46 protein-coding genes (2 of these 46 running past the window's edge) are annotated in these 57,671 nt (G+C 62.3%); 21 read left to right on the top strand and 25 right to left on the bottom strand.

Annotation, left to right across the window (positions count from 1 at the left end; genetic code table 11):
• The 5 genes from LNV07_RS06075 to LNV07_RS06055 form a co-directional block, all read left to right on the top strand.
• Window positions 1-937: the 3' portion of an MBL fold metallo-hydrolase gene (locus tag LNV07_RS06075; RefSeq protein WP_263570271.1), read on the top strand. 38 nt of this gene lie to the left of the window's left edge; the window shows 937 of its 975 coding nt (coding positions 39-975); the start codon falls outside the window, past its left edge; the stop codon is at window positions 935-937.
• 58 nt (window positions 938-995) lie between these two features.
• Window positions 996-2,282 (top strand): homogentisate 1,2-dioxygenase, encoded by a 1,287-nt coding sequence (hmgA, locus tag LNV07_RS06070; protein WP_263570270.1) that lies wholly within the window; start codon window positions 996-998, stop codon window positions 2,280-2,282.
• 17 nt (window positions 2,283-2,299) lie between these two features.
• On the top strand, window positions 2,300-3,628 hold the full coding sequence (fahA, locus tag LNV07_RS06065; RefSeq protein ID WP_263570269.1) for a fumarylacetoacetase: 1,329 nt from the start codon (window positions 2,300-2,302) through the stop codon (window positions 3,626-3,628).
• 218 nt (window positions 3,629-3,846) lie between these two features.
• Window positions 3,847-6,510, top strand: coding sequence for a TonB-dependent receptor (locus LNV07_RS06060; protein ID WP_263570268.1), 2,664 nt, complete (start codon window positions 3,847-3,849; stop codon window positions 6,508-6,510).
• 138 nt (window positions 6,511-6,648) lie between these two features.
• Window positions 6,649-7,974, top strand: a complete 1,326-nt coding sequence (locus LNV07_RS06055; protein ID WP_263570267.1) for a sugar MFS transporter — start codon at window positions 6,649-6,651, stop codon at window positions 7,972-7,974.
• Between the two features lie 34 nt (window positions 7,975-8,008).
• Here LNV07_RS06055 and LNV07_RS06050 read toward each other — a convergent pair whose 3' ends face one another.
• Genes LNV07_RS06050 through LNV07_RS06035 form a run of 4 tightly spaced genes read right to left on the bottom strand, consistent with a single transcriptional unit; the run spans window position 8,009 to window position 13,102 of the window.
• Window positions 8,009-9,526: a tryptophan halogenase family protein gene (locus LNV07_RS06050; RefSeq protein ID WP_263570266.1), complete on the bottom strand. Its 1,518-nt coding sequence runs from the start codon at window positions 9,524-9,526 to the stop codon at window positions 8,009-8,011.
• Entirely contained in the window at window positions 9,526-11,088 is a 1,563-nt protein-coding gene (locus LNV07_RS06045; protein WP_263570265.1) for an ATP-binding protein, read from the bottom strand. Before LNV07_RS06045 ends, LNV07_RS06050 begins: the two co-directional genes overlap by 1 nt.
• Complete coding sequence (locus LNV07_RS06040; protein WP_263570264.1) at window positions 11,085-11,801, bottom strand: response regulator; 717 nt, start codon at window positions 11,799-11,801, stop codon at window positions 11,085-11,087. The genes LNV07_RS06045 and LNV07_RS06040 overlap by 4 nt, the downstream gene beginning before the upstream one ends.
• Complete coding sequence (locus tag LNV07_RS06035; RefSeq protein WP_263570263.1) at window positions 11,798-13,102, bottom strand: ABC transporter substrate-binding protein; 1,305 nt, start codon at window positions 13,100-13,102, stop codon at window positions 11,798-11,800. The genes LNV07_RS06040 and LNV07_RS06035 overlap by 4 nt, the downstream gene beginning before the upstream one ends.
• A gap of 469 nt (window positions 13,103-13,571) precedes the next feature.
• Between LNV07_RS06035 and LNV07_RS06030 the strand changes: the two genes are divergently transcribed.
• Window positions 13,572-14,822, top strand: coding sequence for an ABC transporter substrate-binding protein (locus tag LNV07_RS06030; RefSeq protein WP_263570262.1), 1,251 nt, complete (start codon window positions 13,572-13,574; stop codon window positions 14,820-14,822).
• A gap of 160 nt (window positions 14,823-14,982) precedes the next feature.
• Here the strand turns inward: LNV07_RS06030 and LNV07_RS06025 are convergent, their stop codons facing one another.
• The gene (locus LNV07_RS06025; protein WP_263570261.1) at window positions 14,983-15,273 is read right to left on the bottom strand and encodes a hypothetical protein; all 291 of its coding nucleotides are present in this window, start codon (window positions 15,271-15,273) and stop codon (window positions 14,983-14,985) included.
• Window positions 15,274-15,575: 302 nt separating this feature from the next.
• On the opposite strand from LNV07_RS06025, the gene LNV07_RS06020 reads away from it, so the two are divergent.
• Window positions 15,576-15,992, top strand: coding sequence for an RNA-binding protein (locus tag LNV07_RS06020; protein WP_263570260.1), 417 nt, complete (start codon window positions 15,576-15,578; stop codon window positions 15,990-15,992).
• 89 nt (window positions 15,993-16,081) lie between these two features.
• Here LNV07_RS06020 and egtD read toward each other — a convergent pair whose 3' ends face one another.
• The 4 genes from egtD to LNV07_RS06000 all read right to left on the bottom strand — a co-directional run bounded on the left by egtD (window position 16,082) and on the right by LNV07_RS06000 (window position 19,337).
• Complete coding sequence (gene egtD, locus LNV07_RS06015; protein WP_263570259.1) at window positions 16,082-17,026, bottom strand: L-histidine N(alpha)-methyltransferase; 945 nt, start codon at window positions 17,024-17,026, stop codon at window positions 16,082-16,084.
• Between the two features lie 14 nt (window positions 17,027-17,040).
• Window positions 17,041-17,169 (bottom strand): hypothetical protein, encoded by a 129-nt coding sequence (locus tag LNV07_RS06010; protein WP_263570258.1) that lies wholly within the window; start codon window positions 17,167-17,169, stop codon window positions 17,041-17,043.
• A gap of 72 nt (window positions 17,170-17,241) precedes the next feature.
• Complete coding sequence (locus LNV07_RS06005) at window positions 17,242-17,628, bottom strand: VanZ family protein (RefSeq protein WP_263570257.1); 387 nt, start codon at window positions 17,626-17,628, stop codon at window positions 17,242-17,244.
• 23 nt (window positions 17,629-17,651) lie between these two features.
• Window positions 17,652-19,337, bottom strand: coding sequence for an electron transfer flavoprotein-ubiquinone oxidoreductase (locus LNV07_RS06000; RefSeq protein WP_263570256.1), 1,686 nt, complete (start codon window positions 19,335-19,337; stop codon window positions 17,652-17,654).
• A 206-nt stretch (window positions 19,338-19,543) separates the two neighbouring features.
• Here LNV07_RS06000 and LNV07_RS05995 point away from each other — a divergent pair, with 206 nt between their 5' ends.
• The 3 genes from LNV07_RS05995 to LNV07_RS05985 all read left to right on the top strand — a co-directional run bounded on the left by LNV07_RS05995 (window position 19,544) and on the right by LNV07_RS05985 (window position 21,402).
• A complete protein-coding gene (locus LNV07_RS05995; RefSeq protein ID WP_263570255.1) occupies window positions 19,544-20,326 on the top strand; it encodes an SDR family oxidoreductase in 783 nt (260 codons plus the stop codon).
• Window positions 20,327-20,332: 6 nt separating this feature from the next.
• Window positions 20,333-20,986, top strand: coding sequence for a YceH family protein (locus LNV07_RS05990; RefSeq protein WP_263570254.1), 654 nt, complete (start codon window positions 20,333-20,335; stop codon window positions 20,984-20,986).
• Between the two features lie 197 nt (window positions 20,987-21,183).
• The gene (locus tag LNV07_RS05985) at window positions 21,184-21,402 is read left to right on the top strand and encodes a hypothetical protein (RefSeq protein WP_263570253.1); all 219 of its coding nucleotides are present in this window, start codon (window positions 21,184-21,186) and stop codon (window positions 21,400-21,402) included.
• 1 nt (window position 21,403) lies between these two features.
• Here the strand turns inward: LNV07_RS05985 and LNV07_RS05980 are convergent, their stop codons facing one another.
• Window positions 21,404-22,552 carry a serine hydrolase domain-containing protein gene (locus tag LNV07_RS05980; protein ID WP_263570252.1) on the bottom strand — a complete coding sequence of 383 codons (1,149 nt, stop codon included), beginning with the start codon at window positions 22,550-22,552 and terminating at the stop codon, window positions 21,404-21,406.
• Entirely contained in the window at window positions 22,530-25,283 is a 2,754-nt protein-coding gene (locus LNV07_RS05975; RefSeq protein WP_263570251.1) for a TonB-dependent receptor, read from the bottom strand. The genes LNV07_RS05980 and LNV07_RS05975 overlap by 23 nt, the downstream gene beginning before the upstream one ends.
• Window positions 25,284-25,531: 248 nt before the next feature.
• On the opposite strand from LNV07_RS05975, the gene LNV07_RS05970 reads away from it, so the two are divergent.
• Window positions 25,532-26,974, top strand: coding sequence for a cyanophycinase (locus tag LNV07_RS05970; protein WP_263570250.1), 1,443 nt, complete (start codon window positions 25,532-25,534; stop codon window positions 26,972-26,974).
• Here the strand turns inward: LNV07_RS05970 and LNV07_RS05965 are convergent.
• From LNV07_RS05965 to LNV07_RS05950, 4 genes are read right to left on the bottom strand one after another with little or no spacing between them, the layout of a single operon-like run.
• Window positions 26,966-27,514 carry an NADPH-dependent FMN reductase gene (locus LNV07_RS05965; RefSeq protein WP_263570249.1) on the bottom strand — a complete coding sequence of 183 codons (549 nt, stop codon included), beginning with the start codon at window positions 27,512-27,514 and terminating at the stop codon, window positions 26,966-26,968. The genes LNV07_RS05970 and LNV07_RS05965 overlap by 9 nt on opposite strands.
• Window positions 27,511-29,769: a xanthine dehydrogenase family protein molybdopterin-binding subunit gene (locus LNV07_RS05960; protein ID WP_263570248.1), complete on the bottom strand. Its 2,259-nt coding sequence runs from the start codon at window positions 29,767-29,769 to the stop codon at window positions 27,511-27,513. Before LNV07_RS05960 ends, LNV07_RS05965 begins: the two co-directional genes overlap by 4 nt.
• Entirely contained in the window at window positions 29,766-30,224 is a 459-nt protein-coding gene (locus LNV07_RS05955) for a (2Fe-2S)-binding protein (protein WP_318013687.1), read from the bottom strand. The genes LNV07_RS05960 and LNV07_RS05955 overlap by 4 nt, the downstream gene beginning before the upstream one ends.
• Before the next feature lie 31 nt (window positions 30,225-30,255).
• Window positions 30,256-31,242, bottom strand: coding sequence for an MBL fold metallo-hydrolase (locus tag LNV07_RS05950; RefSeq protein ID WP_263570246.1), 987 nt, complete (start codon window positions 31,240-31,242; stop codon window positions 30,256-30,258).
• 243 nt (window positions 31,243-31,485) lie between these two features.
• Between LNV07_RS05950 and LNV07_RS05945 the strand changes: the two genes are divergently transcribed.
• Together LNV07_RS05945 and pbpC are read left to right on the top strand one after the other, a co-directional pair.
• A complete protein-coding gene (locus tag LNV07_RS05945) occupies window positions 31,486-37,383 on the top strand; it encodes an alpha-2-macroglobulin family protein (protein WP_263570245.1) in 5,898 nt (1,965 codons plus the stop codon).
• Window positions 37,380-39,515: a penicillin-binding protein 1C gene (pbpC, locus tag LNV07_RS05940; protein ID WP_263570244.1), complete on the top strand. Its 2,136-nt coding sequence runs from the start codon at window positions 37,380-37,382 to the stop codon at window positions 39,513-39,515. Before LNV07_RS05945 ends, pbpC begins: the two co-directional genes overlap by 4 nt.
• Here pbpC and ydiK read toward each other — a convergent pair.
• Both ydiK and LNV07_RS05930 read right to left on the bottom strand, forming a co-directional pair.
• Entirely contained in the window at window positions 39,496-40,575 is a 1,080-nt protein-coding gene (gene ydiK / locus LNV07_RS05935; RefSeq protein ID WP_263570243.1) for an AI-2E family transporter YdiK, read from the bottom strand. The genes pbpC and ydiK overlap by 20 nt on opposite strands.
• A 60-nt stretch (window positions 40,576-40,635) precedes the next feature.
• Window positions 40,636-41,373, bottom strand: a complete 738-nt coding sequence (locus LNV07_RS05930) for a substrate-binding periplasmic protein (RefSeq protein ID WP_263570242.1) — start codon at window positions 41,371-41,373, stop codon at window positions 40,636-40,638.
• Between the two features lie 98 nt (window positions 41,374-41,471).
• Between LNV07_RS05930 and LNV07_RS05925 the strand changes: the two genes are divergently transcribed.
• From LNV07_RS05925 to LNV07_RS05910, 4 genes are all read left to right on the top strand, one after another.
• Window positions 41,472-41,966, top strand: a complete 495-nt coding sequence (locus LNV07_RS05925) for an aminoacyl-tRNA deacylase (protein WP_263570241.1) — start codon at window positions 41,472-41,474, stop codon at window positions 41,964-41,966.
• A gap of 75 nt (window positions 41,967-42,041) precedes the next feature.
• Window positions 42,042-42,758, top strand: coding sequence for a glycerol-3-phosphate 1-O-acyltransferase PlsY (gene plsY, locus LNV07_RS05920; protein WP_263570240.1), 717 nt, complete (start codon window positions 42,042-42,044; stop codon window positions 42,756-42,758).
• A gap of 1 nt (window position 42,759) precedes the next feature.
• Window positions 42,760-43,107, top strand: coding sequence for a RidA family protein (locus LNV07_RS05915; RefSeq protein ID WP_263570239.1), 348 nt, complete (start codon window positions 42,760-42,762; stop codon window positions 43,105-43,107).
• Window positions 43,108-43,139: 32 nt separating this feature from the next.
• On the top strand, window positions 43,140-43,556 hold the full coding sequence (locus LNV07_RS05910; RefSeq protein ID WP_263570238.1) for a glutaredoxin family protein: 417 nt from the start codon (window positions 43,140-43,142) through the stop codon (window positions 43,554-43,556).
• A gap of 129 nt (window positions 43,557-43,685) precedes the next feature.
• On the opposite strand, the gene LNV07_RS05905 is transcribed toward LNV07_RS05910, so the two are convergent.
• From LNV07_RS05905 to LNV07_RS05875, 7 genes are all read right to left on the bottom strand, one after another.
• On the bottom strand, window positions 43,686-43,967 hold the full coding sequence (locus tag LNV07_RS05905) for an energy transducer TonB (RefSeq protein WP_263570237.1): 282 nt from the start codon (window positions 43,965-43,967) through the stop codon (window positions 43,686-43,688).
• 106 nt (window positions 43,968-44,073) lie between these two features.
• On the bottom strand, window positions 44,074-45,621 hold the full coding sequence (locus LNV07_RS05900; RefSeq protein ID WP_263570236.1) for a methyl-accepting chemotaxis protein: 1,548 nt from the start codon (window positions 45,619-45,621) through the stop codon (window positions 44,074-44,076).
• A gap of 115 nt (window positions 45,622-45,736) precedes the next feature.
• Complete coding sequence (locus tag LNV07_RS05895; RefSeq protein WP_263570235.1) at window positions 45,737-46,369, bottom strand: L-threonylcarbamoyladenylate synthase; 633 nt, start codon at window positions 46,367-46,369, stop codon at window positions 45,737-45,739.
• A gap of 36 nt (window positions 46,370-46,405) precedes the next feature.
• On the bottom strand, window positions 46,406-47,296 hold the full coding sequence (locus LNV07_RS05890; protein ID WP_263570234.1) for a 3',5'-nucleoside bisphosphate phosphatase: 891 nt from the start codon (window positions 47,294-47,296) through the stop codon (window positions 46,406-46,408).
• 107 nt (window positions 47,297-47,403) lie between these two features.
• Complete coding sequence (locus LNV07_RS05885) at window positions 47,404-49,305, bottom strand: methyl-accepting chemotaxis protein (protein WP_263570233.1); 1,902 nt, start codon at window positions 49,303-49,305, stop codon at window positions 47,404-47,406.
• 243 nt (window positions 49,306-49,548) lie between these two features.
• Window positions 49,549-51,291: a single-stranded-DNA-specific exonuclease RecJ gene (recJ, locus tag LNV07_RS05880; protein ID WP_263570232.1), complete on the bottom strand. Its 1,743-nt coding sequence runs from the start codon at window positions 51,289-51,291 to the stop codon at window positions 49,549-49,551.
• Window positions 51,288-52,223: a hypothetical protein gene (locus LNV07_RS05875; RefSeq protein ID WP_263570231.1), complete on the bottom strand. Its 936-nt coding sequence runs from the start codon at window positions 52,221-52,223 to the stop codon at window positions 51,288-51,290. The genes recJ and LNV07_RS05875 overlap by 4 nt, the downstream gene beginning before the upstream one ends.
• Window positions 52,224-52,303: 80 nt before the next feature.
• Between LNV07_RS05875 and LNV07_RS05870 the strand changes: the two genes are divergently transcribed.
• The 3 genes from LNV07_RS05870 to LNV07_RS05860 are packed head-to-tail and all read left to right on the top strand — an operon-like array spanning window position 52,304 to window position 55,733.
• Window positions 52,304-53,170 carry a UDP-2,3-diacylglucosamine diphosphatase gene (locus LNV07_RS05870; RefSeq protein WP_263570294.1) on the top strand — a complete coding sequence of 289 codons (867 nt, stop codon included), beginning with the start codon at window positions 52,304-52,306 and terminating at the stop codon, window positions 53,168-53,170.
• A gap of 36 nt (window positions 53,171-53,206) precedes the next feature.
• Window positions 53,207-55,258 carry a polyphosphate kinase 1 gene (gene ppk1 / locus LNV07_RS05865; protein WP_263570230.1) on the top strand — a complete coding sequence of 684 codons (2,052 nt, stop codon included), beginning with the start codon at window positions 53,207-53,209 and terminating at the stop codon, window positions 55,256-55,258.
• 13 nt (window positions 55,259-55,271) lie between these two features.
• Complete coding sequence (locus LNV07_RS05860; RefSeq protein ID WP_263570229.1) at window positions 55,272-55,733, top strand: SixA phosphatase family protein; 462 nt, start codon at window positions 55,272-55,274, stop codon at window positions 55,731-55,733.
• A 16-nt stretch (window positions 55,734-55,749) separates the two neighbouring features.
• Here the strand turns inward: LNV07_RS05860 and ppx are convergent, their stop codons facing one another.
• Complete coding sequence (gene ppx / locus LNV07_RS05855; protein ID WP_263570228.1) at window positions 55,750-57,276, bottom strand: exopolyphosphatase; 1,527 nt, start codon at window positions 57,274-57,276, stop codon at window positions 55,750-55,752.
• A 235-nt stretch (window positions 57,277-57,511) separates the two neighbouring features.
• Between ppx and LNV07_RS05850 the strand changes: the two genes are divergently transcribed.
• Window positions 57,512-57,671: the 5' portion of a ZIP family metal transporter gene (locus LNV07_RS05850; protein ID WP_263570227.1), read on the top strand. It continues 620 nt past the right edge of the window; 160 of the gene's 780 nt are visible here — the first part of the coding sequence; the start codon lies at window positions 57,512-57,514; the stop codon falls past the right edge of the window.

The following is a 57,671-nucleotide window of genomic DNA, read 5'->3' as shown; positions in this document are numbered from 1 at the left end:
CTTGGAGGTCAAGCGAGTGAGCTTCGACAAGCTGTCCGAGCACGCCTATGCCTACACGGCCGAGGGTGATCCCAACACCGGCATCGTGATTGGCGACGATGCGGTGATGGTGATCGACACGCAGGCCACGCCGGTGATGGCGGCCGACGTGATCCGGCAGATTCGCGAAGTCAGCGACAAGCCGATCAAATATGTGCTCTTGAGCCACTATCACGCGGTGCGTGTGTTGGGGGCTTCGGCCTATATGGCCGAGGGCTGCGAGCAAATCATTGCCAGTCAAGACACCTATGACCTGATCGTCGAGCGGGGCGAGCAGGACAAGGCGAGCGAGATCGGCCGCTTCCCGCGCCTGTTCAGCAATGTGGAGTCGGTGCCGCCGGGTTTGACTTGGCCGACCCTGACCTTCAGCGGCAAGATGACGCTGTGGCTGGGTAAGTTGGAAGTGCAGATCTTGCAACTCGGACGAGGCCACACCAAGGGCGACACGGTGGTCTGGTTGCCACAAGACCGGGTTTTGTTCTCCGGCGACTTGGTCGAATTTGACGCCACCCCTTATGCCGGTGATGCCTATTTTCAAGACTGGCCGGCCACCTTGGACCGGCTGGCGGCGTTGAATCCCGCCAAGCTGGTGCCCGGCCGAGGCGCCGCCTTGCAAACGGCCGAACAAGTGGCGGCCGGCCTGCAAGGCACGCGGGCCTTTGTCAGCGAGTTGTACGCGAGCGTCAAGGCCGGTGCCGAGGCGGGCCAAGATTTGAATGCGGTCTACCGCGCCACCTATGCGCGCTTGGCTGAAAGCTATGGCCATTGGGTTATCTTTGCCCATTGCATGCCCTTTGATGTGACACGTGCTTTTGACGAGGCCAGCGGTCACGCCGATCCGAGCATCTGGACGGCCGAGCGTGATGTGGCCATGTGGAAGGCGCTGGAAGGCGTGTGAGTCACCGCCCGGTCGACTCGGACCTTGTCCACTTCGAATATTCCAACTTGAGTGTCTTATGACTGACTTGAACTACCTGGCCGGTTTCGGCAATCAACACCAGAGCGAGGCCGTCGCAGGCAGCCTGCCGATCGGACGCAACAGCCCGCAGAAAGTGACGCATGGCCTTTACGCCGAACTGCTGTCCGGCAGCGCCTTCACCGCGCCGCGCAATGAGAATCTGCGCAGCTGGCTGTATCGCCGCCAGCCCTCGGTGGTGGTCGGAGGTTTCCAGCCGCTGGCCCATGCCTTTTTGCGCAGCGGCGCGCGTGAGGGTCAGGTCTCGCCACCCGACCCCTTGCGCTGGGCCCCGATCGCCATGCCGGCCGAGCCTACCGACTTCATCGACGGCCTGCGCACGATGGCCGTCAACGGCGATCCGGATGCGCAGATGGGCATCGCCACGCATTTGTATGTGGCCAACCAGAGCATGGAGCGCCGCGCTTTTATCAATGCCGACGGCGAGATGCTGATCGTGCCGCAGCAAGGTGTGCTGACCATCACGACCGAGTTGGGTCTGCTGGAAGTGGCGCCCGGCGAGATCGCCTTGCTGCCGCGTGGCATGGCCTTCAAGATTGGCGTGGACGGCCCGGCGCGCGGCTATATCTGCGAGAACTACGGTGCCGCTTTCCGCCTGCCCGAGTTGGGCCCGATCGGCTCCAACGGCTTGGCCAATGCGCGGGATTTCTTGGCCCCGGTGGCCGCCTTCGAGGCCGCGCCGGGTGCTTACGAGATCGTCAAGAAGTACGGCGGCAGCCTGTGGCGCGCGCAGCAGCAGCACAGCCCCTTCAATGTGGTTGCCTGGCATGGCAACCTGACGCCGTACAAGTACGACACCAAGCACTTCATGACAATCGGTTCGATCTCCTTTGATCACCCCGATCCGAGCATCTTCACCGTCTTGACCTCGCCGTCGGACACCGCCGGCTGGGCCAATTGCGACTTCGTGATCTTCCCGCCGCGCTGGATGGTGGCCGAGGACAGCTTCCGTCCGCCCTGGTATCACCGCAATGTGATGAGCGAATACATGGGCCTGGTGCTGGGCCAGTACGACGCCAAGCCCGAGGGCTTCAAGCCCGGCGGCTCCAGCCTGCACAATGCCTATGTGCCGCATGGCCCCGACACCGAGGCCTTCAGCAAGGCCTCCAATGTTGAGTTGGCGCCGCACAAGCTCGACAACACCTTGGCCTTTATGTTCGAAACCCGCTGGCGCTTGTTGCCGACCGAATTCGCGCTGCAGGGCGGCGCACTTGAAGCCAATTACGCCGCCTGTTGGGACGGTTTGACTGACAACTTTGACCGATAACTTCCAGGAATAAATCCATGAGCCTGCTTGACCATACCCACAACCCGGACGCGCAGAGCTGGGTCGCCAGCGCCAATGCGCCCATCGCTCCGGATTGCGACTTCCCCTTGCAGAACCTGCCCTATGGCCTGTTCCGCCGCGCAGGCTCGAACGAGAACGCCCGCGTCGGCATCGCCATCGGCGACCAGATCCTTGACCTGCGCCTAGCCGCAGCGGCAGGGCGCTGGAGCTCGGCCGTGCAGGTCTTGTTGCAACCCTTGGCCGACGGCGATCTGAACAGCTTCATGGCCCAATCCGCCGCCAAACGCCGGCAATTGCGCCATGCCTTGTTCGATGCGCTGCTGGAAGGCTCCAAGCAGCAGGCCGCACTGACCGCCTGCCTGCTGCCGCAAGCCCAGGCGCAGATGGCCGTGCCCTGCCGCATCGGCGATTACACCGACTTCTACACCGGCATTCACCATGCCACCACGGTCGGCAAGTTGTTCCGTCCGGATAACCCATTACTGCCCAACTACAAATGGGTGCCGATTGGCTATCACGGCCGCAGCAGCTCGATTGGGGTCAGTGGCAGCACGGTGCGCCGCCCCTTGGGTCAGCTGATGCCGCCGGGCGCCGAAGCGCCGGTGCGCGCGGCCTGCAAGCGGCTCGACCATGAGTTGGAGCTGGGCCTGTTTGTGGCCGGCGGCAATGAACTCGGTGAGCCCATCCCTATGGCTGAGGCGGACGAGCATATGTTCGGCGTCACGCTGCTGAACGACTGGTCGGCGCGCGATATGCAGGGTTGGGAATACCAGCCGCTGGGCCCCTTCCTGGCCAAGAACTTCGCCACCACGATCTCGCCCTGGATCGTCTCGATGGACGCGCTGGAGCCGTTCCGGATTGCCTTTGCGCATCCGGCCAGCGACCCGCAGCCGCTGCCTTATCTCGATTCGGACAAAAACCGCAGCGAGGGCGGCTACGAGATCGAGCTGGAGGTCTGGCTGCAGACCGAGGCGATGCGCACCGCCGGCGAGCCCGCCACGCGCCTGATGCGCAGCAACTTCAAGCATGCGTATTGGACCCTGGCGCAGATGCTGACCCATCACGCCAGCAATGGTTGCAATCTGCAGCCGGGTGATTTGTTGGGCACCGGCACCCAGTCCGGCCCCGAAGCCAGCGAGGGCGGGTCGATGTTGGAGCTGTCAAACGGCGGCAAGCAAAGCCTCACTTTGCCTAACGGCGAGACGCGTGCATTCTTGGCCGACGGCGACTGCGTCAGCCTGCGCGCCTTTGCAGTTAGGGAAGGCGCACGCCGGATCGGTTTTGGCGAATGTTCGGCCACCGTGGTGCCCGCGCCGTCGCTCTGATCGGCGTCTGAAAACGGGTGGATTCTGATCGGGAGATCAGGGTCTACCCGAGCTGGCGGCGGCCCCAATCTTGCGTGGCCGGCTTGCTTTGTAACTTGCGTGCAATGAAGTCCAACAAAACGCAACGGCGCGCTCCAAAGCCCGCTTGAGCCGCTAAATTGCGGCCTCGAACAGATTTATCCAAATCCCTTCGTCTACAAATTCAAACGGAGTCAAACATGTCCCAGCCAGTTTTCAAGCAGAAACTTCTGCCCAGCCTTATCAGCCTGATGTTGGGCGCTACGGCGTTCCACAACGCCAGCGCCGCCGATGAAGCCCCTCAGGCGGCAGCCGCGTCGACGGCCGCCGCCAGCAAGAATGCCGAGCTGGAAACGGTTGAGATTCGCGGGATTCGCGCGACGCTGAACAAGAACATCGTGGAAAAGCGGGAGTCCTCCGCCATCATCGATTCGATCTCGGCCGAAGATGTGGGTAAGTTCCCGGACAAGAACGTTGCAGACTCGCTGCAGCGAGTGCCTGGCATTTCGGTGGATAGAACTTGGGGTGAGGGTCGCGATATTTTTGTACGCGGCACCGACAAGAACCTGAACATGACCCAGTTGAATGGTCAGTCTGTCTCTTCGGCTTACTGGTGGAAGAATGACAAGCAAAGCCGTGGCTTCAACTACGACGTCCTGCCGTCGGAAGTGATCGGTAGCCTGGATGTCTACAAGAGCCCGATGGCCGACCTCGATGAAGGCAGCATCGGCGGCTTGGTGAACGTCAAAACCCGCAAGCCCTTGAGCTTCAAGGATCAGTTCACTGCGCAAGGTTCCGTTGAGGCAACCTATAGCAAGCTGCCCGGTAAGACCGATCCGCAATTTGCCGGTTTGTTGAACTGGAAGAATGAAGGCAAAACCTTCGGCGTTCTGTTGGCGCTGAGCGAGCAAAAGCGCACCTTGCGCCGCGACGGCTTGGAGAATTTCCTGTGCAGCTGCAGCTATGTTGACGTCGTGGACCAAAAGGGTGCGGTCACCAAGGCGCCTTACGCGCCTTGGGGTGGCGGGTCTGCGATCTTCCGCCAAGATCGTGAGCGCACGACCGCTACTGCGACCTTGGAATTCAAGCCGGTCCGCGAGGCCGACATTGTTCTGAATTATCTGAATTCAGACATGAAGATGAATAACAGCAACCAGAACTATCTGTTCCTGGGGACAGGCGCCGATGACTTGGCCGGCACAGGAAAAATCAACGTGACCGACCCCAAGTTCATTTCGACTTCGGACGGTAAGCAGTCTTTGGTGGGCGGCACCCTTCAAAATGGAACTGCGGCCTTTGAGCCCATCTATCGCGAGTCCTTTATTCGCTCTAGCGTGTTGGATCTAGATGGTACTTATTCTGGCAATGGCTGGCAGCTTCATGGCCAAGTTGGCAGCACCAAGGCAGAGGGCGGCAGCGACCACGACCGCAACCTGCCTTTCCTCAATGCCGCCGGGCAGGGTCAGGCCGTCCTCAGTCTCGCTAAAGACCAATTTGAGTGGAAGTACCTCGGTTTGAATCCACTTGATCCAAAGGCGATGACGCTGGCTTTGGCAAGCCCAATGAGCGGCTCTTCGCCGCGTGACTGGGTTCGCAAAATGGAGAGCAAGGAGAACTATGCTCAGGCCGATTTGACCTATGACCTGAATGGCTCTTTCATCAACGACATCAAGGTCGGCATCAAGTTCCGTGATGCGGAAGTGAAAAACAATCGCACCATCGGGACTTTCGATACGACCAAGGCCACTTGGGTGCCGATCAGCTTGGCCGACATTTCTTCTGGCCCGTCGCCCATGTTGAGTCAGGCTGCGGCGACGGCTGGCTCTTTGACCCAATACGCTTGGGTTGATGACAGCAAGGTACAAAAAGTCTTTGATATGTATGCCAAGGGCTTTGTCTATAAACAATACACACCGGAGTACTACAAAATCTCCGAAAAGATCACGGCCGCCTATGCCAAAGCCGACTATGTGATCGACAAGTTTCGCGGTGATTTTGGTGTTCGCTTTGTCCGTACACAACAAACCTCGGAAGCCTATCAAGGCGTGGCGGGTACGCCCGGCTATGCAATTGGCAGCGTCGCTCACAACTACAACAATGTGCTGCCCAATTTCAACGGTGTCTATCAGCTGCGCAAGGATCTTTATTTGCGCGGTGCCGTCTCGCGTGCAATGGCGCGCCAAAACTACAGCGATTTGAGCGCCACCACCGAAATCAACGGAACCGGCAATGGCGCGACGGCAGGCAATCCATTGTTGAAACCGATCTTGGCAAATCAGGCTGAGTTTGGCGCTGAATGGTATTTCGCAGATGCTTCGCTGTTGTCGGCGACGGTGTTCACCAAGCAACTGGATACCTTTGTCTACACCACGACGAAGCAGGAGGGCAATCTGCAAGTCAAACGTCCGCATAACGCGGATAACGGCGCGAAGATCAATGGCCTTGAACTGCAATGGCAACAGCCTTTTGGTCGCACGGGCTTCGGTTCGGTGGTCAATTACACCTACACCGATGCCACAGCCGGTTCGGTGGATGGCAAGCCGGCTCTGAAGGTTTCAGGCAACTCCAAGAATCAGTTGAATGCCAGCGCCTTCTATGAGCAAAACGGCATCAGCTTGCGTATCTCCTACAACTACCGTGACAAGTCCTACGGCGAACTGACGGATGGCGGCCAGGCAGTGACGAGCGCCTATGGTCAGTGGGATGCCTCAGCCGGTTGGGATATCACACCGAAGATCAGCCTGTACGCGTCGGCTGTGAATCTGACCAATGAGGTGGTCAAACGCAATACGACCGATGGTTTGCCATTGGATATTTATGAGAACGGCTCGCGCTATACGGTCGGCCTGCGTGCCAAGTTCTAAGCGGTGTCGATTCAATAGGACCTGAGGTTCTTCAGGTCTTTTGATGAAAGAGAAAAGCCTCCCCCCGGAGGCTTTTTTGACACCGGCTTATGCCTAATTTTCAAGTATCGATGAAGGCAAAGTAAATTGGACTCCGTCATGAATCAAAAAAATCAAACGGCGGGGCCATCGACATCCAAGGATGTGGTGGTCGCCATGCTGTTCATCAGCCTCTTGTTCTTTATCCTGGGTTTCGCCACTTGGTTGAATGGCTCGCTGATCCCGTTCCTGAAGATCGTTTGCGATCTGAATAATTTCCAGGCGCTCTGGGTCACCTTCGCTTTCTACATCGCCTACACGGTGATGGCCCTGCCTTCGGCCGCGGTCTTGAGCCGGATCGGCTACAAGAATGGCATGACGGCGGGCTTGGGCGTTATGGCCGTCGGTGCGCTGCTGTTTATTCCGGCCGCCAGGTCGAGCTATTACGGTTTGTTCTTGCTGGCGCTGTTTACCTTGGCGACCGGCATGACCTTGATGCAGACCGCCATCAATCCCTATATTGTTTGCATCGGTTCGCGTGAGAGTGCGGCCATGCGCATCAGCATCATGGGTTTGTTCAACAAGGGTGCCGGCATCATCGTGCCGCTGGTGTTTTCGGCGGTGATTCTGTCCGGCATGGACAAGTATTCCGACGCGGCTCTCGCTGCATTGGATCAGGCCGGCAGGACCGCGCTGCGCGGTGAGTTGTCGGAGCGTTTGGTCTTCCCTTATGCCGTGATGGCGGCCGGTTTGCTGATCTTCATGGTCATCATCCATTTCTCCTCCTTGCCGGAATTGAAGGTGGAAAAAGAAGATCAGAGCCAAGCGGTCACCAAATACGGCGTGTTGCAGTTTCCTCAACTGGTGTTGGGCGCCTTGGCTTTATTCGCCTATGTCGGCGTTGAGGTGATTGCCGGCGACACGATTGGTCTGTATGGCCATCAGTTGGGCGTGCAGAACTTTGCGGTCCTAACCTCCTACACGATGGGATTCATGGTGCTGGGCTATTTGCTGGGCGTGGTGGCCATCCCGAAGCTCATGTCGCAAATGGCGGCTCTGCTCTTGTCGGCCGTTAGCGGGATTGCTTTCACCGTCGGCGTGGCGCTGAGTTCGGCGACCGATACCGGTCTTGCGCAAGCCTTGGTGGGTTGGGCCGGTGTGCCTGTGGTGCCGAATACCGTGATGTTCCTGGCCTTGCTGGGCTTTGCCAATGCGCTGGTCTGGCCGTCGATTTGGCCGCTGGCGCTGGAAGGTTTGGGCAAGTACACGGCCAGCGGCTCGGCGATTCTCATCATGGGCATTGCCGGCGGCGCCTTGCTGCCCATGCTGTATGGCCGCTTTGCCGACGCGGGCAGCTCCCAAGCCGCCTATTGGATGATGCTGCCTTGTTATGGGTTGATTCTGTTTTATGCCTTGTACGGGCACAAGATGCGCAGTTGGAAGTAAGTGTTGAAAAAGGCGGCTCCGGCCGCCTTTTTCTTTACTTCATGGACCGCAAATAGTCGCGGTGGCCGAAAAACCGCTTGGCGGTGCTTTCAAGCTTGCTGCGAGCCTGCGCGCCGGTCAGTATTTCTTGCTGTTGCTTGAACGCTTGCAAGTTCGCCGGGAAGCGTCCCATGCCGGCCAATAGGCAGTACCAGGACGGCCGGATATACATCAGCGCATCGCCATGGCTCGTCAGCTCGGCCTCGAAGTCACCGCCCTGATCCCAAACCTCAAGAATGCTGGCCAGCCGGTCCGAGATCTGCTGATTTTCGCGGTTAGCTCGCCAGTAATCGCTGTCGCTGCGGGTGTTGAGCCGGTAGTGAGCCGCCACGTAATCGAGCACCCCCTCGAACATCTTGTTGATGTGCCGATTGAACTGCGCTTGATGGCGGCGGCTGAATTCGCCCTGTTCCATCAAGTCGATGAAGACCTCCACCGAGAATTGAATCAGCATCAGGGCGGTGGCTTCCAGCGGCTCGATGAAGCCCTGCGACAAGCCAACGCCCAAGCAGTTATTGCGCCAATGCTGCTCAACCCGGCCGACCCGCATCTTCAAATGGCGTGCTTCGCTATTGGCGACGGCCGCGCCCAAATGCTGCCGCAGTTCGATCTCGGCCTGCTCGGGGCTGACGAAGTCTGAAGCATAGACATAGCCATTGCCATAGCGACTGCTGAGCGGGATTTGCCAAACCCAACCATGGCGCAGCGCGGTGGACGTGGTCTCGGACGGGATGTCCTGCGACTCATCCAGGGCGCTTGGAATCGCGATCGCACGGTCGTTGAAGAGCTTGTCCTTGTAGGAGATAAAGGGCTCTCCCAAGGCTTCGTTGATCAACAGTCCCCTGAAGCCGCTGCAATCGATGAACAGGTCGCCGCCGACGAGCGCGCCGCTGTCCATCTGCAATTGGGCAATGTCGCCGTTTTCGCACAAGTCGACGCGCGCCACCGTATCGATCTGGTGTCTAACACCGAGTTTGAATGCATGCTGTTTCAGGAAAGCGCCGAGCAAACCGGAGTCAAAGTGATAGGCGTAGTCGGTCTGCGGGCTTGGGCTGCCGTCTTCACGAGGCAGATAGAAAGGCGCTTTGCGTTGACGCGCCAACTCGGCCGCAATAAAGAAATCCTGCGGATTGGCATCCGCCGCGCTGCCGCGCCTGCGCAGGCAGGCATTGGTGAAAAACTCGCCCCCCACCGGCAAGTCTTCCTGGTTGAAGAAGGGGTGCACATATTGCTCGTAGCCAGGCTGTGTGGACCAGTCCGGGAAGCGGATGCCGCATTTGAAGGTGGCGTTGCAGGCCGGCATCCATTCGCGCTCCTCGATGCCGAGGCGCTTGAAAAACTGCCGCAGATATGGCGTGGAGCCTTCGCCGACTCCGATGATGCCGATCTCGCTGGATTCGATCAGCGTGATTTGCGTGCCATGCCGGCCCCATTGCTGGGCCAAAAGGTTGGCCGCCATCCAGCCGGCGGTACCGCCGCCGACGATCACGATTGTTTGGGGAGCTTGTTGCATTACTGAGTCGTCAATGGGCTGGCGGCTTGACTTGGATAGCGAGGCAGCGCTACCCGCACCTCGAAGCCGCCTTGTGGATGATTGCTGAAGCGCAGCGCGCCGCCATGGTCGGCGACGATGTCGCGCACGATGGACAGACCGAGGCCCAAGCCTTCCTCGCGCATCTTGGCGCCATGGGCAAGGCGGGTATAGGGTTGGCCGAGCTTGGCCAAAGCGCTGTCCGGCACGCCGGGCCCAAAGTCGCGCACGGTCAGCAAAACCAGCCCTTCCTCGGGGCTGCCGATCTTGCCCTCGCTCATCAGCAGTTCTGCCCTGTGTTGATCGGCATTGGCGCCATAGAACATCGCGTTATCGATCAGATTGCCGAGCGCGCGTTTGAGCGCCAAGGGCTTGCCGAAGACGGTCAGGGGCTGTTCGACCAGGTCGATCTGCTGACCCGCCATGCGAGCGTCGCGGACCATTTTCTGCAAGACCAGGTCGATCCGTACCGGCACCCGGTTTTCGTGGATATCGGTGTCCTTGACGATCTGCAGCGCGGTCTTGACCATCATGTCAAGCTCGTCCAGGTCTTCGTGGAATTCATCCTGCACGGCGAGGTCGTCAAGTAACTCGCTACGCAAGCGCAGCCTGGTGATGGGAGTGCGCAGATCGTGTGAGATCGAGGCAAACAGGCGCTCGCGGTCACTCAAATAGCGGCGGATGCGCTCTTGCATCTCGTTGAAGGCTTCGATGGCCCGCCGGACCTCGGCCGTGCCGGTCACCGTCAAGGGCTTGGGGTTGGCGCGCCGACCGACCTTGGCTGCGGCCCGGCTGAGGCCTCGCAATGGGCTGGTCAAGGCACGCGCCGTGATCAAGGTCATCAGCAAGGCCAGCCCCAGGGTCAGCAACTGCGGCGCCATGCGCTGCCAGGTGAAGAACTCCAACTGCTCCAAGAAGTAGGGGTCGGGCATGGCGCTGCTCAGGTACATCCACTGGCCGGGCTCGGTCTCCGCCTGAATCACCAGGAAAGGGGCGGGGCGGTCAAGGTCCAGCAGCGAGGGGTCGACCCAGCTGTCTGGCAGATCGGCCAGCAAGGCTCCGCTTGGCGCCACCTTGAGCCCGACCGGCGAGGCCAGGGTGACGCGCAGTTTTGCGCCCGGCGGCAGCTGGCCGAGCAACTCCTGCCGCACCCGGCTCTCCAGCAAACGAGCCAGCGCCTGATCGGGCAAGGGCTGCACCGCCACTTCGGCGTTGTTGAAGAAAACCAGAAACCGCGTGCCGCCCATGGTGCGCAGTTGCTCGATCAGCAGCGGCCGGTAGGTCGCGGGTAACTCGCGCAGCGCCCGCAGCGCACCGAGCGCGCCGCTGGCCACAAAATGTGCGGCCAGTTCGGTCTGACGGGTGGTGCGTTGCTCCAGTTGCTTGTACCAGAGCAGATTGATCAGCAACTGCACCAGCACCAAGCCGCCCAGCATGGCCAACACGAAGCGGCCCTGCAGGCTGTCGAACAAGAAGGCGATAAAGCGCTGTGCCCAGCCGCGCCCGCCTATCGTGCCCGAAGTCATGCCACGGCCCAAACTCACGGCGCATTGCCCGCCGTGACCGTGGTGGAAAAAACATAACCCGAGCCGCGCACGGTCTTGATCAGCGCCGGCTGTTTGCCGTCATCATGCAGGCGCTGGCGCAGGCGGCTGACCTGCACATCGAGCGAACGGTCGAGCGGGCCGAGGTCGCGCCCGCGCGTGACTTCGGCCAGGCGGCTGCGGTCCAGCACCTCGCCGGGGTGCTCGACAAGAAGTTTGAGCAGTTGGAAGTCCATGCCCGACAAGGCCGAGGTCTCCCCGGTCGGGTCGATCAGGCTGCGCTCGAGAATATCCAGACAAAAACCGTTGAAGCGGAAGTAGCGCGCGGTCTGGCCCCGGTCCTGGCCGGAGCGGCGGTGGATGGCCTTGATGCGGGCCAGCAACTCGCGCGGGTTGAAGGGCTTGCCGATATAGTCATCGGCGCCCAACTCAAGACCTACGATGCGGTCGGTTTCGTCCGCGCTGGCGGTCAGCATGATGACCGGCACATCGGATCTCTTGCGCACCGCCTGGCACAGCGCGAAGCCCTCGGTGTCGGGCAGCATGACGTCCAGAATACACAGACTGATCTCGTCCTTGAAGCGCTCGAACTCGGCCAGGAAGCTGGCGCCGTCATGGGCCAGGCGGACTTCGTATTGGTTCTTCTCCAGATAGGTCTTCAGCAGGGTGCGGATTTTCTGGTCATCATCGACGATCAAGATGGTTCGGGTCATGGTGTCGGCTTCAAGGATTTAGGGCCAAGCGCGCGCAGCAGACCCTGCAATTTGCGCTGCGCAGCGGCGGGAGTTTGTTTGGGGTCCAGCGCAAAGCGGTGAACGGTTTCGATGAAAGCGTTTTTGCCGACCTCATCAAAGGCCATGCGGTGCACCAGGCTGGGCACGCGCGCCGTTGCCGGGTTGGCGAATAGTTGATAGGACTGTTGGGCGCATAAATCCAGCTCGTCCACCGGTACGTCGCGACGCACCGGCACCGAGCCCTTGATGCGGTTGTAGCCGAGCTGCAAGGTCGCGCTGCCCAGCAGCTCGGCCATTTTTTCCTGTTCGGCCTGGGCGGCGTAATTGCCGGCCAGCATGGCCAGGGTGTCGATACTGAACTGATGCACGCCGGTGGTGCCGGGTACCGCCTGGCAGGCAAAGTCGCGCCCGCCCTCCAGCCCCAGCGTGCCCAGCTCGCCGCGCGCCCAGTCGCCCATGATCAGCATGGCGGAGCGGCCGGCGGCAAAGTCGGCCACCAGCGCCGTCCAGGGCCGCTCGACGGGGCCTGCCGCCAGATTGCGCCAATCCCGCAGGCGCTGAAAAGCACGCTCCACCGAGGCGTCATTGAAGGCTTGCGGGTCGCGTTGCTCGACCATCCTGCGGTACAGCGCCGGCCCGGCCTCAGCGAGCAACAGGGTCTCGAACACGGTCGCCACCTGCCAGGGCTCATCGCTGAAGGCGACCGGCGTAACGCCAGCGGCCCGCAGCACCAGCGCAGCGCTTTGCAAGCCCGCCCAAGTCGTCGGCAGTTCGATCTTGAGGCGGCGAAACACGGCCTTGTTCAGATACAGATTGTTGATGCGGTGGATGCCCAGCGGGGCGGCCACCACATGCTCGCGCACATTCAATTGCGCGATCACCTGCGGGAACATGGTGCGCGCCCATTGCCGACGCTTGGCGACGCCGTCCAGCTCCAGCAGCAGGCCCATCTCGGCCCATTCGATGGTGGCTTGACCGTTCAGTTGCGCGACCTTGGGCGCCATGCCTCGCAGCGTGCGCTCGTTCAGCACCTTGATCGCCGGCCCGCCGCCACCGCCCGCCACCGCGCCATCCACCCAGCGCAGCCCTAGCTCGGCCATGCGGGCCGCCACATGGTCGGCCGCTGCTCGTTCGCTGGTGGAGGTCCACCAGTGCAAGACGTTGAGCTCGGTAGCACTGTCGGAGATGGCGGTGGGCATGGGCGCAGAGGGCTGCGGCGCCGCGCCTCCAGGTGCCGCGGCCATCAGGCCAATCGGAGCCAAGGCGAGGAAATTGAACATGCGAGCCATCTTGCCCTGCGACCGTGAGGGCTTGGCCAAAGAAACGTTGGACTTCGGTGATGTTGTGTAAGTCAAGGGAGGAGGGCTGATGCGCTGTTGTGACAATTGTCGGGGGCGGCCGTGAGACTTGGCGATTGGGGGTTTTGCTGGGACGGAGGCTTGTTTGGCGGGCCTCCCCCATGAGGGCGGCCTTAGCGCGCGATGTTAAATAACGTAACACGACGCCTGCGCGCCACAGTTCCACGCTCGCGGTTGGCCATGAGCTGGCGCCGATGCAGCAATGCGCGGCCAGCCCGGCTCGCAAGGTATCTCGTGGTATCTGACTGAATGAGGTGTTAGTGGGAGGCTGACAACGACCGTGTTTTCTTCGTTTTTGACATGCAGCGCTGGCGCAGATTGCGTTACAGGGCCGATAAATTTATCGTGCAGGCAATTCAACTGCCGCGCAGCGCGCGTCGCCAGGCTACTCATGCTCATCCAACATCGATTGCTCGCTGGTCTGCTTTATGTGGGCGCGCTGGTTTCTCCGGCGAGCTCGCTGGCCGCAGGCCTGACGATCGAGAGCTGGCGGGTTGACGACAAGGTGCTGTGGGAGGAGGTGCTGATTCCGGCCTTTCAGCGCAAGCATCCTGGCCTGGCGGTCAAGTTCGCGCCGACGGCCCCGACCGAATACGACGCCGGTCTGCAGCAACGTCTGAGCGCGGGCACGGCCGGTGACCTGATCACTTGCCGCCCTTTTGATGCCTCCTTGAATCTGTACAAAAAAGGTTTGCTGGAGCGTTTGGATGGACAAGGCCGCGCCCAACTCGATGACTTTCCGGCCTCGGCCAAGCTGGCCTGGCAGACCGATGATGGCCGCGAAACCTATTGCATGCCGATCGCCTCGGTGATCCATGGCTTCTTCTACAGCAAGAAGATATTTGCCGAGCTCAACCTGCAACCGCCCAGCACCGAGGCTGAATTCTTCAGGCTGCTGGAGGTCGTCAAAAGTCAAGGCAAGTACACGCCCCTGGCCCTGGGTTTGGCCGATCAATGGGAGACCCACCAGGTGATCTTCAATGGCATGGGCCCCGCCTATTGGCAGGGCGAGGCCGGTCGCAAGGCCTTGATCTCTGGAAAAAAGAAACTGACCGACGCCGAATTCGAGACCGTCTGGACATTGATGGCCAGGTTGCGAACCTATCTGAGCAAGAGCGCGTCGACGCAGACCAATGCCGACTCTCAAAGTCTGTTCGGCCTCGGTCGTGCAGCGGTGTACCCGGCCGGCTCTTGGGACATTGGCCCGATCCGTGCGCAGAGCCTGGACTTTGGCGCCTTCCCACCGCCGGTGCCCAAGGCGGGGGGTGTCTGCCACATCTCCGATCACTCGGACATCGGTATCGGCATCAATCCGAGGTCCAAAAACAAGGAGGATGCCTACAAACTGTTGACTTGGATGGCGTCGCAGGAGTTCGCCGATCTGTACACCAACAAGGTGACGGGCTTTTTCAGTTTGTCCAATCACCTGGTGCCGGTGCTCGACCCGGTCGCCAAACAGATGATGGATTGGCGCAAGTCCTGTGCATCGACGATTCGCCTAAATGCCCAGATTCTTAACCGTGGCCGGCCGACATTGGAGGCCGATTTTTGGGCCGTGCACAGCCAGGTGCTGGCCGGCAAGCTGAGCCCGGCGGAGGCTGCGGCCAAGATGCAGGCCAGCCTCAATCATTCAGCTAAATAGGAGGGTTAGACTTTTTAAAAATAGGGCGCCTCAAGGGCCCGGCCGATGCGGACCTTACTGCTCAGTTGACCGCATCAACTTCGACCTTCACAAGGTGCCTGTGAAACGGCTCAAACACCAATGCGGGCCGGTTCACAGGTTTTTTTTGCCTTTATTGGGCTTAGCCGATCAGCGTGTCATCCAGGCAATCATTGTCGAGCGCGGCGATTTCGGCGTACTGCACCGCATTGAGTTGATGGCGATAAGCCAGGTAGGCGTGGCGTGCATTGGCTTCGTCGTCACCGTCGTCATCGGCCGCTGCGGCGGCAATATGGTGTTCGGCCGCGAGCGAAAAGTGGTGGGCCGCCATCCGGTGGTGGTCGCCGATCGAGTCCAGCTCGTCGTCATGGAATTCATCCTGCAGCTCGGCGGCGTTGTTTACCGACCTGTCCAGCGTTTGCTCTTGGCTCATGGCTTGATATTCCGTTCAGATAAGGTGTTACGGCGACATGCCGCAAAACCAAGCATGGCCGACATATGTGAAGGCTTGGTGACTAAGCCGCCAAAACAGCGGTATTCCGTGTGTGCGGGTTTACCCCCGAAAGAGGGGTTGTGGCCGAAGTTGGCTTGACCTAAGCTTCGGCCCCGGCAATCAGCTAACCGTAGAGTTCTGCGCATTGAGGGCGGCGCACAGTCTTTGCATGTGTGGCTGCGCGGCCCTTTGAACTTTCCCGAAAACCGATAGATCCAAGCCGATCTCTGAAGCATTACCTTATGAAAAAAATTAGCATCGCCTGTCTAGCCTTGAGCAGCTTGCTCATCTCCTTGACCGGGCCGGCACAGGCGCAAGGCCCCGGCTTGACCCGCCAACAGGTGATTACCGAGACCGAGTTGTTTCTGGCAGTTCACGACTGGGATCCGTTGAACAGCGTCTGGACCGAAAAGCCTGGCTTCGACTTGCCCAAAGTGCTTGCTCTCCGCGAGGCGGCGAGCGCATTGCGCGAGCAGTTCTTGGCCTTGAATACATGGAATGACAGTCTCGGGACTTGGGCCCCTGTTCAGGGCGCGCCCCGGCTTGTCAACCAAATCATCAGCGCTCAAATGCAAATGGAAACCGACCGCTTTATGTTGACCCATCGCTTTGAGGAAGGCAGCAGCAAATGGGTCAGCAGATCTCGTCCTGCGGCTTGATCTGGCCGACTGGCCGATTGGCTGTAGCTTAATCCGAGCGGTCGTTTCGGGGCCTGCCGATGGACCCAAGCCCTCCAAATGCAGCGCCTTCAGCGAGGCGGCGCCTGCAGCCAATGCAGGCTGAACCAGTTTTGTGCGTCGGTCCAGACCGGGCCGGGCCGATAGCCGGCCCGCTCGGCCAGCGCCTGAAAGCCGGCGACGCTGTATTTGTAAGAGTTCTCGGTGTGCAGGGTTTCGCCGGCATCAAATTCATAATCGATGCCCTGTAGACTGAAGATCTGCCGGCGCATGCTCAGCAAGTGCATTTCTATGCGTCGCAATGGCGCGTTATAGAAGGCGCTGTGGCTAAAGCCATCGGCCGCAAATTGCGCGCCGAATTCGCGCCGGGCGCGTTCCAGCAGGTTGAGATTGAAGCGCGCCGTCACGCCTTGGCTGTCGTTGTAGGCGGCGTGCAGCAGCGCCGGATCCTTGATCAGATCGACCCCGATCAGCAAGCCGCCACCGCGCAATTGCTCGGCCGTCATGGCGAGAAACTTGAGGGCTTGTGGCGGCGTGAAGTTACCTACGCTGGAGCCTGGGAAAAAGCCGACGCGCTGGCCCGCTCCGGGCTCGGGAGCGGCGGGCAGAGCGACAGCGTGAGTGAAGTCTCCCACCACCGGCAGTATCTTCAAGGCTGGGTGTTCGGCTTGCAGCGCGGCGCAGGCCTGCAAGAGATGCGGGCCCGAGATGTCGATGGGCACAAAGCTTTGTGGTCGCTCCACATGCGCCAGCAGCAGGCGGACCTTGCCGAGGGCGCCGGCGCCATATTCGATCAGCTGCGCGTCGGCACCGATCAGCTCGGCCATCTCGGCGCCATGCTGGCGCAGCAAGGCGAACTCGGTGCGGGTCGGGTAATACTCTGGCAGCTCGCAGATTTGCTCAAACAGAGCCGAACCCAGTTCGTCATAGAAGTACTTGGGCGAGATGCTGCGTGTTGGCTGGGCCAAGGCGCGATGCAAGTCGGCCGCAAAGCCTTGCTCGGTAAGGGGTTTCATCAGCGTGGGCGGGGTCATGCCTTGCCTTTGCTGACGAGGAGATCACTAGCCAAGCGCAGGCCGCTGCGCAGCGGCCCTTGCAGAAATCGGGCTTTCTTGCTGCGGCTGTTGTAGTCAATCTGGTCGTTGGGGTCAGGTCTCACGCGTCGGTCTCCGGGAGGCGGGGCGAGCATACGGTAGCCCAAATTCAAAAAAACCGCATGAAGTTCCGGCCCCTATGCCTTGTTCATCGCGTTCAGAGACGCTGCTGCGCACAAGCCGGTGGAGATGCCGATAGCGTCGGCCAGCAGATCGAGCCATTCACCGTCGCGGCCAGGTATTTGAAGCTGCAGCAATTCGATCGCGCCGCCATAGGCCAGCAAGGCCAGCGGCAAAGCCAGCCAGCGCGCGCGCCGATGGTTCAGACTCCAGTGGCCGCAAAAGGCCAGGCTGGCGAAGGCCATGGCGTGGTTGAGCTTGTCCCAGCCGCTGCTCAGACCTTTTGGCGGCGTAGGCGCCAATGCCAGATAGCTGATCACGACCAGCAGCAGAAAGAAAGTGGCCCGCCAAAAGCTGCGCCCGCGCTGGCTTGTGAATAGGGCGTGAATGAATGGCTTGAGCATGAATGAGTGGCTTGAAGCGCGGCTTACATGCCCGCGTAATTCGGCCCGCCGCCGCCTTCGGGCGTGATCCAGACAATGTTCTGCGTCGGGTCCTTGATGTCGCAGGTTTTGCAATGCACGCAGTTCTGCGCATTGATCTGCAGCTTGTCGGCGCCGGCGTCGGTCTTGATGAACTCATACACACCGGCCGGGCAGTAGCGGCTCTCAGGGCCGGCAAACTTGGCCAGGTTGATGGCCACCGGCACCGAAGCATCTTTCAGCGTCAAATGCGCCGGCTGATTCTCTTCGTGATTGGTGTTGGACACGAACACCGAGGACAGCCGGTCAAAAGTCAGCTTGCCGTCCGGCTTCGGATAGTCGATCTTGGCGCATTCGGCCGCCGGCTTCAGATAGAGATGATCGGGCACGCTGCGGTGGATGGTCCAGGGCGGGCTCTTGATGCCGAGCTTGGGCAGCAGCCATTGCTCGATGCCGGTCATCAAGGTGCCGACGGTATTGCCCTTCTTGAACCATTGCTTGAAGTTGCGCGCCTGGTTCAACTCGGCATGCAGCCAGCTTTGCTCGAAGGCCGCCGGGTAGGCGGATAACTCGTCATGTTGACGGTTGGCCGCCACGGCCTCGAAAGCAGCCTCGGCCGCCAGCATGCCGGTCTTGATCGCCGCATGGCTGCCCTTGATGCGCGAGGCGTTCAGGTAGCCGGCGTCGCAGCCGACCAAGGCGCCGCCCGGGAATACCGTCTTGGGCAGCGACAGCAGGCCGCCGGCGGTGATCGCGCGGGCGCCGTAGCTGATGCGCTTGCCGCCCTCCAGATGGGCGCGGATGCTGGGGTGAGTCTTCCAGCGCTGCATTTCCTCAAACGGCGAAAGCCAGGGGTTTTTGTAGTCGAGGCCGACCACATAGCCGAGCGTGACCTGGTTGCCTTCCAGGTGGTAGAGGAAGCCGCCGCCATAGGTGTCGCCGTCCATCGGCCAGCCGGCGGTGTGCACGACCAAGCCGGGCTTGGCCTGCGCGGCCGGCACTTCCCACAGCTCCTTGATGCCCAGCGCATAACTCTGCGGATCCTTGCCGGCGTCGAGGCCGAACTTCGCAATCAGCTGCTTGCCCAGATGGCCGCGTGCGCCTTCGGCAAAGATCGTGTACTTGCCGAGCAACTCCATGCCGAGTTGAAAGCCATCATGCGGGGTACCGTCCTTGCCGACACCCAGATTGCCGGTGGCGACACCGCGCACCGAGCCGTCTTCGCCGTAGACGATCTCGGCGGCCGTGAAGCCCGGGAATATCTCGACCCCCAAGCCTTCCGCTTGTTCGCCCAGCCACTTGGTTACCGCGCCCAGCGAGATGACGTAGTTGCCGTGGTTGTGAAAGCAATCGGGGATCAGCCATTGCGGCGTGCTGGTGGCACCGGTCTCGTTCAGGAACAAGACCTCATCGGCCGTCACAGCCTGCTTCAGCGGCGCGCCGAGCTGCTGCCAGTCGGGGATCAGTTCGGTCAGCGCGCGCGGGTCCATCACCGCGCCGGACAGAATATGCGCGCCCGGCTCCGAGCCTTTCTCCAGCACCACGACCGACAACTCGCGCGCTTGCGCTGCCGCCAACTGCTTCAGCCGGATCGCGGCGGCTAAGCCGCCGGGGCCTCCGCCGACGATGACGACGTCGTAGTCCATGCTTTCGCGTGGGCCGTATTGCGCAACAAATGCGGAGCTGGTCATGTCCATCCTTTGGCTTGGTTGTTCTTGTGGGCCCGCAAGCTGGGCACCCACTCGTCTATGAGCAATTGGCCCGCATTCTACTGGTCATAAATTGAAATAGAACGATCGTGCTTTTTTGATTGGTGGCGGCAGTCTAGTCAAGCAATTTTGATGTCCATAGCGGCCAGCGTGCTAATCTTCCCAACAGCGATTCAGGAGTATTGGACATGAGTTACAGCATCGATTTGTCGGGCCGTGTGGCCCTGGTGACGGGGGCCTCCAGCGGCCTCGGCGCGCAGTTTGCCAAGACCCTGGCGGTGGCCGGCGCCTGCGTGGTGTTGGCGGGCCGGCGTACCGAGCGCTTGAAGACCTTGCGCAGCGAGATCGAAGGCAATGGCGGTGATGCTCATGTGGTGACGCTGGACGTGACCGATCTGGACAGCATCAAGTCGGCCGTCGCCCATGCCGAGACCGAGGTCGGCACGATCGATATCTTGGTCAATAACTCCGGCGTCAGCACGACCCAGAAGCTTACTGAGGTGAGCGGCGATGACTACGACTATGTGATGGACACCAATGTGCGCGGTGCTTTCTTCGTCGCGCAAGAGGTGGGCAAACGGATGTTGGGGCGCGCCAAGGGCAGCTCGCCCGGCACCTTTATCGGCGGGCGCATCGTCAACATCGCGTCGATGGCGGGCCTGCGGGTGCTGAGCCAGATCGGCGTCTATTCGATGAGCAAGGCGGCCGTCATCCACATGACGCGCGCGATGGCGCTGGAATGGGGCAAATACGGCATCAACGTCAACGCGATCTGCCCGGGCTATATCGACACCGAGATCAATCACCACCATTGGGGCACCGAGCAGGGCAAGAAGCTGGTCGAGTTGCTGCCCCGCAAGCGCGTCGGCCAACCGCAAGACTTGGACACCTCCTTGCTGATGCTGTGTGCCAACGAGAGTCACTTCATCAACGGCGCGATCATTCAGGCCGATGATGGCTTTGGCGTTTAGGCCAGTATGAGTTTGCGAACCCTGAGCGCCTTGGAAGCGCGTGTGTTGGCGGTGCTGGTTGAAAAGGCATCCACCGTACCTGATAGTTATCCTCTGTCTCTGAACGCCTTGACCTTGGGCTGCAACCAGAAGACAGCACGCGATCCGGTGATGAACGCGACCGAGCCAGACGTGCTGCAGGCGCTGGAGGACCTCAAGTCCATGCACCTGGTTAACACCGTCAGCGGCAACCGGGTGCTGCGCTTTGAGCACAACGGCGCGCGGGGCCTGGGTGTGCCGGGCGCGGCCTTGGCTTGCTTGACGCTGTTGATGTTGCGCGGGCCGCTGACCACGGCCGAGTTGCGCCTGCACACCGAGCGTCTGCATCGCTTCGCCGATCTTTCTTCGGTCGAAGGCTTTCTCGAAGAGTTGGCTGAGCCGAGCGAAACGCGGCCCGCCTATGTCATCAAGCTGGCGCGCGCGCCGGGTGCGCGCGAGGCCCGCTGGGCCCACCTCTTGTGTGGCGAGGTGCTGCAAGAAATGGGCGTTAGCGCGCTACCGCGTGACGATGAGCTGGCCTTTTTACGCGCCGAGCAGCAGCGCATGAATGCCGAGCTGGAAAGCCTGAAGGCACTGGTGCAGCGGATGGCGAGCGAGCTGGGCATAGTCAACGACGCTTGATTTTGGTCTCGGCATGACTTTCGGCATCTCCCGGTGCCGGGTCTGCGCTGTTAGGCTGCGGAGCCCTCAAAAGTTGGGAGGGGTGCCTGCTGCGTGTGGGCCTGGTCGCAAATACTGCTCTTGAAGACGAAGCATCCAATACAAAGCTTCGCTCAGCAGATAGGTGCGTCGAATATATCGATTTCGAGGGAGAAAATATGCGTGAATTATTGATTGGCTTGGGTTTTGCAATGGTGGCGGTGGTGACTTTGCAGGGTTGCGCGAGCACGAATGCTGCCTCGGGTCAGGGTGGCTCCTCGGTCAGTAGCGGCAGTGGTGATGGCGACATCGTCACCGGTTCGCGTATTCCCCGTAAAGCCCCTCGTCCGTCAGAGAATGTGGTGATCAAGGACGCTGGCGAAAAGACCGGACTCTGAGCTAGATTGCTCCGACTTGGTTGTCAGTTATCACCTGAAGCGCCATCAAGCGCATCCAGAGCTGATTGCCGTTCAGGCCATTGCTCATCAGCACGAAGCCGCTCTCGCGACTGGGTGAGAACTGGCAGTAGTTGCGAAAGCCGCTGCTGTTGGTGCCGGTGTGATACGCGATATCGCCCTGCGCCGTCGTGTTGATGCCCCAACCCAGCCCCCAGAATACCGCCAGACCTTGGGCCAAACCGGGCCTGGCGATGGGCGCGCGGTCGGTGGCAGGCGTGGCGTGGGCCAGCATCGCCTGCAGGCTGGCCGGGTTCAACGAATGAGCGGCGCTGCGATCGCGCTTGAGCATCTCGGCCAGAAATAGCGCGTAGTCCGCAGCGGTGGTGTAGAGCGTGTAGGCGGCGTTGGCTTGCCTGTACTCCTGGGCCGGCAAGATCCGACCCTGTACATCGTGGCCACGGGCCCGCAAGCCGTCCAGTTGCGGCGTCAGCACGAAGCCGCTGTGCCGCATGCCCAGTGGTTTGAAGAGTTGCTTTTCGGCCCGGGTCTGCAAGGGTTCGCCCCAGATCGCCTCCAGCACCCGCTGCAAATAGAAATAGCCCTCGCCCGAATAGTTGAAGCGCTGACCGGGCTCGAACGCGATGCGCAGCGAATTCGTCACTTCGTCTTCGGCGCTGCGCCAGTTGGGCAGGCCCGATTGATGCGTCAAGAGCATGCGGGCGGTGATCAAGCGCTGCCATTCTTGTTTCGGCTTGAAGACCTCTTGCGGCAGGTAATGCAGCACCGGCCGGTCCAGATCGAGCTGTCCGGCCTGCACCGTATGCAGCGCCAGATAGGCGAACAAGGGCTTGCTCATCGAGGCGGCTTCGAAGACGGTGTCGGCCTGAATCGCCTTCGGCATGCCAGCTTCGGCCAGTCCGAACTGCGCCGAGTAAAGCGGCTTGCCTTCTCGCAGCAAGACCAGTGCCGCACCGGGTACCTGCAACTCCCGCAGCAGCTCGGGCCCTAAGGCCGCCAAGGCTTCGAAGCGTTCCGACAGTGGCGCTTTTTCACTTGCCTCGGTGGCCCAGGCGGGACTCAGCGCCAAGCCGCCGAGCCAACCCAAGGCGGCGCGGCGATGAATCGCTTCAGCGGAATTTGTATTGCGCACTGAGGAAGAGGAAGCGTCCGCGGGGGTCGGTGTAGCTGGGGTCATAGCCGGACAGGAAGAACCAGGCCTGCTGGGAGAAGGGCGGCGAGGTGTCGAGCAGATTCTTGACGCCGGCCCGCAGGGTGATGGCCGGTGTGACGCTCCAAGCGCCGGTCAGATCCCACAGCGAATATTCTTTCACCTTGCGGTCGACCTTGCCGAAGATGCTTTGGTCCGTGTAGCCCGACAGATAGCTGTTGCTCAGCGTGACACCCCAGTCGGCTTGCTCCCAGTCCAGGCTGATCGTATGGCGCCAGCGCTGTACGACACCCTCGTTGACGAAATGGCCGAGGTTGCTATAGAACGGGTCGCCATTGCCGGTTTGCTGCTCGGAGTTCAGCGTCAAGGTGCCGTTGGCCCGCAGGCCGAAGGTGCCAACGCTGCTTTTGAGCCCCGACAGAGTGACGCCCAGGTCCAGCCCGGAGATCTTTTGGCGGCCACGGTTTTCCTTGCGCAGATCAATGTGGTCGATCACGCCGTCTTCATCGCGGTGCACCAGGCCGCCGTATTTGTCGAGGTTCGCCAGGATGGAATCCACGCCCAGCGTGCTGATCAAATCGCGCTTTTCGATATTCCAATAGTCCAGATTGAACGACATGCCGGCCCGCGGCTCCAGCACCGCGCCGAGCGAGAACTGCTTGGAGCGCTCCGGTTTGAGTTGGGTGTTGCTATAGGTCAGCGTGGTCCAGGTGTCCGAGCAGTCGGTGACGTTGCCGTCGTTGGCCAGGCAAACCGGGTCGACCAGCGTGGCGGCCGTGCCTTGATTGACCGGCCGATACAGGTCGGACAGGCTTGGTGCGCGGAAGCCCGCGCCGGCCGAGGCCCGCAGCAGCAGCTCCTTCATCGGCACATATTTCAAGCCCAGCTTGGGGCTGGTGGCGTTGCCCGTGACCTGGTAGCGCTCGTAGCGCAAGGCGGCCTGCAACTCCAGCTCTTTGGTGATGGGGGCGTTGATTTCGGCGAAAGCGGCGGCGACCTTGCGCGAATGTCCGAAGTCGGCGTCCGGGCCTTGCGAGGTCTCACCCAGGATCAGGTCTTTGGCCAAGGCCTCGGACTGGTGATAGTCCTGCTTCTCGCGGCGGTATTCTCCGCCGAGTGCCAGGGCGAGGTCGCCGCCGGGCAGCGCGTAGAGCGCACGTGAGGCCCTGAAGTCCAGGCTGTCCATGGTGCCCACGGCACGGCGCACCTCGCCGCGAATCTGCGCCTTGTCGTACAAGGACAGACCGGCCGCATTGGACGGTCCAAAGGGGTTGAGCGTGCCGGCCGCGAAGCCGTCGCGGATCATTTGCTCGTTCAGATAGCCCTGATAGTTGCGGTCTGAAACGGTGCTGACGCTGTGGTTGTAGGCCAGCTCATAGTCCCAATTGGCGAGCAGACCGTTCACGCCCATCACATAGCGTTGGCCGCTCGAGACCAGCTCGCTGGTGCGCAGGCCGGCTTCGCTGAGGCGTGTGCGCACGGTGATGATGCGGTCTTCGTCATCGGCATCCAGTTTGGCCAGGCGGGTGCCGGCCAGTGAGGGCACCTTGGAGACATCCATATCCGCGTCGACGCGGTTGGGCGTGCCGGAGTAGAGGGTCTTGGCGCGGTTCAGCGCGGCCTCGGCGAAGAACTGATGGCCACCGCCCAGATTGAAGATGGCGCGGCCGAACAGGCTGGTCTTGTCCGACTTGGGATACAGCTCGATATCGCGCATGTAGTCGTAGGTGCAGCCGTCCACGCCGCCGATGCCTTCGGGCAAATACAGCGAAGCCGGTGCATTGCAGCCCTTGGCCGCGGCCGGGTTGATGGTCTTGCTGCTGATGACGGTCTTGCCGTTGGTGGAGAAACCATCCGCAATCAGCGCTCTGCGTTGGCTGTTGCTGATCCTCATATTGCCGGGGAAGCTGGCGCTGGACAGCAGGTCGGGCAGGCGGCCAGGAATATCCAGATCATTGATGAATTGGCGCTGATTGGCGTTCAGGCTGGCGGTCTTTTGCAGATCCACCACGCCAAAGATGTTGAAGCCGTCGCGGTCGAAGTCGCCCAGACCACCGCCAATCGAGGCGGTCTTTTTGCCACCGCCGCCCTCGGAGCTGTTGCCGTAGCTGGCGTTGAGTTCGATGCCGGTGTAGTCCTTGCGGGTGATGAAGTTGATCACGCCGCCGATCGCGTCGCTGCCATAGATGGCCGACGCGCCGTCGAGCAAGACCTCGACCCGCTCAATTGCGGCGGCAGGAATCGTGTTCAGGTCCACGCCGGAGGAGTCGCCCGGCGAGGCGAAATTGGCCATGCGCCGGCCGTTCAGCAGCACCAGGGTGGACGACACGCCGAGGCCGCGCAAGTTTGCGCCGTTCATGCCCATCTGGTCGCGAAAGCCGCCAAAGGCGATGCTGCCGCCATCGGTCATATTGTTGGTGGCGGCGCTGATACGCGCGACGATCTCTGACGCGGTGGTCAAGCCCTGTTTGACGATGTCCGCCCGGCTGATCACCTGCATCGGCAGCGCGGTTTCATCGGCCAGCCGCTTGATTGCCGAGCCGGTCACCTCTACCCGTTCAAGTTTCTTCTCGGGCGCGCTGTCGGTTTGTTGGGCGAATGCCGGCAAAGCGGGCAAGCTTGCCAGGGCCAGCAAGACGGCGTGGCTGCTGGCGCGCAGCGCAAAGCGCTGGCTTTTGTTCACTCGGTAGTTGGGCTGACTCACCATGCTCATTTTTTCTCCCTGGCTTCAAGCCTTGATGCAATCGCCCGAGTCTAGGAAGGTGGACCTTTGTGCTTTGCTGGGGTTTACTCGCGGAGTCGTATGCGCGCAACGCCGGCATTAGGATCGAAATCGCCGAGGGGCAAGGCTTCGCCTGGAAGTTTTGGCTGGAAATATGACAGGTCGCACCTGTGGGGGAGGGCGCAAATTTCGCCGCTGGGCTACATTGATAGGACTTTCGCAAATCCGTCGCCGACCCCATGACCATCAGATCCAGTTTCCGCTCCCGCGCTCATTCGTTTGGGTCCAGTTTGTTGGCCTTGTTGTTGCTTGCCGCGTCGCTGGGCTTGGCCGAACAGGCATCGGCGCAGGCGGTGCGCGGAGCGCCTGCGGCTTCGGCCCGCGCGGCTTCGGCCAATGCCGCAGCCACGGCCTTGCCGAGCGCGCCGCTGGCGCAAGCCGCCGCAGCCAAGGCGGAGCCGCTGATCAAGGGCTACGCGATCCCGATCGGCGGGGCTCTGAAGTCCGACAACGAAGAGGTCTGGGGCCGCATCGTCGCCTTGGCCGGCGGCAAGGGCGCGCGCTTTGTCGTCTTCGGCACCGCGTCGGAAGACCCGGAGGCCAGCGCCAAGCAAGCGATCGAGATGCTGCATCGGCGCGGCGCGGTGGCGGAGGCCTTGCCGGTGGCGCCCAAGTTTGGCTGGGTTGACTTGAACAAGGTGGTGCGCGATCCGGCCCTGATCAACAAGGTCAAGGGCGCGCGCGGGGTGTTCTTCACCGGCGGCTCGCAAGAGCGCATTGTCGATGTCTTGATGCCCGGCGGCCATCCGACGCCGATGCTTGAAGCGATCTGGGAGGTCTACCGCAAGGGCGGCGTCGTCGCCGGCACCAGCGCGGGAGCGGCCATCATGAGCACGGTGATGTTCCGGGATGCGCCCAGCGTCATCAACATCATGAAGGGCAAATGGGTCGAGGGCAAACAGATCGACCGCGGCCTGGGCTTTGTCGGCCCGGACCTGTTTGTCGACCAGCATTTTCTGAAGCGTGGCCGCTTCGGCCGCATGATCCCCTTGATGATGGCCAAGGGCTACAAGCTCGGCCTGGGAGTGGACGAGAACTCGGCCGCCATCATCCATGGCGATGACATCGAGGTGATTGGCGGCAAGGGCGCGATGTTGGTTGATTTGAGTGATGTGAAGACCGACCCAACCCTGGGCGCCTTCAACCTGACCAATGCGCGGCTGAACTACCTCGACCATGGCGATCACTACAGCATGAAGACCCGCGCGACCACGCCGTCCGCCATCAAGCTGCGCGGCGACAAGCTCGACCCCGCTGCCGCCGACTACAAACCCTATTACACCGAGCCGCTGTTCCACCTCGATATGCTGGGCGACACCACGATCTCCAATTCGATGAACTACCTGATCGACAGCCCGCTCAGCGAGGTGCGCGGCCTGACCTTTGATGCGGGCGCCCGAGCCGACGATCCGGTCGCGGATCTGGGCTTCTTGTTCCGCGTCTACAAGGGCAAGGGCAGCTATGCCTGGAGCACCGACGAAAACGGGCCGGAGGAGTACACGGTGATCAATCTCTACCTTGATATCACACCGGTACGGATGCCACAGCCGATCTACAGTGCTTGGCCCGGTCCGGGGCGCACTGCTCCGGTCGAGCCGGCACGGGGCGAGGTCTCAAAGTAGGCTTGCAGCCGCCTGCTCGCAGAGCCTGGCCTTGAGCTTGAGCAGTGCCTGCTGCATGGCCAAAGGGTCGGGGTTGCTCGGCAGCAAGCCGTCGCGACCTTGGATCAGCAGGCACAGCTCCGCCTCGCGGACCAGATCGGCCGTCATCACGCTGAGCGTTTCGCGCAGCGCCGCCAGAGCGATCGAGGCGCGCGGCGAGGCATTCCAAAGCACGACCGGTTTGCCCACGAAGACACCGTTAGCGACCATCCAATCGAGCGCGTTCTTCATCACGCCGCTGACGCCGTGAGCGTATTCGGGGCTGGCGATCAAGACCGCGTCGGCGCCGGCAATCGCCAAGCGCAGGCGCGCCACCGAGGCAGGCTCGACGCAGCCGGGCGCCTCCAGGTCCGGGTTGAACAGGGGGAAATCGCCGAGGCCGTCGAAAATGTCAATCTTCATGCCGACGGGCGCACATTCGGCCGCCATGGCCAGCATCAATCGGTTCATCGAAGCCGCGCGCAGGCTGCCGGCCAGGGCCAAAACCTGCAGTGCTCTCACAGCACCCTTTCCCAGCCGGCACGGTTCAGCGGCAATCGCGTGATCGGCTCGCCGGTGGCGGCAAACAAGGCGTTAGCGATGGCGGGTCCGATCGAGGCCGGGCCTTCTTCGCCGACACCGCGTGGGCGTTCGCCATTGCCCAGCACCAGCACATCGAGCGGCGGTGTGCCGGCCATATCGACGAGCGGATAGCTGTTGAAATTGCTCTGCTGTACCTGGCCATCCTTCAAGGTGATCTCGCCGGCCAGGGCGGCCGAGAGGCCGAACAAGGTTCCGCCCATCATCTGCGTCTCGACCGCCAGCGGGTTGATCATCACGCCGACATCGACGCCGGCATAGATCTTCTCGATCTTGAAGCGGCCCTTGCCTTGCAGCGAGATGTGCACGATGTGGGCGCTGCGGGCCGAGTTGCCCGCGCTCATGGCGAGGCCGCGGAAATGCCCGGCCGGCAGCGGCTTGCCCCAGCCGGCCCGCTCGGCCAGCGCGCTCAAGAGCTTCTGCGTTTGCGGCTTCTTGCTCAGCAGCTTCAAACGATAGGCAAGCGGTTCGATGCCGGCCAGCGCGGCCGCCCGGTCCACCGTGCATTCATAGAAAAAGCCGTTTTGCGAGGCGCCAACCGAACGCCAATAACCGCAAGGCACGCCGGCGTCCACATTTGTCCATTTGACCTGCAGCGGTCCCACCTCGTAGTCGTGCTGGGCCAGGCCCATGATGGCGCTCCAGTCCAGATCGGGGCTCGGTGAGCCATTGCTCAGGTCGCTATAGCGCAAGAGGGATGGGTTGGCCGTATCGACGCGCAGCGCCACCGGCATGCCGTCAGCGCCTAGCGACATGCGCCAGCGCGCCGCCACCGCCGGCCGGTAGCCGCCGGCCTGCATATCGGTTTCGCGTGACCAGATCATCTGCACCGGCTTGCCATGACCCACCGCCTTGGCGATCAGGGCGGCCTCGACCGCAAAGCCATTCTCCAGCCGACGCCCGAAACCGCCACCGATCAGCTGCGGGTGGACGGTGACTTGCTCGGGTTTTAGTCCCAGCGCCTTGGCGACGCTGTGCTGGGTGTCTTGTGCGCTTTGGGTCGACAACCAGAGCGTCGCGCCGCCAACGCCACCAACGCCACCAACGCCGACCTCGGCCACCGCGTTCATCGGCTCCATGGTGGCATGGGCCAGAAAGGGCACTTCGTAGATGATGTCCAACTGATGTTTGGCCGTTGCCGCGGCTGCATCGGCCGCCGCGTCGTCAATGCGGGGGTCATCCAGCTTGTCAAAGGGCACACCCTGGCCCAGCATCGCTGCGGCGCGCATCTCGGAGCGCAGCGCTTCGGAGTCGGTGCGCCCATGCGGCCCTTCGGACCATTTGGGCTTCAACGCCTGCAAGCCTTTTTGTGCCGACCAATAGCTGTTCGCCACGACGGCCAAGGCCCCCGGCAGTTTGACGACCTTGCGCACGCCCGCCACCGCCTTGGCCGGGCGCTCATCCACGCTGATCAACGCGGCGCCAAAGCGCGGCGCATGCAGCACCGTCGCCACCAGCATGCCGGGGCGGCGTACGTCGATACCGAAGATGGCCGAACCGTCGGTCTTGGCGGGGATGTCCAGACGCGGGAGGCTGCGGCCCATCTGCTGCCAATTCGCGCGCGGTTTGCGTTTGATGTTGGCGCCAGCGCTCAGCTGCGCCGCCTCGGCCAGCAGTTGCGCATAGGGCAGGCGCGTGAGGTCATCCGGGTGCAAGACCTGACCCTGTTCGGTGCGGCATGCATCCGCCGCCACGGCCCAGCGCTGCGCTGCGGCCTGCATCAGCAAGGCCCGCGCCGCTGCGCAAACCTCGCCCATCTCCCGATAGCTCAGGCCCAGGCCGAGGCTGCCAAAAGAGGCGTAGTTTTTGAGACGCGGGCTGGCGTAGCGGGGCTGCACCGGGGCTTGTTCGATGCCGATCGAACCGAGCGGCAGGTCCAATTCGTCGGCGGCGATTTGTGCCACACCGGTATGCGTGCCCTGGCCCATTTCGACCACATAGCTGAGCAAGGTCAGGCGGCCATCGGGGCTGAAGCGCAACCAGGGCGCAAAGCCGGGGCCGCTGTGAAGTGGTGGCGGGGCGGGGGGGGGCGGCGGGGCGGGTGGGCTCGCTGTTTGCGCTTCGGCCGCCGGTACGGCCACGGCCAGCGTCCAGACGCCGAGGGCGAAACTGGAGCGCAGAAAGTCGCGCCTCGGCTCATTTTCGAGCGGGTGGTTTTGGGAGTTGTTCGCCATCATGCTTTTGCTCCCAGCGCGGCCGCAGCCGAATGGATCGCCGCGCGCACGCGGGGGTAGGTGCCGCAGCGGCATAGATTGGTGATGGCCGCGTCGATCTGTGCGTCGCTGGGATTAGGGTGCTCGGCCAACAGCGCGGCGGCGGCCATCAACATGCCCGACTGGCAGTAGCCGCACTGCGGCACCTGACCGGCGATCCAGGCCTGCTGCAACGCATGGCTGCGCTCTTTGGACAAGCCCTCGATGGTGGTGATGTGCTTGCCGGCCACGGCCTGCGCCGGCATCACGCAGCTGCGCAGCGCCGCCCCTTCGACATGCACGGTGCAGGCGCCGCATTGGGCCGCGCCGCAGCCAAACTTGGTGCCGGTCAGGCCCAGATCCTCGCGCAGAACCCAGAGCAGCGGCTTGTCGGCCTCGGCCTCGACCCGGTGCAGCCGGCCGTTGACGTTCAAATTAATTTTCATGGTGAAGCCGTGTTCGATGAAGCGTTCAAGGCTGGCTGCTGTGGATCAGCGGCAGCCATTGGTAGGAATTGCCGTCGGCGCGCAAACGCCCGAGGCCGGGAAAAGAAATATGCGCGGCACCTATCAGATAGCCCTGCGCCGCTGCTTCTGCATAGGCGCGCTGGCGGACCAGCAAGATCGCGTCGGCATCATGCTCAAGGTCCAGCCGCAGATCGGGGCGCGCAAATTGCAGCACATCGCTCAGAATCAGGTCTCCCCAAAGCATCAGCTTTTGCCCCTTGCTTTCGATCGCGAAGAAGCTGTGACCGGCGGTATGGCCATGCGCCGCGACTGCTCTGACGCCGGACAGCAGTTCGGCTTGGGCAGTATCCGCGGCGAAGGGCTTGAATCGACCGGCGTCCACATAGGGTTTGAGCCGCGCCACCACCAGCTTGGCCTGGGCGTCGCCGGCTTCGGCCCGCTTTTGCCAAGCCGGCAACTCTTCGACATCGGCGCGCACAAGGGCGTTGGGGAAGAGCGGCTTGCCGTCAAGCAGCAAGCCACCGACATGGTCGGGATGCATATGGGTGAGCAGTACTTCGTCGACCTGCTCGGGCTCGTAGCCGGCGGCGCGCAGATTGCCGAGCAGGCGTCCCATGGCCCAGTCTTTTTGCTTGGAGACCCCCATGCCCGCATCCACCAAGACCAGCTTGGCGCCGGTATTGATCAAATAGGCGTTGGTGGCGAAATGACTGGGCAGCTTGAAGTGGTTGCGTTCCAAGATCAAGTCGCGGTCCTCAGGGCTGAGGTTGGTGGCGAAATCGACATCGGGCAGCGGCGAAGTGCCGTCGGTCAGGGCGGTTATTTCGAAGTCGCCCAGCATGTGGGTGTAAAAGCCCGGCGCGGCCGTCTTGCGCTGCGGCGCTGCGGCCAGAGCGGGCAGCATCAGCATCAGCATCAGCATCAGCATGGCCATGCCGGCCGCCAGCTTGGTGCCCAAATTGGGTCTTTGAATGGGGGTGAACTTAGACATGACGGAACCGGATAAATGCCGGTAGAAACATGCAAAAGGGCATATTAAATTGTTCGAACCTGTTCCCGGGTGTCTATGCGATGAACGACGGATTGGCTGGGGGCATCGAAGGTCTGCACCCGATAGGCGCAATTCTTGACATGTCTTGCCGGCGAGCCGTTGATAAGAGCTCGCATTGTTTTTTTGCCGCTGGCCCACTTGGCACTAGACTCGCCGCTGCACAGGAATGGCCTGGGAGGGCAGATGATGCGCTGGAATGGAAAATTTTCTGCGGTGGCGGCCTTGCTCAAGGGCTTGGGTCTCTGGTTGCTGGCCATCACTTGCGCTCACGCCACCACGGTAACGGTCAGCCCGAGCGGCGAAGTGGCCGAAGTCAGGCAAATCAGACTGGGCTTTTCCGAGGCGGTGGTGGCCGCCGGTGACCCGCGCTTGCCGGCGCCGGCCAGCTTGCATTGCAGCGACGCCGCGGGTGTCGTCAAGCCGAGCGGGAGCGCGCGTTGGTCGACTGCGCGTGAATGGTTGTTCGACTTGAATGAGCCCTTGGCAGCCGGCCTCAAGTGCCAGATCTTGCTGAAGGACGACTTCAAACCGATAGCCAGCGCCATCACCGGCCCGCGTGAATTTGCCTTTGGCACTGGCGCAGCGATCGTTCTTCAGACCTGGCCCTGGTCGGGCAGCCAGATTGAAGAGGATCAGCATTTCTTGTTGAAGCTGAACGGTGGCTTGAGCGCAGCGGAAGTCGCCAAACGCGCTTGGTGCGAAGTCGAGGGTCTGGGTGAGCGCTTGCCGGCGCTGATAGCGGACGACGCCGCGCGAGCAGCTGTCATGAAGTCGCAGCGGATCGTCAAGAACATCGAACGGCATTGGCTGCTGCACTGCCAACGGCCGCTGCCGGCCGGAGCCAAACTGAATCTGGTTTGGAGCCATGGCAAGGCGGGCGCAACCCAGCGCTATCAGTACCAGGTGCGCCGCCCCTTCACGGCGGATTTTTCTTGCGAGCGTGAGCGTGCCAATGCGCCTTGCATCCCGGTGCGGCCGCTGCGCCTGCTGTTCAGCGAACCGGTGCCGCGCGAGTTGGCGCTGCAGGTGCGGCTCAAGCCGGCAAGCGGTGCATTGCTGGCGCCCAAGTTGGCAGCGGATGACAAGGCGCCCGAGCTGAGCGAGTTGAGTTTCCCCGCGCCCTTGGCCGAGAACGCGCAGTTCACGCTCTCGTTGCCGGCCGGTCTGAAGGATGCCAGCGGCCGCGTGTTGAGCAACGCGGCGAGCTTCCCCTTGAAGCTGGCCACCGGAGCCGCGCCGCCTTTGGCCAAGTTTGCCGCCGCGCCGTTTGGCGTGATCGAGCGCGACGCCGACGGCCCTGCCTTGCTGCCGATCACGATGCGCCATGTGCAGGCCGATTGGGCGGGCGCCGACAAAAATGCCGGCAAGTCGCCGGGTGAAATCCGCGTCAAACGCCTGCAGACCGACGCCGAGGTGCTGGCCTGGTACGCCAAACTAAAGCGTTACCACGAGGCCACCATGACGGCGCGCGAGCTGGGCCTGCCGCCCGCGCTGTGGGAGGAGACGGTCAAGACGGTGGACGAAGCAGGCAAGCCACATAGTCAAACGAATACGCGCTATGTCCACACGCGCGAGGTTGAGTTGCTGCCGCGTGAGCCCGGCACGCAGGTCTTGGCGCTGCCGCCAACGCCGCTGGCCGCGGACGCGCAAGCGCGGCCCTTCGAGGTGATCGGTCTGCCCCTGGCCGAGCCCGGTTATCACGTGGTCGAGCTGAGTTCTGCCAAGCTTGGACGCTCCTTATTGGACAAGGAAGCAAAGATGTATGTGCGCACCGGCGTGCTGGTGAGCAATCTGGGAGTGCACTTCAAATGGGGGCGTGAGAACAGCGTTGTCTGGGTGACCACGCTGGACCGTGGCCGGCCGGTGCCGCAGGCGGATGTGGTCGTCAATGACTGCGCCGGCAAGCCGCTGTGGAGCGGGCGCACCGACAGCCAAGGCCTGGCGAAGGTTCCGCTGGCGCTGGTGCAGCCGGATTGGAATGACAGGCGCTGCGTGGCCGACCGGGGTTTCTTCATCACCGCGCGCAAGGCAGATGCCGATATCCAGAAGCCCGCCGACATGGCTTTCGTGTTCAGCAACTGGAACCGTGGCATCGAGAACTGGCGCTTCGGCCTGCCGACCTCCAATGGCCCCGAGCCCGATGCGCGCGCCCACACGGTCCTGGATCGCAGCCTGCTGCGCGCCGGCGAGACGGTGTCAATGAAGCATTTTTTCCGGCTCGAGACCGCTCAAGGATTGAGCCTGGCCAAGCCCGAGCAATTGCCCGACCGCGCCAAACTGACGCATCAAGGCACGGGGCAGCAGATCGAGCTGCCGCTGAGCTGGCCAACAGCACGCAGCAGCGGTTCGCAATGGCAGATTCCGGCTAACGCCAAACTGGGCAGTTACTTGATCAGCTTGGAGCGCGGCAAGAGCGGGTCAGAGCGCGGTCGCAGCTGGCCCAGCGGCGAGTTCAGGGTCGAGGAATTCCGCGTGCCCTTGATTGACGCGCGCCTGAGCGGCCCCAAGGCGCTGCCGGTGGCCCCGAGCGAGCTGCGCATGACGGCCCAAATGAACTATATGGCCGGCGGCGGGCTGGCGCAGGCGCCGCTCAAACTCAGCGCGATGTTGCGGCCGCGCGCCTTGAGCTTTGCCGGCTTCGAAGAATTCTCGTTTGAGCCGCCGCGTGAACGTGGCGCGAATGCGGCCGAGCCGAGCTATCAGGAACAAGACGAAAGCGAGGGCGAAGGGCGCCCGGTCCAACGCGACGGCAAATTGGTGATCGATAAGCTGGCCGGCTTGACCGACCGCAACGGCGCGGCCGAATTCTTGCTCAAACCGCTGCCCAAGATAGCGCGCGCCAGCGAGCTGCTGGCCGAGCTGAGCTATCAAGACCCGAACGGGGAGACCAAGACGGTGGCGCAACTGCTGCCGCTGTGGCCGTCCAAGGTGGTGCTGGGTATGCGCAGCAAGGGCTGGGTCAGTAATGCCGACGGCAAGCTGAGTTTCAGCGCGCTGGCGCTGGATACGGCGGGCAAACCGCTGGCCGGCCAGGCGATCGAGGTGAAGGCGCGTTTGAATCAATTGATCAGCACGCGCAAGCGCATGGTCGGCGGCTTTTATGCCTATGACAACCACAACGAGGTCAAGGAGCTCGGCGTGTTGTGCAGCGGTAAGAGTGACGACAAAGGCCTGTTGGCCTGCGAGGCCAAGCTGCAGGTGGCCGGCGAGGTGGAGTTGGTGGCGCAGGCCGCAGACGGAGAAGGCCGGCCGGTGCAGGCGGCCAGCAATGTTTGGCTGACCCGCCAGGGTGAGCTGTGGTTCGAGCAAGACAATGATGACCGCATCGATGTGCTGGCCGAGAAGAAACGCTATGAGCCGGGCGAAACGGCGCGGCTGCAGGTGCGCATGCCGTTCCGGGAAGCAACCGCGCTGGTGGCGGTGGAGCGCGAGGGCGTGATTGAAACCAAGGTCGTGACGCTGCGCGGCAGCGACCCCACCATTGAGTTAAAAATTGACAAGGCTTGGGCGCCTAACGTCTATGTCAGCGTGTTGGCGCTACGCGGGCGGGTGTTTGAAGTGCCCTGGTATTCCTTCTTCCGCTGGGGTTGGCGTGCGCCGGTGGATTGGTGGCGAGCCTGGCGCGAGGGCCGCGCTATGCCTGCACCCACGGCGATGGTGGATCTGGCCAAGCCGTCCTTCAAGCTCGGCGTGGCTGAGCTGCAAGTCGGCCTGGCCGAGCATCAGCTGCAAGTGAAGGTGACGACCGACAAGCCGCAGTACAACGTGCGCCAGACCGTGCAGACGCGCGTCAAGGTAAGCCAGAACGGCCGGCCGCTGGCCGATGCCGAAGTGGCGTTTGCGGCGGTCGATGAGGGCTTGCTGGCGCTGCGCGGCAATGCGTCTTGGGATTTGTTGCAAGCGCTGATTCAGCGCCGCGGCTGGGGCGTGGAGACGGCCACCGCGCAGAGTGAAATCATTGGCCGGCGCCATTACGGCCGCAAGGCGGTGGCGGCGGGCGGCGGCGGCGGGCGCGCGCCGACGCGCGAGTTGTTCGATACCTTGCTGCTGTGGCGGCCGGTGGTTAAGCTTGACGCGCAGGGCGAGGCGGTGATCGAAGTGCCTTTGAACGATTCACTGACGAGCTTCAGGCTGGTTGCGATTGCCGACGCGGGCGCGCAGAAATTCGGCAGCGGCCAAGCCTCGGTGCGGGTGACGCAGGATCTGCAATTGCTGTCCGGCCTGCCGCCCTTGGTGCGCGAGGGCGACCAGTTCCAGGGCGCGCTGACGCTGCGCAACAGCACGGCGCGCGAGATGAAGCTGAGGGTGACCTTGCAGGCCTCGGAGCGGGTCAAGAGCCTGCCAGCGCAAGACCTGACCCTGGCGGCAGGCGCGGCCCGCGAGCTGCTGTGGCAGATCCAAGTGCCTGAAGGCGAGGGCGAGCTGGAGTGGCAGGCTCAGGCGCAGGAAATTGGCGGCTCGGCGCGGGATCAGTTGAAGGTCAAGCAGCGGGTGTTGCCCGCCGTGCCCGTGCAAGTTTTGCAAGCCAGCCTGAGCCAGCTGGATGGCGCGATGAGCCAGGCCGTGGCGCCGCCGGTGGATGCTTGGCCGCCGATCGGCATCAAACGCGGCGGCGTCAACGTCTTGTTGCAGGCCCGTTTGGGCGGCGATCTGCCCGGCCCCAAACGTTTCTTCGAGCGCTACCCCTACAACTGCCTTGAGCAACAGACCTCGGTGGCGATCGGCCTGCATGACGCTGTGCGCTGGCAGGCGCTGATGAATCGCCTGCCCGGCTATCTGGACGGCGACGGGCTGGCCGGCTTCTTCCCGCCGACCGAGGCCGAGCGTGCCGGCGGCAGTGACAGGTTGACGGCCTATGTGCTGGCCGCCGCACATGAGGCCGGGCGCGAGCTGCCGGCCGCGTCAAGAGAGCGCATGCTGGACGGCCTGACTGCCTTTGTCGAGGGCCGCGTCTTGCGCAAGAGCTGGTCGCCTCGCAGCGCCCAGCTGGACGGCGAGGTGCGGCGTTTGGCGGCGTTGGAGGCCTTGTCGCGTTATGGGCGGGCCAGCCTGGCCGGCATGGGCACGGTCGATGGCCGCAACTTGTCGACCTGGCCGACGGCGGCGGTGATCGACTGGCTGAGCTTGCACCGGCGCAATCTCAAGGCGCCGCAGCGTGAGCAGCGCATCAATGAGGCGCAAGCGCTGTTGCGCAGCCGGCTCAACTACGCGGGCACAAGGCTCAGCTTCAGCAACGAAGATGAGGATGCCTGGTGGTGGCTGATGGACAGTGCTGACGGCAACGCGGCGCGTTTGCTGCTGGCCGCAATGGAAGATCCGAGCTGGAAGGACGAGCTGCCGCGATTGCTGCAAGGTCTGCTGGGCCGTCAAGTTAGGGGTGCCTGGGCGACCACGACGGCCAATCTCTGGGGCGTGTTGGCGCTGGATAAGTTCGCGGCACGCTTCGAGTCGGTCAAGCCGTCCGGTCAGACGCTGGCTTCGCTTGGCCAGCTCAAGCTGACGCAGGACTGGAGCAGCAAACCCGATGGGGCGGCCTTGCTGCTGCCCTGGAGCGAGGGGCAGTTGAATCTTCGGCAGCAAGGTGCGGGCAAGCCCTGGGTGACGATTCAGTCCTTGGCCGCCTTGCCTTTGAAGGAACCCTTGAGCGCCGGCTACCGGATCACGCGGGAGTTGCTGCCGGTTGAGCAAAAACTGGCCGGACGCTGGTCACGCGGCGACCTTGTGCGGGTACGCCTGAAGCTGGACGCGCAAGCCGATATGACTTGGGTGGTGCTGTCCGACCCGCTGCCGGCCGGCGCTGCGATCATGGGCTCGGGCCTGGGCGGCGATTCGAGCCTGGCCTTGCAGGCGTCTGGAAGCGGGCCGGCGTTGACCGGCCGGCGGCCCACTTATGAGGAGCGCAGCTTTGAAGCCTGGCGCGGCTACTTCGACTTCTTGCCGCGCGGCAAGCATCAGTTCGAGTACACCTTGCGGCTGAACAATGCCGGGCGCTTCTTACTGCCGGGCACGCGTGCCGAAGCGCTTTACGCGCCGGAGCAGTTCGGCGAATTGCCGCAGGGGGCGCTGGAGGTCGCACCTTGATCGGACGCTGGTTCGGCCTGTTGGCCCTGTGGGTTGGGCTAGGGCTAGGGCTGACCGGGCCGGCCTTGGCCCAGCCCAGCTTCGAGCAGTTGCGCAGCGCGCACCGGGTGTCGGACTTCACCTTGCTGGCGGCGAGCGGCGAGGCCCTGCAGACGCTGCGCCTGGATCACCAACGCCGCGCACTCGATTGGGTCGGGCTGGACGAGCTGTCGCCGGCCTTGTTGCAGGCCTTGTTGCTGGGCGAGGACAAGCGTTTTTACGAGCACAGCGGCGTTGACTGGAGCGCGGTGGCACGCAGTGCCTGGGGTAATTTGTGGAATACGCGCACCAGCGGTGCGTCCACCCTAACGATGCAATTGGCCGGCTTGATCGATGCGGGTTTGGCCCGCCCGGCGAGCGGGCGCAGCCTGCCTCAAAAGCTCGGCCAGGTCTGGCTGGCCGGGCGGCTGGAGCGTCAATGGAGCAAGGCGCAGATTGTTGAGGCCTACCTGAATAGCGTGCCTTTTCGCGGCGAACTGGTCGGCATCAATGCGCTTGCGCAGACGCTGTTCGGTAAATACCCGGTCGGCCTCAGCCCGGAAGAAGCGGCGCTGGCCGCCGCGATGCTGCGCGCGCCGAATGCTTCACCCGCGCTCTTGGCCCAGCGCGCCTGCGGCTTGCTGCGGCTGATGGGGCGTGCGCAGGCGCAGGGCTGCGCGGCACTCAAGGGCGACACCGAAGCCTTGCTGGCGCGCCGCCCGGCCAAGCCGCTGGGCGAGCAACTGGCGCCGCATTTCGCCCGCCAGGTCTTGCGCGCCGACGGCCCGGCCCGGCAACGCAGCAGCCTCGACGCGCGCCTGCAGCGCTATGCCATGACGCTGCTGAAACAGCAGCTCGCCGAGTTGTCGGGCCGCAATGTCGAGGACGGCGCGGTGTTGGTGCTGGACAACGCCAGCGGCCAGGTGCTGGCCTGGGTGGGCTCCAGTGGGGAGCTGTCGAGCGCGGCCCAGGTTGACGGGGTGCTGGCAAGGCGCCAGCCGGGTTCGACCCTGAAGCCCTTCATCTACCAACTGGCGCTGGAGAAGCGCTTGATCACGCCGGCCAGCCTGCTGGATGACTCCCCGGCGCAGATCAGCACGCCGGCGGGCCTGTATCTGCCGCAGAACTACGACCATGAGTTCAAGGGTTATGTGTCGGCCCGCAGTGCCTTGGGCAACAGCCTCAACGTGCCGGCGGTGCGCTTGACGGCGATGTTAGGTGCTGAAAGTCTGTTCGAGCGCTTCAATGCGCTGGGCCTGGCCTTGCCCGAGACCAGCGGCTTTTACGGCCTCTCGCTGGCGCTGGGTAGCTCCGATGTCAGCCTGCTGGCGCTGAGTAATGCCTATCGCTCAATGGCGAATGGAGGGCAGTTCACGCCGCTGCGTTTGAGCGAGCGAGGCGCTTCTGCGCCGCGCCGTGTCAGCACGGCGGCGGCCAGCTTCATCACCGCCGATATGCTGGCCGATAACAACGCGCGCGCCCGCACCTTCGGCTTCGACAGCGTGCTGGCCACGGCCGGCTTTGCGGCGGTCAAGACCGGCACCAGCAAAGACATGCGTGACAACTGGTGCCTGGGTTTCACGCAGCATTACACGATCGGTGTCTGGGTCGGCAATGCCAGCGGCGAGGCGATGCATGGGGTCAGCGGGGTCAGCGGCGCCGCGCCGATCTGGGCCAAGCTGGCTCACTATTTGCACCAGGGACAAGCCTCAAGGCCACCGCGGCCGCCGCCTGGCGTGTTGCAGCGGCAGCTTGTGTTCGAGGCGGAACGCGAGCCGGCGCGGCCGGAATGGTTCATCAAAGGCACCGAGCAAACGCAGATTCGGGCGACCGCCTTGATGCGCTCAAATGGCGGATCAGGTATCAGCAATCCGCTGGGCGGCAGCATCTACGCGCTCGACCCCGACATCCCGCCACAGGCCCAAATGATCCGCTTTGAGGGCCAGGCCGGCCAATGGGAGTTGGACGGTCGGGTGCTCGGAACGGGCAGCCACTGGTCTTGGGCGCCTTGGCCGGGCCAGCATCAATTGCGTTTGCTGGGCGCGCAGGGTCAGGTCTTGCAGCAACTGCGCTTTGAGGTGCGCGGTGCGGCGCTCAAGACCCTGAAGCGTTGATGTCCGCTGCAGGCCGGGCGTCACCAATCCAGGAGTCCAGCAAGGTGTAGGTCACCGCCAGCACGACAGGGCCGATAAAAAGGCCGACCAGGCCGAAGGCGAAAAGGCCGCCGATGACGCCGGCGAAGATCAAGAGCAGCGGCAGATCGGCCCCCTTTTTGATCAGCCAGGGGCGCAGGAAGTTGTCCATCGTGCCGACCACCATGGTCCAGAGCAAAAGCAGCGTGCCCCAGACGTTGTCGCCGCCCCAGTACAGCCAGGCAACCGCCGGCACCAGCACCGGCAACACACCAATCTGCGCCAGGCACAACATCAGCATCACGGCGGTCAGCAAACCGGCCACCGGCACACCGGCGACCCACAAACCCAGACCACCCAAGACCGATTGCACCAAGGCGGTCACGACAATGCCCATGGCCACGCCGCGAATCGCTTGGCCCGCCAAGGTCATCATTTCATCGCCTTGTTCACCGGCCAGTCGGCGGCCAAAGCCCCGCACCGTGCGAGCGGCGGTTTCGCCGTTGTTGTACAGAATGCCGGCGAGGGCGACAGTTAGCAAAAATTGCAATCCGATCAAGCCCAGGTTGCCGGCTTGCGCCGCGGTCCATTTGACCGAAACCCCGATATATGGTTTGGCCAGGGCCACCAAAGGAGCGATGCCGTCGACGGTAATACGGTGCCAGACAACGGTCAGGCTCTCACCAACGAGCGGCACCGAGGCCAGCCAATCCGGGGCTTGAGGCAGGTCGGCCACACTCAATGAGCTGATCAATGTGACCACCTGGTCGGCATGGGCGGCGACCGTCGTCAGTGCAATCGTCAGGGGCACAAACAAGACCAGCAGCAGCAGCAACACCATCACCAGCGAGGCCAGGCTTCGGCGCCCCCACAAACGGCGCTGCAAGGCGCGCATCATGGGCCAGGTCGCCACCACGATCATGGTGGCCCAGATCAGTGAACCGATGAAAGGCGACAGTATCCACAGCGAAGTGAACATCAACAGGGCGATGCTCAGCACGGTGAGCATGGTGCGGGTCAGTTCGGGCTTGGCTGTTGTCATGAAGGTTCAGGTCTTGATGATGGGGAATTTGCGCAGGCCCGATTCTGACGGCAAGCCGCTTTATTCTTTCAAATACTTGTCGTAGATCGCCTGGAACCGACCGCTGTCCTTGAGCTGTTTGAGGCCCAGATTGAAGTCATCGCGTACCTTGGGGTCACGAAAAATCGGGCGATAGTCCTGCGGGTTGACGGTCGTGAAGGGATGCTCTTGCACCGGCGCTACTTCAAAGCCATCTTTTTTCAGCTTCAAGGCAAAGTACTTGAAGATGTTGCGGTCGCTCAGCACCACGTCGTAGCGACCTTTCATCAAGGTCTTGACCTGCGCCTCTTGATCATTCAATTCGGTGTAATGCCTCGAACCCTGCAATTCGCTCAACCAATTCGGGTATCTTGCGGCCGCGCCCCGAAACGACACGACGCTCAGCCCTTGCAGGTTGGCAGGCCTCTTGAGGTGCAGTTGACGGCTTTGCAGGGTGATGAAAACATTGTCGTAAATGACCGCCGGCGCGCCGTAATGGCCGCCGACCGAGCCGAGATCTTGGCCCAGATCGGTCATGACGGCGTCGACGGTCTTGTCCTTGAATGACAGGGGAATTCGAGCAAACGGCACGTAGACGGGCTTGAGCACATGGCCTTTGTAGGCCAGCGCTTCCCCGATCACCTCCAGCTCTATGCCCGAATTCGTTTCGGGGAAGCAAAAGGGCGGAATTTTTTCGCCGAATGCCATTCGGACGTCGATCGCCCCGGCCACACCGGGCAATAGCAAGAAGGCAAAGCACGCAAAAGAATGAGCTTTCACGGTGAGGCACGCTGAAGCCGTGTGGCGTTGAAGTGGAACGATTGTGCACTAACGTTGAGTCCGGTGGCCCGTTGTTCGACTTGGGCGAAAATCATTCCATGGCCAAGAAAAACACCCATGTCAGCGAGACGCCGGCGACGCAATTTCTGCGGCAACACAAAATAGCTTTTGCCGAGCATGTTTACGATTACGTCGAGCGCGGGGGTACCGCAGAGTCGGCGCGTCAGCTCGGCGTGCTCGAGCATCAGGTGATCAAGACCCTGGTGATGCAGGATGAAAAAGCGCAGCCTTTGATCGTGTTGATGCATGGCGATGCGCAAGTCAGTTTGAAGGCCTTGGCGCGCCAAATCCCCTGTAAAAAGGTCGAACCCTGCAAGCCCGAGGTGGCGCAGCGGCATAGCGGCTATATGGTCGGAGGCACTTCGCCTTTCGGCTTGCGCAAGGCGATGCCGGTGTTTGTTGAGGCGACGATTTTGGCGCTGCCCAGCATCTGTATCAACGGCGGTCGGCGCGGTTTTTTGGTCGGCATCGACCCGAAAATCCTGCCCGATTTGCTGGGAGCGAGGGCGGTCAGCTGCGCCGGTGCAGACTAGGCGCATTGCGTGCTCGCCCGCAATGTCGGATGGATCGAGAAAAATTTAAGCGCAATGCGGCCACAATAGCGCCCCATGCAAGATCTACTTTTCCCCCTGCTGGCCGGCATCATCGGCTACCTCATCGGCTCGCTGTCCTTTGCCGTCATCATCAGTCGTTTGATGGGTCTGTCCGATCCGCGCAGTTATGGCTCGGGCAATCCCGGTGCTACCAATGTGCTGCGCTCGGGCAACAAGCTTGCCGCCGTGCTGACGCTGTTGTTCGATGCTTTGAAGGGTTATGTGGCGGTGCTGCTGGTCTTGCTCTTCGGCGCACGTTTCGGCCTGGGTGAAGGCAGCGCAGCCCTGGTGGGACTGACGGCCTTTCTCGGCCATCTGTGGCCGCTGTTCTTCCGCTTCAAGGGCGGCAAGGGCGTCGCCACGGCAGCCGGCGTGATCATGGCTTTGAACCCCTTATTGGGGGTGGCGACGCTGGCTACCTGGGCCATCATTGCCTACTTCTCGCGCTATTCCTCACTGGCGGCGCTGGTGTCCGCTGCCTTTGCGCCGGTCTATCAGATGATGATCTGGGGCAGCGGCCCTATCGTCGGCGTCTTGATCGTGATCGGCCTGCTCTTGGTTTGGCGGCACGCCGAAAATATCAAGAAGCTGCTGAAGGGGACCGAGAGTCGATTGGGTCAGAAGGCTGGCAGCGCCGTGCCACCGCCCGATAGCAGCAAGAAACACCCCCATGGCCTTGGTCCGCAAGCTCATGGCCATTCGCATAAACATCCGAAGAAAAAAGGTAATTGAAATGAGTATCGAGAGATTCGACGTCGGCGCCCGTATGTCCGAGATGGCGGTTTGCAATGGCGTGGTTTATCTGGCCGGCCAGGTGCCGGAAGATGCAAGCCAAGACATCACCGGGCAGACGGCGCAGGTTTTGGCGGCGATTGATGCCTTGCTGGCGCGCGCCGGCAGCGATAAGACCAAGATCTTGCGCGCCCAGATCTTTATTGCCGACCTAGCCGACTTCCCCGGCATGAACGCGGCTTGGGACGCCTGGGTCGTGGCCGGCCACACGCCGCCGCGCGCTACCGTTGAGGCCAAACTGGCCCGGCCCGAGTGGAAGGTTGAGATCGTCGTGACCGCAGCGGTCTGAACTCAGTCCGCTAGCGCCCGCTCAGGTTTCCCATGGCCGCGCCCGAGACAAGCGCAGCTATTGCGCTGACCAGCCAGGAGCGCTACTGGCGCAAGCTGCGCGAATTCGGTCCCTTGCTGCTGCTTGTCTTGTTGATGTGGGGGGGGTCTCAAGTGGCCCAGCATTGGCAAACCCGCGGCCAGGCGGAAAAGTTGCGGTCGACGGTGCGGCCCGGCGACATCGTCATGCTGTCCAGCAGCAACTGTGTGTTTTGCCTGCGCGCACGCACTTGGCTGGATGCCGAGAAGATTGCCTACAGCGAGTGCTTTATCGAAACCGATGCTGATTGCGCGGCGTTGTACCGCGCCCAGATGGCGCCGGGCACGCCGACCTTCTTGGTCAAAGGGCAGCGCGTCGTGGGCTTCGACAAGCAGCGTCTTATCGACATCTTGACTGCCGGCGGAAGCTGACAAGCGGCTGATCATTCGCCGGCCAAGCAAAGCCTCCCGGCTTCGCCAGTGCGAGTTCAACTTGTGCGCGTGTATCGCGCCCAATCCTTCGTCAGCCTGACAAACCCTTCCGGGTTTGTCAGCGCAGACTCAGTCCTCGCTATTGAACACGAGTTTGAGCTCGTGGGTCTGCTTTTCGCCATTGCCCTCGAAGCGCCATTCCATCAGCGCTTCGATCACGGCCTTGTCAAACAGCTTCGGCGGGGCCGCTTCCAAAATAACAACCTCGGTCACCTTGCCATCGGGTCCGATGAGCAATTGCGCCTTCACTGAACCCGACGTAACGCCCTTCTTGGTCGCAGCCGAAGGGAATTCGGGCGGCACTTTTTTCAATACCTTGGGCGCGGCCACGGCGCTGGTGGCGATCAGCAATGCACTCAGCAGGCCAAGGCCCACACGAGACCATTGAGTCAGGGAGGAGTTGAATTTTCTCATTGCTTTCCTTGCGTTGCCGTAATCGATTATGAAGGCTGACGCCCTAGTGAACCCGAAAGAATCCGACCGCGTCCAGCAAACGGGAACTGCTGCTGGTCAGGGCCTCGGTGGATTTGCTCAGAGCACTGACCAAGCTGGCATTTTGCTGGGTGCTGCGATCCAACTCGTTCATGGAGTTGTTCACCACGCCGACGCCGGTCGCCTGCTCTTGCGCCGAGTGCGATATTTCCTCAATCAACTGACCCATGTCATTGACCTCATTGACGACGCTGCTGATCGTGACCCCGGCATTGTTGACCAAGGCGGTGCCGGTTTCAACCTTGACGGTCGATTCTTGAATCAGCACCTTGATCTCCTTGGCGGCACCGGCGGCACGCGAGGCCAGGGCCCGCACTTCGGAGGCCACTACCGCGAAGCCGCGGCCATGCTCGCCCGCCCTTGCGGCCTCGACGGCGGCGTTCAGCGCCAGGATATTGGTCTGGAAAGCAATGCCGTCAATCACGCCGATGATGTCGCCAATCTTGTGCGAGCTGGCGCTGATTTCCTGCATGGTGGCCACCACTTGCGACACCACCTTGCCACCCGCGGAGGCCGAGTTGCGGGCCTTGGTGGCGATGCCTGCGGCCTTGCGCGTCAACTCGCTCGCACCGCTCAGGTTGGCGGCTATCTCCTCGACCGAGGCGGCCGTGGTTTGCAGGCTTGAAGCCGAGCGTGCCGTGCGGTCAGACAGATCGACGTTGCCACCGACAATTTGGCTGGTGCTCTCGGCTACATCATTGGCCGCAGCCCCAACGCTGCTGACGACACCGGCGAGCGCTTGCTGCATCGCCTGCATGGAGTCCAGCATCTGGCCCAATTCGTCCGAACCCGCCGCTTCAAACTCGTGGGTCAAGTCGCCGTTACGTATGGCTTCAGCGGCAGCTTGTGCCTGCTTGATCGGAGCCACGATGGAGCGCACGATGGCCAGGCCGCCGACGCTGCCGATGATGATCGCTGCGATCACCAATACCACCGTCACCAGCACCGAGCTGCGAGCGAGTTCGCCACCGGAGAGGGCCAGGTTGTTGGCGTTTTCAAATTGCAGGTCGACCAAGCCCTTGAGCCCTTCCTGGTAGCTTTGCTGGGCCGGGCGGACATCGGTGATCAGGCTTTCGCGCGCCTCGTCGGGGCTGCCGTCCACTTGCACCTTGCGGAATTTGGCCACCGAGGCAAAGAACTTGGCCTGTGCGTCCTTGAGTTGGTTGAGCAGCTCGGACTCACGCCCGGGGTCCGGGTTATTCAGCAAACCAGCGAGTTGCTTTTCGCTTTCCTGGAGGGCGCCGTCGATCAGCGTCTTTTGTTTCTTGATGGCTCCTGCTGAGTCCAGCAACAGCAAATCGCGTGAGGCTCTGGCAACGATGTTGACCTGACCCTCAAGCGCGTTCGCGCCAGCGATCTTGACCAAGCTTTGCTTGGCCGTCTGATCCAAATCCTTGGCCAGACGGTTGGCGCTATAGGCACCATAGCCACCGATGATAGTGAGCAGGACAATCAGCAAACCATAGCTCAATGCCAGGCGTTGACTGATTCGAAGCTTGCTAAGGAAGTTCATGAGAGCGCTTTCTTCCATGCCGCTGCAGGCGGCGTCACCGCTCCACCCCATGTGGATTGCAGTCAACCACAGATACTTCGGCCGCGCTCAAATCTTCTTGAGCGTTTTCCTTCGTTTAATCCGTGGCAAGACCAAGCGTAGCTGGATTGCCGCGTCCCAATCGAATGATTTGCGCTGCTTCACCGGTCAAATCGATCACCGTGGTGGGCTCAAACGGGCAGGCTCCGGCATCGACGATGACTTGCAGTAGTCGATCAAAGCGCTCGGAGATTTCGCGTGCGTCATTCATTGGCTCGGTTTCACCCGGGGCAATCAGCGTGGTGGCCAACAGCGGTTGGCCGAGCAGGGCCAGCAGATCCTGGGTCACTCGGTGCTCGGGCACACGCAATCCGATGGTGCGTCGCGAAGGGTGCGAGAGCCGTCGCGGCACTTCTTTGGTGGCTTCAAGAATGAAGGTGAAGGGGCCAGGTGTTGCCAGTTTGAGCAGACGATATTGGCTGTTATCGACGCGGGCATAACTTGCCAACTCGCTGAGATCTCGGCACAGAAGGGTCAGGTGATGCTTGTCGTCAATACCGCGGATACGCCGCAAGGACTCGGCCGCATTCTTGTCGTCAAGTCGGCAAACCAGCGCGTAGCTGGAGTCGGTCGGGATTGCCCCAATGCCGCCCGCGTTGATGATCTGCGCCGCCTGTTTCAGGAAGCGCTGCTGCGGGTTGTCGGGGTGGACTTCGAAATATTGGGCCATGCGGTAATTGTGTACCCGCCGCGGGCCAAATGGCGGTTACGGTGTGCTTGCCGGTGGCCAATGGATGCGCGTTTCCAACAATTGCCAGATCGGACTCAATCGGCCGGATAAGTCCTTCATCTGACCCAGGTCGGTACGACTTTCTTCGGGTGAATGAAAGTCCGAGCCGCGTGATGCCAGCAAGTTAAATTCAATCGCGGTCTCGGTGTACTTGGCCGCATCGGCGTCGCTGTGGCTCCCGGTCACGACCTCGACACCGCGCCCGCCATGGCCGATGAACTCGGTGATCAGCGCGTATTCCTCGGTGGGTGTGAAACTGTAACGGGCCGGGTGGGCAATCACCGCTTGGCCGCCGGCCTCGAGGATCCAGCGCATCGCATCACCGAGGCGGGCCCAGCGGTGCTCCACATAACCTGGCTTACCCTCGGTCAGGTAACGCCGAAACACCTCGGAGATGTCGCCGCAATGGCCTGCTTCGACTAAAAATCGCGCAAAGTGGGTGCGTGAAATCAGTTCCGGATTGCCGACATATTTCAGTGCGCCCTCGTAAGCGCCCTTGATGCCGACTTGAGCCAGACCCGCCGCCATGTCGCGGGCGCGTTGCTCGCGTCCACCTCGGGTCGCCCTCAGCCCGGCCACCAGCGCCTCATTGCGATGGTCAAAGCCGAGGCCGACGATGTGGACGACGCGGCCGGCAAAACTGACGGACACCTCGACCCCGGTCAGATAGGGCAGGCCCAGAGCCAGCGCGGCGTCCATCGCGCGCTGCTGGCCGCCGACCTCGTCATGGTCGGTCAATGCCCAAAGGCTGACGCCATTGGCCTTGGCCCGAGCCGCCAGCGCTTCGGGCTCCAGCGTACCGTCCGATACCTTGGAATGGCAATGCAGGTCGGCATTGCTGAGTTGATTCAGGGTGGCGTTTTTCACATCTCGATTTTAAGGCGCTGCGGGCTCGTCCGCTTGGCCTCAATTCGGGCAAGGCTCTGGTGCACGTGACACTCTTGCAAGTCCTCGCGCCGGCAAGGATTTCCCCGTCAGAGCTTGAAGGCCTGCACCGCCGCGTCCATCTGCTCGGCCTGGTTGCGCAGAGATTCGGTGGAGGCTGCGGATTGCTCGACCAATGCGGCGTTTTGTTGCGTCATCCGGTCGATCGAAAGAACGGCTTGGCTCAAATCACTGGTTTGGTCGGCCTGTGCCAAGGTTTGTTCTTCCATGCTGTGGATGACCTCGGTCATTTCCACCACCATGCCGACAATCTGCTGCATCGAACTGCCCGCCTGTGCTGCCAACTGACTGCCGCTCTCAACCCGTTCGACCGAGCTTTGAATGAGCAGCTTGATCTCCTTGGCGGCCTCGGCGCTGCGGCCAGCCAACTGGCGAACCTCGGCCGCGACGACAGCAAATCCGCGCCCTTGCTCACCGGCTCGGGCGGCCTCAACTGCAGCGTTGAGGGCCAGGATATTGGTTTGAAAGGCGATGCCGTCGATCATTCCGGTAATGTCGGCGATACGTTTGGACGCTTGGTGTATCGAGATCACCGTGCTGGCCACTTGTTCAACCACGGCACCACCGTTGCCGGCCAGGTCGGAGGCGGTACGGGCCAAGACGGTCGCTTCGGTCGCCGAGCGGCTGCTGTTTGCCACGGTCTGCTTCAGTTGCGTCACATTTGAGCTGGTGGTTTGCAACTGTGCGGCGGCCTCTTCGGTGCGTGAGGCCAAGTTTTGATTGCCGGCGGCTATTTCCTGCGCCGCCATTCGAATGCTGCTGGCGCCCCCTTGAATCCCGGTAACCAAGCCTCGCAGACGGGCCTGCATATGATCCAGGGCCACCATCACGCGACCGAGTTCGTCCTGGCGGCCAAGGGGAATGCTGTGGCTGAGGTCGCCTCCGGCAATGCGTTCGGTGATGTCTACGATCTGTGCAATAGGCCCCAGCAGTTGCCGAATCGAACGCAGCATGATCAGCCCCAAGAACCCGAGCAGCAGCGGTATCAACACCAGCAGCAAATTGCGCTTGAAGATAGCGGCTTGATGGCGCTGGGTCAGCTCGATCTTCAAGGTGCTCAGCACCTGGCTGGATAGCTCGGCCTGCAACTGGGCCGCGTTGGCGAAGCCACGGGCCAACTGATCCAGCGGATAGTTCACATCCAGGGCCGCAGCCTGCATGGTGTCATCCACCAGTTTGCGCTGCATCAATGCCTGTTGTACCCGCGGGCCCAGCGCCGCACCAATGGCTCCGCCAAGCCTTTGAGTGGCTTGCAGGTATTGCAACATGCTGCTGCTATGTTCGCGATAACGCGTGAGGGCGGCGGAGACGTTGCCGACGTCATCGACCGCTGCGGCCTTGGCCAGACTGGCGAGTTCGGACAGCGCGTCTTCGACATGGGGCGCGGCTTGCAATCCTGCCATGATGGCAAAGTAGCTCGCTTCGTCGGCGTCGAACAGCAAGCCGCTGTCACCGTTCAGCTCGGCAATCGCTCGGAAGGCTTCGGCCGACAAGGCCTGTTGACGGTTCAGAAGCTTGGCTACGTCGAGCTTGCGACCGTCCAGATCCGCCCCCAGCAGTTCGAGATGTTCGGCCAGGGTCTTGGCCGCCTCGGCATGCCGACCATCGAGTTGGCCGACCAGCAGCAGCTTCAGTTGTTCGATCGCATTTCGGGTCGATTGGCGATTGTCTGCCAGCTCTTTGGCGGCGTCGGGCCGGATGGACAAAGACTCCACACTCAAGCTGCGGTGTGTTTGCAGCGACTGCAGAATTTCATGCCATTTTTCGTTCAGAGACAGGCCAATGGTTTCGCGTTCGACCAGGTCGAGTTCCTTGGTGTATTGCTGCACCAGCAGGCTGCTCGGCAGCAAGCCCAAAAGCATGGCGATCATGCCAATGATGCTGAGTAGAGTCCTGATGCTCAATTGCCGGCTCGGTTTGAGAGAATTCATGTGCGAGTTGTCACGTTTTTTGCGCCAAACCAGCGCCGAGCACAGGCGCTTGCGCAGCCGGAGGCGTGGCCCAGCGCGAGGGGGAAATGTTTTGGCCTCGGGCCGAAGCTATTCGGTAGAAAAGCGGCCCATTGCCAAGGTGCGCGGTGGGCGCATTAGGCGTTTGCCGGGTTTCAACTTGATGACGCGCGGGCGAGAGGCGTCGCCGAGCGTGCGAAATTACCGTTGCGGCTTCTCAGTCGCTCAGACCATCGCCTCAACAATCATTTGCACCCGCTGCTGCCCCTGATATTCATCCAGGCTGAGTCGGTAGGCCATCTGGCCCTGGGTCGGCAGGGGCTCGCTATGACCGAACCAGATGGCGTCTCTGAGTTGGCCCGCTTGGCGCAGGCGCAGCTTCATATGCTTCTCGCCGACGATGCGCTGCGAGATGATCTCGACCGTATCGCAAAACAGCGGCGCCTCAAAGGCCTGGCCCCAGACCTGCTCCTCCAGCGCTCGCACACTGACGGGGTTGAAATGCTCGGCCGCCAAGGGCCCATCGGTGCGCAGCGTGCGGGTCAGCGCGCCGGCGTCCAGCCATTCGCCAGCAACCTGGCGCAAGGCCGCTTCAAAGCTCGCGAAGCCGTCGTCCGCCAAGGTGCATCCTGCCGCCATCGCGTGGCCGCCAAACTTCTTCAGCAAGTCCGGATGGCGCTTGCTGATCAGGTCAAGCGCGTCACGCAGATGAAAGCCCGCAATTGAGCGGCCCGAGCCCTTGAGTTGGCCATCCGCGCCGCGTGCAAATACAAAGGTCGGACGGTGCAGTCGGTCCTTCAACCTGGAGGCAATGATGCCGACCACGCCCTCGTGAAACTCGGCCTCGAAGATGGCCAGCGCCGGCGGCGGCTCGCCGTTCAAACGAGGGTCTTGCAGCAAGGCATCGAGCTTGAACTCGGCCTGCTCGCGCATATCGGCCTCAATCACGCGCCGCTCGCGGTTGATCGCATCGAGTTGCTTGGCCAGATCCAGCGCTCGGCCGGGGTCGTCCGTCAGCAAGCATTCGATACCCAGCGTCATGTCGGACAGGCGGCCGGCCGCGTTGATGCGCGGCCCCAGCGCGAAGCCCAGATCAAAGGCATTGGCCCGGGCGCTGTTTCGTCCGGCGGCGCTGAACAGCGCGGCCACACCGGCATGGGCGCGGCCGGCACGCATGCGCTTCAAACCCTGCGCGACCAGGCGCCGATTGTTGGCGTCAAGCTTGACCACGTCGGCGACGGTGCCCAGCGCCACCAGATCGAGCAGGCCGTCGAGCTTGGGTTGATTGCTCGCGTCAAATCGCCCGCGCGCGCGCAATTCGCTGCGCAGGGCCAGCAAGACGTAAAAGGCAACGCCGACGCCGGCGAGATTCTTGCTTTCAAACAAGCAGCCCGGTTGGCTGGGGTTGACTATTGCAGCGGCGTCCGGCAGTTCGGTGATGCCGTCGAAGATGGCCGGCAGGTGATGGTCGGTGACCAGCACCTTGAGGCCCAGAGCCTTGGCATGGGCGACACCGGCGATGCTGGCAATGCCATTGTCAACCGTCATCAACAGATCGGGTCGCGGCCCTTGGGCCAGCGCCAAGTCAACGATGGCGGGCGTCAAGCCATAGCCGTGGATGGCCCGGTCCGGCACCACATAGCCAAGCCGATCGGGCCTTGCGCCCAACAAGGCCAAACCTCGCAAAGCGACGGTGCAGGCGGTGGCGCCGTCGCAGTCATAGTCGGCGACGATGCAGATGCCATGCTGTGCCTCGATGCAGTCGGCCAGCAGGCGCGCCGCATCGGCAATGCCTTTCAAACCACTGGGCGGCAGCAGGCGCGCCAAACCATCGTCCAGCTCATCCGCACTTTTGACGCCCCGCGTTGCAAAGAGCTGCGCCAGCAGCGGCGACAGCCCCGCTTGTTCGAGCGCCCAAGCGGCGCGCGGCGCCAGTTCGCGCTGGATCAAATTCAGCTTGGCGCTCATAAGCCCCCCAGGCAGTTGGCCGTGTCGCTGCGCGGCGGCAGCATTGCTTGCCAAAGGCGCGCCAACCTGGATCTTGGCTTCAAGGCCCAGGTCCGGGCATGACGCTCGCCGCATAGAGTCAGGCGCAGCGGCGTTTCGCCTCGGCGCGCTTGGGCCAGCAATGCTGCGACGGGGCCGTCATCTAGCTGCACCCAGGCATGGCTCCAGGCCTGCCAATCGCCGGCCAGCAGCGGCAATTGAAGGGCGGCTTCGATCTGCAAATCGGCCGGCAGTTGGCCGCCGCTGTTGACCCCGCAACCACTGATCCAGACCGAGTTCAGCGCCAGGGCGCCGGCCGCCTCGCGGGCCTCGTTCAAGGGGTGGCCGTGCAAGAGCATTTGCGTCTCGTTTTGCAAGGTGCGCAAGCGCCTGGCTTGCGGCATCCAGATGTCCACATTGCGATGCAGCACGCGCTCCAGGCTGGCGCTGCGCAGGCCGGCAAAGCTGGCATGGGCGACCAACCATTGATGGCTGCCCAGCCAGTGCGAAATCCAACCCTCGGCGGCCGGCCAGAGCTCGGACAGACTTTCGAAAAACGCTCGCGACTCGGCCTCGGTCAAGGCCAGTGCCTGCGGCGGCAGGGCGGTGATCTGGTCACTGCCGACCGATAAGTGGATCGGCGTCAACAGCGCCCAAGCCTCGCCTTTGCACGACTGTTTGGCTTGCAAGGCCCAGGCGGCGGTCGGCAAGCAGCCGTCCTGCGCATGGCAGCCGCGCAGTTCGGACAGAGCCAACTCGAAGGGCGTGTTGAAGCTGTATTCATCGCTGCCGAGCGTCGCGCCGACGGGGGACAGCAGCGGTAAGAGCTGGGCCAGATTGGGCAGGCTCAACTCTGCCAGCGTGTGAGTTGCGGCCTCGCCGACGGCGCTGGCATGGGGAATCATCAAATGCATGGGCGCGATTATCCCGGCAGTCACACAAGCTTCACCAACTTGCCATGGCGGCGACATGGCCGACCGTCAAGCTCTCGCCCATGCAGCACGACTCCGCCCTGGCGCGCGCCGCCGCCGCCCTTGCCAAGCCCGCTACCGAAGACGCGGACAGCGCAGTCGCCGCTGATGCGCCGAGCCAGCGTTTTCGAACCGTCTGGATTTCTGACATCCATTTGGGTACGCCCGGCTGTCAGGCCGAGGCCTTGCTGGAGTTCTTGCGCGAGGTTGAATGTGAGCAGCTATTTCTGGTCGGCGACATCATTGATGGCTGGCAGTTGCGGCGCAACTGGTACTGGCCGCAGGCGCACAACGACGTGGTGCAAAAACTTTTGCGCAAGGCCCGCAAGGGTTGCCGGGTGATTTTCATTCCCGGCAATCACGACGAATTTGCGCGCAAATATCTGAACCATGATTTCGGCGGCATCGAGGTCGTCGAGGAATGGATCCATGAGACGGCCGATGGCCGCAAGCTCTGGATCACGCATGGTGATTTGTTTGACGGCGTTATTCAATGCGCGAAGTGGTTGGCCCATGTTGGCGACACCGCCTACGAATTTACCCTCAAGCTGAACAGTTACCTGAACCGACTGCGTGCTCGCATGGGCCTGCCTTACTGGAGTTTGTCCAAATACCTGAAGCTGAAGGTCAAGCGGGCGGTCAGTTTCATTTCCGACTTTGAGATCGCGGTGGCCCGCGAGGCCCGCAAGCGGGGCGTGCATGGTGTCGTTTGCGGGCATATCCATCATGCGGAGCTGCGCGAGATCGACGGCATTCTCTATGCCAATGATGGCGACTGGGTCGAGAGCCTGACCGCCTTGGTGGAGCATGCCGATGGCCGGCTGGAAATCCTGGATTGGAGTGCCCGCCACGGGCACCCGGCGACAAATCGGCTGTGCAGCAGGCCGTAAAGGTGAGCCATGCGCAGGCTAACTTAAAATAGGTTGATGACACTAAACACCCTTGCCGTCACCTTGCTCAGCCGTGAGCAGGCCATTCTTGAATTCAATCGGCGGGTGCTGGCGCAAGCGCAACGTCCCGACGTACCGCTGCTGGAGCGCTTGCGCTATGTCTGCATCGTGTCTTCAAATCTGGACGAGTTTTTCGAGGTGCGCTTTGCCGACATGCTGGACGCCGCGCGCGATCCTCAGTCATCGATCAGTAACCGCGATATCGAGCGGGTCGGGCGCGCCGCTCACAGCCTGATCGACGAGCAGTACGCGATCTTCAATGAGCATTTGGCGCCCAAGATGCTGGCCGAGAAGATCGTCATCCTCAACCACGCCGATCGCAACGAGGCGCAGCGGCAATGGGTGGCCAAGTTTTTCGAGCGCGAGGTGCGGCCCTTGTTGGTGCCGGTCGGCCTGGACCCGGCACATCCCTTTCCGCAGGTGGCCAACAAATCGCTGCACTTCATCGCGCGGCTGTCGGGAAAAGATGCCTTCGGGCGCGACAACCGCATCGCCATCGTCAAGGTGCCGAGGGTGTTGCCGCGTGTGATCAAGTTGCCGGCCATGCTCAGCGAGGGGCAGCAGGCGTTTGTGCTCTTGACCAGCGTGGTCCGTGCCCATCTGGAGGAGTTGTTCTCCGGTCGCAAGGTCGAGGCCTTCTCGCAGTTTCGCGTCACGCGGGACTCCGAGTTGGAGGTGGACGAGGAAGAGATCGCCAATTTGCGCCATGCGCTGCGCTCGGGCCTGACGACGCGCAATTACGGCCGTGCCGTGCGGCTGGAAGTTACCAATAGCTGCCCGGCCGAGTTGGCGGACTTCTTGCTGGAGCAGTTCGAGCTGCCGGCAGCGGCGCTGTACCGGGTCAATGGGCCGGTCAATCTGGTGCGTCTGAACGAGTTGATCGACCAGACGGATGCGCCGGAGCTGCGTTTTGTGCCGCACGAGCCGGTCTGGCCAGAGGCTTCGCTGCCGCGGCAGAAGTCGATTTTCGAGTGCATCCGCAAGGGTGATGTGCTGCTGCATCATCCGTTTGAGAGCTTTGATCCGGTCGTTCAGTTTTTGCGCGAGGCGGTCGAAGATCCGGCGGTGATGGCCATCAAGCTAACGATCTATCGCACCGGCAGCAAGTCGGTCCTGATGGATTTGCTGATCGAGGCGGCGCGGCGCGGCAAGGAGGTAATGGCCGTGGTCGAACTGAAGGCCCGCTTTGATGAGGAGGCCAATATCAACTGGGCGGAGCGGCTGGAGGCTGTTGGTGCCCAGGTGGTTTACGGCATTGTCGGTTTCAAGACCCATGGCAAGCTGATGCTGATCACGCGCCGTGAGGGCAATCGGTTCAAGCGTTATGCCCATTTGTCGACCGGCAATTACAACCCCAAGACGGCGCTGCTTTATACCGATCTGGGCTATCTGACCGCCGATCCGGATCTGACCGCAGACGCCGACTCTGTCTTCCGTCAATTGGCCTCGCTGGGCAAGATCAAGATGCCGCGCCGGCTCTTGCTGGCTCCGTTCAATTTGCACAGCAGCATGCTTGAGCATTTGGCGCGGGTCGAGCAGGCGGCACGTGACGGCCGGCCGGCGCGCATCGTGATCAAGATCAATGCCTTGACCGATACGGAATTGATCAACGGGCTCTTGAGTGCGGCGAAGGCCGGCGCCAAGATCGATTTGATCGTGCGCGGGGCCTGCATGTTGCCGCCGGGTCTGCCCGGCGTCAGTGACAACATCGTGGTGCGCTCGGTGGTCGGGCGCTTTTTGGAACACACGCGGATTGCCTATTTTCGCTGGGGCCGAACGGAGGCGGATGAGGCGCTTTTCTTGTCCAGCGCCGATTGGATGAGCCGCAATATGTTCCGCCGCATCGAAATCGCGTGGCCGGTTCAAGACGCCAAGTTGCGCCAGCGCGTCATTGACGAGGCGCTGCAACCCTATCTGCACGACACGCTGGACGCTTGGCAACTCGGGCCCGATGGGCGCTCCTCACGGGTCGGCAATGGCGGCATCAGTGCGCAACAGGCCTTGGTGCAGCGGTTTTTAGAAAACTGAGGGGATAGGCGCAATGGATTTGATCTTGTGGCGTCATGCCGAGGCCGAGTTGCTGCGTTTGGGGCAAACCGACCTGGAGCGCTGCCTGACGCACAAGGGTGAGCGTCAAGCCAAGCGCATGGCCGCTTGGCTGAATCAGCGTATGACGGCGAGTACGCGAGTGCTGGTCAGCCCGGCCCAGCGCACCCGCAGCACGGCCGAGGCATTGGGGCGGGAATTCCGCGTCGTGGCCAGCATCGCCCCGGATGCCAGCGTTGAAGATCTATTGGCCGCAGCGCGCTGGCCGGAAGCGTCCGAGCCGACTCTGCTGATCGGCCACCAGCCCAGCTTGGGCTTGTTGGCCGCCCGGCTCTTGACCGGCCAAGACCATGCCTTGGCCGTGAAGAAGGCTGCCGTCTGGTGGCTGCGCTCGCGGGTGCGGGATGGTGAGTCCGAGGTGCTGCTGCAGGCGGTACAGGCCCCGGACTTTCTTTGAGTTCGGCTTAAGCCAGTTAAGCCAGGTTCAAGTCCAGCAGACCGCTGCGCGACCAGGCCGCAGCCTCTTCTTGCAGCAAGAAGTTGGTTCTCGGGTGCTCGCTGGCCCAGTTCTTGGGCAGGGTCAATTGCACGCGCCGGCCCTGACGGCTCAGGCGCATGGCCTGCGGATCAACGGCGCTGCGGGCATGGCATTTGATCAAGGCCAGACGCAGGCTCAGCAGCTGCCAGAGCAGGCTCTCGTCATCCAGCAAGGCATCGAGTTTGCGCAGGCCGCCACGCTGACCCAGGGCCAAATCGCCCAGGCGCTTGAGTTGGTCTTGCGAGAATCCGGCCGCATCCACATGGGCCAGCAAATAGGCGCTGTGGCGATGGTGGTCGTGGTGAGAGACCATCATGCCGATTTCGTGCAGCGCTGCGGCCCAGTCCAACTCACGCTGACGCTCGCGCGGCGCCCGCGCAAGCAACTGCCCGTAAATGGAGGCCGCGACCGTCTGCACTCGCTCGGCTTGCGCCAGATCGACGGAAAAGCGTCGCTGCAAGGCTGCCACCGAGGCGTCGCGCATATCCAGCGCGGTCAGTCCCAGCGCCGCGGCACTTTCGGCCTCAAGGCGCTCGATCAGATCAAAAATAACGCCTTGTCGCAGCGCACCCTTGGCCGGCAGCAACTCTTCAATGCCGAACTGCGTCAGCAGGGTGTAGAGGATGCACAGGCCGCCACCGACGACGGCGCGGCGGTCTTCTTTCAAGCCCGGCAGCTTGAGTTTGTCCATGCTGCCGGCGGCCAAGGCCTGCTCGATGCACCAACGCAGGGCTGCTGGCGTGATGCGGCCATCCGTCACTCCGCTGGCCGCCAGAATCTGCGCGACCGCACCGACCGTCCCGGATGAGCCGAGTGCCTCTTGCCACATCGCCGGTTTGAACAGGGTCAATGCTTCTTCCAGCTCCGCGCCGGCCGCGACCTGGGCGGCGCGGAAGGCTTCCGCCGTGAATTTGCCATCGGGGAAAAAGCGCAGTGACAGGCTGACGCTGCCGACCTGGAAGGATTCTGCCGTCAACGGCTTGCGGCCCTTGCCGAGAATCATCTCGGTCGAGCGCCCGCCGATGTCGATGACCAAGCGGGGCAGGGTGGACGGCTGCATCCGAGCCACGCCGGCAAAAATCAGTCTGGCCTCTTCGCGGCCTGCGATCACCTCGATGGGGTAGCCCAACTCGGCTTTAGCGCGTTCCAGAAATGCGTTCCGGTTGCGTGCCTCACGCAGCGTCTGCGTGGCCACGGCGCGCACTCGAGTGGCTGGGAAACCGTTCAAACGCTGAGCAAACCGCCGCAGGCAATCAAGCCCCCGCTGCATGGCGACCTCGGTCAACATGCCGTCGGCGTCGAGCCCGGCGCCCAGGCGAACGGTTTCTTTCAGGTATTCGAGGCGCTTGTACTGGCCGCGCGGCATATGCGCGATCTCCAGTCGGAAGCTGTTGGAGCCCATGTCGATGGCGGCGAGCGGAGCGGCAATATCGGAACTCAAAGGAGCGGCAGGCAAATTCATGGGCGCGATTGTCGGTGTAAATGGCGGCAATTTCGGGTCAGGTGGCGAGCTTTCGGCGCACAGATAAGGCGCTTGTCCCGGATAACAACAAAAGCCTCGATCGGCTTGCTGGGTGGGCGACTTGACACGCTTGATAAGATACGTCCCACGCCTGCGCGATGCGCGGGAACCTGAGCTGAGCAAACCGCGCCAATTGGGCGCGTTTTAGTTTGGGCGCGCAGTTCACTGGAAAACCATGACTCTTCTCTATATCGTGCTGGCGACCTTGGCCGGCGGGCTCTTGTCGGTGTTGATCGCCGCCAGCCTGACCGTGAGCCTGCTGGGGCGGGTGGTCAAACATCTGGTCAGCCTGTCCACCGGCATCTTGCTCGGAACTGCCTTGCTGCAGGTCTTGC

This window comes from Roseateles oligotrophus (assembly GCF_025717515.1).
GTDB classification, from domain to species: Bacteria; Pseudomonadota; Gammaproteobacteria; order Burkholderiales; family Burkholderiaceae_C; genus Paucibacter_A; species Paucibacter_A oligotrophus.
The sequence above is the reverse complement of the archived record's forward strand: the minus strand, read 5'-3'. Positions and strand labels throughout refer to the sequence as shown.

Coding starts and splice junctions, on each gene's coding strand:
- hmgA (WP_263570270.1), top strand. CDS start 996: ATGACTGACTTGAACTACCTGGCCGGTTTCGGCAATCAACACCAGAGC.
- fahA (WP_263570269.1), top strand. CDS start 2,300: ATGAGCCTGCTTGACCATACCCACAACCCGGACGCGCAGAGCTGGGTC.
- LNV07_RS06060 (WP_263570268.1), top strand. CDS start 3,847: ATGTCCCAGCCAGTTTTCAAGCAGAAACTTCTGCCCAGCCTTATCAGC.
- LNV07_RS06055 (WP_263570267.1), top strand. CDS start 6,649: ATGAATCAAAAAAATCAAACGGCGGGGCCATCGACATCCAAGGATGTG.
- LNV07_RS06050 (WP_263570266.1), bottom strand. CDS start 9,526: ATGCAACAAGCTCCCCAAACAATCGTGATCGTCGGCGGCGGTACCGCC.
- LNV07_RS06040 (WP_263570264.1), bottom strand. CDS start 11,801: ATGACCCGAACCATCTTGATCGTCGATGATGACCAGAAAATCCGCACC.
- LNV07_RS06035 (WP_263570263.1), bottom strand. CDS start 13,102: ATGTTCAATTTCCTCGCCTTGGCTCCGATTGGCCTGATGGCCGCGGCA.
- LNV07_RS06030 (WP_263570262.1), top strand. CDS start 13,572: ATGCTCATCCAACATCGATTGCTCGCTGGTCTGCTTTATGTGGGCGCG.
- LNV07_RS06025 (WP_263570261.1), bottom strand. CDS start 15,273: ATGAGCCAAGAGCAAACGCTGGACAGGTCGGTAAACAACGCCGCCGAG.
- LNV07_RS06020 (WP_263570260.1), top strand. CDS start 15,576: ATGAAAAAAATTAGCATCGCCTGTCTAGCCTTGAGCAGCTTGCTCATC.
- egtD (WP_263570259.1), bottom strand. CDS start 17,026: ATGAAACCCCTTACCGAGCAAGGCTTTGCGGCCGACTTGCATCGCGCC.
- LNV07_RS06005 (WP_263570257.1), bottom strand. CDS start 17,628: ATGCTCAAGCCATTCATTCACGCCCTATTCACAAGCCAGCGCGGGCGC.
- LNV07_RS06000 (WP_263570256.1), bottom strand. CDS start 19,337: ATGACCAGCTCCGCATTTGTTGCGCAATACGGCCCACGCGAAAGCATG.
- LNV07_RS05995 (WP_263570255.1), top strand. CDS start 19,544: ATGAGTTACAGCATCGATTTGTCGGGCCGTGTGGCCCTGGTGACGGGG.
- LNV07_RS05990 (WP_263570254.1), top strand. CDS start 20,333: ATGAGTTTGCGAACCCTGAGCGCCTTGGAAGCGCGTGTGTTGGCGGTG.
- LNV07_RS05985 (WP_263570253.1), top strand. CDS start 21,184: ATGCGTGAATTATTGATTGGCTTGGGTTTTGCAATGGTGGCGGTGGTG.
- LNV07_RS05975 (WP_263570251.1), bottom strand. CDS start 25,283: ATGAGCATGGTGAGTCAGCCCAACTACCGAGTGAACAAAAGCCAGCGC.
- LNV07_RS05970 (WP_263570250.1), top strand. CDS start 25,532: ATGACCATCAGATCCAGTTTCCGCTCCCGCGCTCATTCGTTTGGGTCC.
- LNV07_RS05960 (WP_263570248.1), bottom strand. CDS start 29,769: ATGATGGCGAACAACTCCCAAAACCACCCGCTCGAAAATGAGCCGAGG.
- LNV07_RS05950 (WP_263570246.1), bottom strand. CDS start 31,242: ATGTCTAAGTTCACCCCCATTCAAAGACCCAATTTGGGCACCAAGCTG.
- LNV07_RS05945 (WP_263570245.1), top strand. CDS start 31,486: ATGATGCGCTGGAATGGAAAATTTTCTGCGGTGGCGGCCTTGCTCAAG.
- ydiK (WP_263570243.1), bottom strand. CDS start 40,575: ATGACAACAGCCAAGCCCGAACTGACCCGCACCATGCTCACCGTGCTG.
- LNV07_RS05925 (WP_263570241.1), top strand. CDS start 41,472: ATGGCCAAGAAAAACACCCATGTCAGCGAGACGCCGGCGACGCAATTT.
- plsY (WP_263570240.1), top strand. CDS start 42,042: ATGCAAGATCTACTTTTCCCCCTGCTGGCCGGCATCATCGGCTACCTC.
- LNV07_RS05915 (WP_263570239.1), top strand. CDS start 42,760: ATGAGTATCGAGAGATTCGACGTCGGCGCCCGTATGTCCGAGATGGCG.
- LNV07_RS05910 (WP_263570238.1), top strand. CDS start 43,140: ATGGCCGCGCCCGAGACAAGCGCAGCTATTGCGCTGACCAGCCAGGAG.
- LNV07_RS05900 (WP_263570236.1), bottom strand. CDS start 45,621: ATGAACTTCCTTAGCAAGCTTCGAATCAGTCAACGCCTGGCATTGAGC.
- LNV07_RS05895 (WP_263570235.1), bottom strand. CDS start 46,369: ATGGCCCAATATTTCGAAGTCCACCCCGACAACCCGCAGCAGCGCTTC.
- LNV07_RS05885 (WP_263570233.1), bottom strand. CDS start 49,305: ATGAATTCTCTCAAACCGAGCCGGCAATTGAGCATCAGGACTCTACTC.
- recJ (WP_263570232.1), bottom strand. CDS start 51,291: ATGAGCGCCAAGCTGAATTTGATCCAGCGCGAACTGGCGCCGCGCGCC.
- LNV07_RS05875 (WP_263570231.1), bottom strand. CDS start 52,223: ATGCATTTGATGATTCCCCATGCCAGCGCCGTCGGCGAGGCCGCAACT.
- LNV07_RS05870 (WP_263570294.1), top strand. CDS start 52,304: ATGCAGCACGACTCCGCCCTGGCGCGCGCCGCCGCCGCCCTTGCCAAG.
- ppk1 (WP_263570230.1), top strand. CDS start 53,207: ATGACACTAAACACCCTTGCCGTCACCTTGCTCAGCCGTGAGCAGGCC.
- LNV07_RS05860 (WP_263570229.1), top strand. CDS start 55,272: ATGGATTTGATCTTGTGGCGTCATGCCGAGGCCGAGTTGCTGCGTTTG.
- ppx (WP_263570228.1), bottom strand. CDS start 57,276: ATGAATTTGCCTGCCGCTCCTTTGAGTTCCGATATTGCCGCTCCGCTC.